Origin of the sequence: Pseudomonas sp. S34 (assembly GCF_009866745.1) — a bacterium.
Classification (GTDB): domain Bacteria; phylum Pseudomonadota; class Gammaproteobacteria; order Pseudomonadales; family Pseudomonadaceae; genus Aquipseudomonas; species Aquipseudomonas jessenii.
The window spans coordinates 4734379-4790139 of sequence record NZ_CP019398.1 but is presented as its reverse complement, the minus strand read 5'-3'; the positions used below and the strand labels follow the sequence as shown (position 1 = coordinate 4790139).

Here is a 55761-nt window from a genome sequence, read left to right as displayed (position 1 = left end):
CACCAGACCGCCACGCCCGGTATTGATCAACATCGCGCCCGGTTGCATGTGCGCCAGGGACTCGCGGTTGATCAAGTGCCTGCTCTGTTCGTTGAGCGGGCAGTGCAGGCTGATGATCTGCGATTCGGCCAGCAATTGCGGCAGGCTCAGGTAGCGAGCGCCGAGGGCTTCGACCTGCGGGTCGGGGTAGGGGTCATAGGCCAGCAACCGGCAGCCAAATCCACTCATGATTTTGGCGAAGGTGGCACCAATCTGACCGGTGCCGACCACGCCGACGGTCTTGCCCACCAGATCGAAACCGGTCAGCCCTTGTAGTCTGAAATCCCCTTCGCGAGTGCGGTTGTAGGCGCGGGGCAAGCGGCGGTTGAGTGCGAGGATCAGCGCTACTGCATGTTCGGCAACGGCGTGGGGCGAATAGGCCGGGACACGCACGATGGCCAGTCCCAGGCGTTTTGCTGTCGGCAAGTCGACATGGTTGTAACCGGCCGAGCGCAGGGCGATCAGGCGTGTGCCTCCAGCGGCCAGGCGCTCGAGTACCGCAGCGCCAAGGTCATCATTGATGAACGCGCAGACCGCTTCATACCCTTGGGCGAGCGCTACCGTGTCGAGGCTCAGGCGCGCAGTCTGAAATTGCAGCTCGATGCCGGCTGGTTGCCCGGCCGCGAGAAAGCTGTCGCGGTCGTAGTTCTGGCTGCTGAAAAGAATCGTACGCATGCAGTGCTCCTTGAAGGTGGCCTGCGCCGTTGAGCAAGCCGGCATTCGACAGTCCTCAGGTTAACTCGCCGGCAGCCCTTCGCGATTGCGCTGCATCAAGCATTGATGCGCGCCTGGGCTGCCAGGCGATTGATTGCCCGGTCGAGCTCATCCAGTGCCAGGCTGGCTTTCGGGTCCTGCTGCTTGAGCAGGGTTTCGCTGCGTTGGCAGGCCGCACGCAATTGCGGTACGCCGCAGTAACGCGTCGCGCCATGCAGGCGATGGACCCGTTCGACCAGAGCGTTGTGTTCATTGCTTTGCCGAGCCAGTCGGATGGCTTCGCGGTCAGCCTCCAGTGACGCCAGCAGCATCGCCAGCATGTCCGCGGCCAGATCGGCCTTGCCGGCAGCCAGGCGCAATCCTTCCTCGTGGTCGAGCACCAACAGGTCATGGGTGCCAGCATGCCCATCGCCGGAGCGCTCCGGGCTGTGATTGCGCAGCGCCAGGCCGCTCCACTTCAGCACCACTTGCGCCAATTGCCGTTCGCTGATCGGTTTGGTCAGGTAGTCGTCCATGCCGCTTTGCAGCAGCGCGCGTTTTTCGTTGGCCATGGCGTGGGCAGTGAGAGCCACGATCGGCAGGGGCGTGCAATGGCGTTCGCTTTCCCACTGGCGGATCGCCTCGGTGCTCTGGCGACCGTCCATGCCGGGCATCTGCACGTCCATCAACACCAGATCGAATGTCTCGTTCTGCACCGCCTTGACGGCGGCATAACCGCTTTCCACCGCAAGTACCTTGGCGCCCATGTCTTCGAGCAGGGTTTGCACCAGCATCAGGTTGGCCGGATTGTCGTCGACGCAAAGCACCTTCGGGGCACGGCTGGATACCGGTTCGCCCGGCTCGCTGCGCATAGACCGCGGGTTGACCAGGTCAGACAGGGAGCGTCGCAGCTTGCGGGTGCAGGCCGGTTTAGCCTGGAGCTGGCTGTGGGGGTTGGGCACGGAAAGATGGAACAGCGTCAGTTCCGTGGTCGGGCACAGCACCAGGACTTTGCAGCCAAGATGCTCGAGGTCCCAGATGTGCTGGTTGAGGCGTTCCGGCGGCATGTCGTTACTGGTGATGCCGAGCACGGCGAGGTCGATCGCCTGGTCGGTCTGGTGGGCGGCGGTGACGCCATTGGTCAGGCTTTCCAGGGTATTGAACGGTGTGGTGGTGAGGCCGCAGTCTTCCAGTTGATGCTGCAACGCCTGCCGTGCCAGTTCGTGGTTTTCCAGTACCGCCACCCGTCGCCCGAGCAAGGGTGCCGAGGGCAGGTCTTCGGCATCGTCGCGGGTTTTTGGCAGGCTCAGGCTGATCCAGAATTCAGACCCTTCCCCCGGCGTGCTGTCGACGCCGATCTCACCGCCCATCTGTTCGATCAGGCGCTTGGAAATCACCAGGCCCAGGCCAGTACCGCCGGGTTGCCGCGACAGCGAGTTGTCGGCCTGGCTGAAGGCCTGGAACAGGGCGCGTACGTCCTGGTTCGACAGACCGATGCCGGTGTCCTGAATGCTGATGCGCAACTGCACGGTGTCTTCGTGTTCTTCTTCGAGCATGGCGCGGGCGACGATGGTGCCTTCGCGGGTGAACTTGATCGCGTTGCTCACCAGGTTCGTCAGGATCTGCTTGAGCCGCAGTGGGTCGCCCACCAGCGATAGCGGCGTGTCCCGGTACACCAGGCTCACCAGTTCCAGCTGCTTGGCGTGGGCAGCCGGGGCGAGGATGGTCAGGGTGTCCTGTAGCAGGTCGCGCAGGTTGAACGGAATATGGTCGAGCACCAGCTTGCCGGCCTCGATTTTCGAAAAGTCGAGAATCTCGTTGATGATGCCCAGCAGGCTGTCGGCGGATTTTTCGATGGTGTCCAGGTAGTCGAGCTGGCGCGGGGTGAGCTCGCTTTTTTGCAGCAGGTGGGTGAAGCCGAGAATGCCGTTGAGCGGCGTGCGGATTTCATGGCTCATGTTGGCCAGGAATTCGGACTTGATCCGGCTTGCTTCCAGGGCTTCCTTGCGCGCCAGGTCCAGTTCGATGTTCTGGATCTCGATGGTTTCCAGATTCTGGCGCACGTCTTCGGTGGCCTGGTCGATGCTGTGCTGCAATTCTTCCTGCGCATTTTGCAGGGTGCCGGCCATGCGGTTGATGCCGGAGGCCAACTCGTCCAGTTCCTGACTGCCGAGCGGCGGCAGGCGGGTTTCCAGATGACCGTCCTTGAGTTGAGCCACGGCTTGCTTGATCTGGCTCAATGGCCGATTGATCGTGCGACCCATGCGCAAGGCCAGCAGTGCCGCACCTATGAGCCCCGCCGCGATCAACATCAGGCTGGCGAACAGGCTGCGGTAACCGCGCAACAGCATGCTGTTATGGGACAGTTCAAGCTCGACCCAGCCCAGCAGGCGGTCGGCTTCTTCGGGAATCACGTCCCCAGCCAGGTTGCGGTGTTTGCCGAATACCGGCAGCAGATAGCGGGTTGCATCGTTGCCACTGCGGCGCAGCATCTGCGTGCCACTGCCGGAGGGTGTCTGGTTGAGCATGGTCGGGCCGGCGTGGGCCAGCAGCGTGCGGTCAGGAGCCAGGAAGGTCACGGCCCGCACATCGGTTTGTTCCAGGGCCTGGGTGGCGATGCGTTCGAGCAGTTCGTTGTCCTGATGGCCCATGGCAGGCGCCGTCAGTGGAGCCAACTGCTCGGCGATCATTTCGCCGCGCTGCATGAGTTGGGCTTGCAGGTCAGCCTGTTGCATCCAGGTAAAATATCCCCCCAGCACCAACGCCATCAGGCTGGTTGGCAACAGGGTCAGCAACAGCACGCGGCCTTTGATTCCCAGTTTCTTGAGCACGCATCTCTCCTGCATCCCGCTATTCATAGGCCTGCACATGCATCCGCCATGCACCACTTGCGCAGTGTAGCGATTTGCTCGCGGGCAATCTTCGTAAAAATGGTGCCGTCATTCGTCGGTCCGGACGACTCATTGGCAATACGGACAAACGGTGGGTTGCTCCTGGCGAGGCAATCTTGAATAATCTTTCAACTGAGAATTATTTGCAGATAGTCATGACTCCCATCACTGCCGGCCTTCCCCGAATCCTGTCCATCGAAGACGACCTTGTGCTCGGAGCCTACGTGCATGAGCATCTGGACCGCAGCGGCTTCCAGGTGACCTGGTGCCAGAACGGTCAGGAAGGCCTGGACATTGCCCGCCGGCAACCATTCGACGTGGTGTTGATGGATATTCTGCTGCCGGGCATGGACGGCCTGGCGGTACTGACCCAATTGCGCCAGAGCCATTCCACCCCGGTGTTGCTGATGTCGGCCCTCGGTGCCGAGGCCGATCGCATCAGCGGCTTTCGCCTGGGGGCTGATGATTACCTGCCAAAACCCTTCAGCATGGTGGAGTTGCGGGTGCGCATCGAAGCCATTCTGCGGCGGGTGGCACTCGACCGCCGACCGGCACCCGCAGTGCCGGCCCCGTCGATGGACAGCCTGCGTTTCGACGATGAAAGCTTCGAGGTCTTTTATGGCGAACAGGCCGGTGGCCTGACCCGCAGCGAGTATCGGTTGCTGGAGACGCTGCACCGAAGCGCCGACGAAGTACTGAGCAAAGCCTTCCTTTATCAGCAGGTGCTGCAGCGCGGTTATGCGGCCCATGACCGCAGCCTGGACATGCACATCAGCCAGATCCGCCGCAAGCTCAAGGCCATTGGATATACCGAGCGCGAAGTGCGTACGGTTTGGGGCAAGGGCTACATCCTGAGCGCCGCCGATGACATGTAACTTGCCGGGCAGGCATTCGCTGTTCTGGAAACTGGCCTGTCTATTGGTCGCTTTCTGTCTGCTGATGATCTGGCTGAGTTGGTCCTGGGGCCGTTACATGGAGCAGCGTAACCAGTTCCTCTCCGATGAGGCTCGCGGCACCCTGTCCGGTTATGCCGCCGAAGCCGAGCAGGCATGGCAGCAGCGTCAGAGCGCCGGTATCGATGACTGGCTGCAAGGCATGCATCAGCGGGAAAAAGGCTGGGTCGGTGTCATCGGCGGTGATTTGCAGTCCTTGAGCAACCAATCGCTGACGGACAAGGAAGTCGAGCGCCTGACTTTTTTGCGCGGCCTCGATTGGCCCATCCACAAGAAAGGCCGGCCGTGGATGCGCATACCCTTTCCCGGTGACCCCTCCGTCGGCAGCCTGGTGATCGAGTTGCCCAAGCGCTTCGTACCCGGGCGTTACCGGGTGTTCTGGCGGGTGATCACCAACGGCGTGATTCCGGGGTTGTTCACCTTGCTGTTGTGCGTCGGGCTGTATCGTTTGTTGGTGGTGCCGCTTAACAGCCTGCGTGAACAGGCCAATGCCTGGCGTGCCGACCAACTGAATGTGCGCCTGTCGAGCCGCACCACCAACCGTTCCGATGAATTGGGCGAGTTGGGCAGGGCGTTCGATCACATGTCCGAGCGCCTGCAAAGCACTGTGGCCTTGCAGCAGCAACTGCTGCGCGACTTGTCCCACGAATTGCGCACGCCCTTGAGCCGCCTGCGGGTGGCCAGTGAAAGCGAGCAGGGGCTGGAGCCATTGCGCGAACGCATCGGCCGTGAAGTCGATGGCATGCAGCGCCTGGTGGAAGACACGCTGCAACTGGCGTGGCTCGATACCGAGCGCACCCGATTGCCTGACGAAGCGATCCAGATCCAGGCCTTGTGGGAAATGCTCACGGAGAACGCCTGCTATGAAAGTGGTTGGCCCGATACGCAGTTGCAATGCACCGTAGATTCATCCTGTTGGGTTCGCGGTCATCTCAACACCCTGGCCCAGGCATTGGAAAACATTCTGCGCAATGCGATTCGGCATTCACCTGATGGCGGGGTTGTCCTGCTCGGCGGCCGACGTGATGGAGATTTTTGGCATCTATGGCTGGAGGATCAGGGTGGCGGCGTGGCGGAAGCTGATCTGGAGCGGATCTTCCTGCCGTTCACCCGACTCGACGGTTCGCGGCCGGGGGATGGTGGATTTGGGTTGGGCTTGAGCATCGCCCGAAACGCGGTGCAGCGTCAGGGCGGGCAGCTTTGGGCGCAGAACACCGGGAGCGGTTTGCGGATGAATATGCGGTTGTTGGTTCATACGTCGCCGGTTTAACGGGCGATATTCAGATTTTTGTTTTGAGATAATTCGCAACATCTTCATAGGGCGTTCGGTGAGTAAATTTCTCAAGGTTCAAAGTTGGGTGACGATATCTAACTTGAGAATAAAAAGCCAAGGAGATATTTTATGAATATTTACTATCCAGCCTTGTCGATGAAGTCAGATGTCTACGTCGTCAAAAACCCTCTTGAGATAACCAATAGTTACACAAAGACAAATGCCGATGATGCTGTTGATGCGCTGAGATTAAATGGCGAGCTTTCACTTGATGAGTTGAAAGATTCACTGAGGGGGTATGACTTCACGTCAGTCAGTACTTACGAACTCGCCAAGGTTGGCTCTTTGCTTCGTGAGAGCGGTCTGATAGATAATTATGTGTCGATCATTTTTACTTCAGGCAGTATGGCGACGGATGAAAATGGTCATCAAGCTGGAGCGGATGTTAAGTTTAATGCGATAGCCATGCTCAATCAGATGCTTGAGGAAAGGCTGGCGCATGGTACAAGCGAGGCCGCGGGCTTTCATGAATTTACCAAAGGCTTGATTCGAGCAAATCATGTTCTGGGTGCGCTCTCTTATTTTTCAAGTTCGGTTCAAAGTGACCTGTCCGTCAGCATTCAAGCTTAAGATCAACGGTGCCCGGGAGTAGATCCGATGGGCACCGGCAATCTTATTGCCTATCGTCCATAACGCGTAGTGCCGGAATAACCTTTGGCCACGTTATGATCGTTTACATGGCGAACTCGATATGTACCTAGTGCTCCAAGGGCTGAAGCGGTACTGCGATTACCACCATCAATATGTTTCCAGATTGAACCATCCAGTTTTTCAATCACTAGATGTGGAGGCGAACCAACGCCCGAGGCGGTAATAGTGGAGGAAATGTTTGCCTGTCGGCATCCATTTGCACCCGTGATGGTGAATGGTCCTTGCACCACTACGTACGAATTGGCAGGCACTATTCCGCTATAGGTGTTTTGAATGTAAATGCATGCAGCAGAAGCTTGGCCGGTCGCAAACATCAGAGCGGCGAAGGGTAGGGCAAGTAAAGTCTTCATTTGTTTTCTTCCTTGATATAAATCCAGCTTGGAAAAACTTTAAGGCGTCGGCATCGCAAACGAGTTGCTGCGTTGCCCGGCACCCTATGCTCAGGCAGACATCTTGTTTTACTGAGCATTGAAAAAGATTATCTGCTGCTTCGGGGGCGCACTAGTTCATGCCTGTCGTTATGAGGTGCAGGAAACTTCCGATGAATTCATTCTATTTTCCTACAGTAAATTGCGTTTTTTGACAGCGATTTCTTACCTTGCCCCGCGTTTTTCAAGGCGGGTCGGAAAGCTGCGACCAGATCCTCCCATTCATCGCCAAATTCGCCCTTATTCCCATAAACCATAAGCACCGCACTTTGCGTGATATGGCCTGGGAACGTTTGCCGGTATGATAGGCCCCCCCGCAGTCTGGATTGCGAATACGCCATGACCTTGCAGTACCCAACCATCGCCGATTGCGTCGGCAACACTCCGCTGGTCCGTTTGCAGCGCCTGCCCGGCGCCACCAGCAATACCCTTTTGCTCAAGCTCGAAGGGAACAACCCGGCGGGTTCGGTCAAGGACCGTCCGGCGCTGTCGATGATCACCCGCGCCGAGCTGCGCGGGCAGATCCACGCCGGCGATACGCTGATCGAGGCAACCTCGGGCAACACCGGGATCGCCCTGGCCATGGCCGCTGCGATCAAGGGTTACAGGATGATCCTGATCATGCCCGACAACTCCAGCGCCGAGCGCAAGGCAGCCATGACAGCTTATGGCGCCGAGCTGATTCTGGTCAGCCAGGAGCAGGGTATGGAAGGCGCCCGTGACCTCGCGCAGAAGATGGAAGCCGAAGGCCAGGGCAAGGTACTGGATCAGTTCGCCAACGGTGACAACCCCGAGGCGCACTACACCACCACCGGCCCGGAAATCTGGCGCCAGACCCAGGGCACCATCACCCATTTCGTCAGCTCCATGGGCACCACCGGTACCATCATGGGGGTGTCGCGCTACTTGAAAGAGCAGAACGACAACGTGCAGATCATCGGCCTGCAACCGATGGAAGGCTCGGCGATCCCGGGGATCCGCCGCTGGCCTCAGGAATACCTGCCGAAGATCTACCAGGCTGACCGCGTGGACCGGATCGTCGACATGGCGCAAAGCGAAGCCGAAGACGTGACCCGTCGTCTGGCCCGCGAAGAAGGCATTTTCTGTGGCGTGTCCTCGGGCGGTGCCGTGGCGGCAATGCTGCGCCTGTCCAAAGAAGTTGAAAACGCGGTGATCGTCGCGATCATCTGCGACCGTGGCGACCGTTACTTGTCGACCGGCATTTTCGACGCGCCCAACTGATGGCCAAACATGAAAGAGGCCTGCGCTTCCAGCCCACCGGCGGCAGCAAGGCCCCGCAAGTCCCGACCGGCAAAAAGCAGCGCCTGACCATCGAGCGCCTGGCCAATGACGGTCGCGGTATCGCGTTTTTCGAAGGTCGCACCTGGTTCGTCATCGGCGCATTGGCCGGTGAAGAGATCGAGGCGCGCGTCCTCGGTGCCCACGGCAAAGTGGTCGAGGCGCGCACCGAACGGGTGTTCAAGGCCAGCGAACTACGCCGCCCTGCACCGTGCGCTCATGCCGGCCGCTGTGGCGGTTGCAGCGTGCAGCATCTGCCCCACAACGAACAGCTTGCCCTGAAACAGCGCATGCTCGCCGAGCAGTTGTCGAGAGTCGCGGGCGTCGAACCCGATGAGTGGGCCGCGCCATTGAGCGGTGCGGAGTTCGCTTACCGCCGGCGCGCCCGCGTCGCGGTGCGCTGGGATATGAAGGCAAAAAAACTCGAAGTCGGTTTCCGTGCCGCTGGCAGCCAGGACATCGTGGGCATCGATGACTGCCCGGTGCTGGTACAGCCCTTGCAACCGATCATGGCCCGCTTGCCGGAGATGCTGCGGCGCTTGAGCAAACCCCAGGCACTCGGGCATGTGGAGTTGTTCAGCGGCTCGACGCTGGCGGTTTTACTGCGGCACATGGCGCCGTTGTCCGATGCCGACCTGACGATCCTCAAGGAATTCTGCGCGTTCCATGAAGCCCAGTTGTGGCTGCATGGCGATGGCGAACCACAACCGGTCGAGGCCGATCAGTCGTTGGGCTATCGTCTTGAACAGTGGGACCTGGAGCTGGCGTATCGTCCCGGGGATTTCATCCAGGTCAACGCCGCCGTCAACGAAGCGATGGTCGCCCAGGCACTGGACTGGCTGAAGCCGACAGCGGATGAGCGCGTACTCGATCTGTTCTGTGGCCTGGGCAACTTTGCCTTGCCGCTGGCCAAGGCCGCTCGTGAAGTGGTGGCGGTCGAAGGCGTGCAGGTGATGGTCGATCGGGCCGCGGCGAATGCGGCCAGCAATAATCTGCATAACGCGAAGTTTTTTCAGGCCGATTTATCCCAGCCTTTGACGGGCGCCGAATGGGCCGCCGAAGGCTTTTGTGCGGTACTCTTGGACCCACCGCGTGACGGTGCTTTCGAGGTTGTGCGCAAGCTCAGGAGCCTGGGCGCCGAACGTTTGGTGTATGTGTCGTGCAACCCTGCAACTCTGGCGCGCGACACGGTCGAATTGATCAAGCAGGGCTACCGGTTAAAACGTGCCGGGATTCTCGATATGTTTCCTCAAACGGCACATGTCGAGGCCATGGCGTTATTTGAAGCGAGCTAGGATGCTCGTCTGGTCCGACTGGCCCGCCCGTGCAGCCGCGCACCCAGCCCGACGTGGGCGCACCGGCAACGAAGGTTAGCGATTTGACGCATTGAATCTGCGTCGTAGGGAAGGTAAGCAAGATGGTACAGGTGAGAGCACACCAGCCGATCAACACCGACGGCAGTATCAATCTCGAGGCTTGGCTCGATCACGCGGTAAGTGTCGATCTGGCACTGGATCGCGAAGCCTTGAAAGAGGCCTGCGAGTACGCTCGCGAGGCCGAACAACAAGCCAATGCGGCACAGAATCTGTGGTCGGAAGGTAACTCGACTTTCCGTACAGGGCTTGAGATCGCCGAGATCCTCGCCGATCTCAAACTCGACCAGGACTCTTTGGTCGCCGCGATCCTGTATCGAGGCGTGCGCGAAGGCCAGATCAAGTTGCCGGCCGTCAGCCAGCGCTTCGGTCCGGTGGTGTCCAAGCTCATCGATGGCGTGCAGCGCATGGCCGCGATCAGCGACAGCCTGAGTCCGCGAAAATCCCTGGTGCTGGGCACCCAGGGCCAGGTGGAAAACCTGCGCAAGATGCTGGTGGCCATGGTTGACGACGTTCGCGTCGCCCTGATCAAGCTGGCCGAACGCACGTGCGCGATCCGTGCGGTGAAAACCGCCGACGACGAAAAGCGCAACCGTGTGGCCCGTGAAGTCTTCGACATCTACGCGCCGCTGGCCCATCGCCTGGGTATCGGTCATATCAAGTGGGAACTGGAAGACTTGTCCTTCCGTTACCTTGAACCGGACCAGTACAAGCAGATCGCCAAGCTGCTCCATGAGCGGCGCCTGGATCGCGAGCGTTTCATCAGCGACGTGATGAGCCAGCTGAAAAACGAACTGCAGGCCACCGGCGTCGATGCCGACATCAGCGGCCGCGCCAAACACATCTATTCGATCTGGCGCAAAATGCAGCGCAAGGGTCTGGAGTTCAGCCAGATCTACGACGTGCGTGCCGTTCGCGTGCTGGTGCCGGAAATGCGCGACTGCTACACCGCGCTCGGCATCGTCCACACTCTGTGGCGGCATATCCCGAAAGAGTTCGACGACTACATCGCCAACCCGAAGGAAAACGGCTACCGCTCGCTGCACACGGCGGTGATCGGGCCCGAGGGCAAGGTACTGGAAGTGCAGATCCGCACCCACGCCATGCACGAAGAGGCCGAGCTGGGGGTATGCGCCCACTGGAAGTACAAAGGCACCGACGTCAAATCCGGTTCCAATCACTACGAAGAGAAAATCTCCTGGCTACGCCAGGTGCTCGAATGGCACGAAGAACTGGGCGACATCGGTGGCCTGGCGGAACAGCTGCGGGTCGATATCGAACCTGACCGGGTCTACATCTTCACCCCGGACGGTCACGCCATCGACTTGCCGAAGGGCGCGACCCCGCTGGACTTCGCCTACCGCGTACACACCGAAATCGGTCACAACTGCCGTGGCGCCAAGATCAACGGGCGCATCGTACCGCTCAACTACAGCCTGCAAACCGGTGAACAGGTCGAGATCATCACCAGCAAGCACGGCACCCCGAGCCGTGACTGGCTGAACCCGAACCTGGGTTATGTCACTACGTCGCGGGCACGGGCGAAGATCGTTCACTGGTTCAAGTTGCAGGCTCGCGACCAGAACGTCGCGGCCGGTAAAACCTTGCTCGAGCGCGAACTCAATCGCCTCGGCCTGCCGGCGGTGGATTTCGACAAGCTGGCCGACAAGGCCAACATGAAAACCGCCGAAGACCTGTTCGCCGCCCTCGGCGCCGGGGATTTGCGCCTGGCGCAACTGGTCAACCTGGCGCAGCAACTGGTCGAGCCGGAGCGTGGCAACGAACAGCTTGAACTCATACCTCGCAAGGCCACCGGCTACAAACCGGGCAAGCGCGGCGACATCCAGATCCAGGGCGTCGGCAATCTGATGACCCAGATGGCCGGCTGCTGCCAGCCATTGCCGGGTGATGCCATCGTCGGTTACATCACCCAGGGCCGCGGCGTGAGCATTCACCGCCAGGACTGCGCCTCGGTGCTGCAACTGAGTGGGCGGGAGCCGGAGCGAATCATCCAGGTCAGTTGGGGGCCGGTGCCGGTGCTCACCTATCCGGTGGACATCATCATCCGCGCCTACGACCGTTCCGGATTGCTGCGGGACGTCTCGCAGGTTTTGCTCAATGAGCGGATCAACGTGCTGGCGGTCAACACCCGCTCGAACAAGGAGGACAACACCGCGCTGATGTCCCTGACCATCGAGATTCCGGGGCTGGATGCATTGGGGCGGTTGCTGGGGCGGATTTCCCAGTTGCCGAACATCATCGAAACCCGGCGTAACCGTACACCGTGAAGATCGACGTCAACTCAATGTGGGAGCGGGCTTGCTCGCGAAGAGGGGGTGTCAGTCGACATCAATGTTGCCTGGTCTACCGCTTTCGCGAGCAAGCCCGCTCCCACAATGGTTTTGTGGTGAAACATAAATGATGTACAGCCTTGAAGACCTGCTTCACCTGATGAACCGCCTGCGCGACCCGCAGTACGGTTGCCCGTGGGACATCAAGCAAACTTACGCCAGCATCGTCCCCCACACTCTGGAAGAAGCCTACGAAGTCGCCGACGCCATTGAGCGCGGTGACTTCGATCACTTGCAGGGGGAGCTCGGCGACTTGTTGTTCCAGGTGGTGTATTACAGCCAGTTGGCCCGGGAAGAAGGGCGCTTCGAGTTTGAAGGTGTGGTCGACAGCATCACCCGCAAGCTGATCCGTCGTCACCCCCATGTGTTCCCTACGGGCGACCTCTACGCACCGCTGGATGTCCCGCGCCTCAGCGAAGAGCAGGTCAAGCAGCGCTGGGAAGAGATCAAGGCCGAGGAGCGCGCAGAGAAGTCCTGCGCGCCCGAACAGCTGTCATTGCTCGATGACGTCCCCGCTGCATTGCCGGCGTTGTCGCGTTCGGCGAAACTGCAAAAGCGCGCGGGGCAGGTCGGGTTCGACTGGCCGGACGCCTTGCCGGTGCTCGACAAAGTGCGTGAAGAGCTCGATGAAGTCCTCGAAGCCATGTCGGAAAATGATCCCGAGGCCGTGGCCGAAGAGATCGGTGACCTGCTGTTCTCCGTGGTGAATCTGGCGCGGCATCTCAAGGTTGATCCGGAAACCGCACTGCGGGGTGCCAACGGCAAGTTTGAAAGACGCTTTCGTTTTATCGAACAGGCATTGCGCGACACCCGCCGTCCCATGGAAGATTGCACCCTCGAAGAGTTGGACGCCTTGTGGGGCGAAGCCAAACGTCAGGAAAAGAATTTGCCCAGCTGCGGTTGAGCAGTGGCCTAAGTGAGTAATAAGCACCATGAGCATTTCCCTTCGCGACCAGTTGCTCAAAGCAGGGCTGGTCAACCAGAAGCAGGCCAAGCAGGTCAGCAAAGACAAGCAGAAACAGCAACGCCTGGCCCACAAAGGCCAGATCGAGCTTGATGACTCCCAGCAGCGCGCGGCACAGGAAGCCATGGCCGAGAAGGTCAAGCGCGACCAGGAACTCAACCGCCAGCAGCAGGAAAAGGCTGAGGCCAAGGCCCGTGCCGCGCAGGTCAAGCAATTGATCGAAGTCTCTCGCCTGCCGAAATTGACGACCGAGGATTACTACAACTTCGTCGACGACAAAAAGGTCAAGCGCATCTGCGTCAACACCCTGATGCGCAACAAGCTCAGCAGCGGTTCGCTGGCCATCGTGCATCACGCTGGCGGCTACGAAGTGATTCCGCGCGAGGCGGCATTGAAGATTCAGGAGCGCGACCCGCAACGCATCGTGCAGCTGAATGTGCAGACCGAAGAAGTCAGCGTCGAGGACGATCCGTATGCGGCCTACAAGATCCCTGATGATCTGATGTGGTAATCGCTCCTCTTCCATTACATGTTTGTTAGTACATTGCTGGATTAATGAATTGAACCCGAAAGATCGCGTCGATACGATCTCTCGGGTTTTCTTTTGCCCGAAGTATTCTCAGGGGAGAGAACTAATGGAATGAAATTAAATGAATAAGGATATTGTCAATGCTGGTAAGTATCGCCTCGTTACGCCAACCCACTTTTAAATCGCAGCTTTCACAGCCGCGACAACCCGATCAATCCATTCACGATTATCTGGACGACGAGTTTGTCGCACGAGCGGAGCTTGTGCGCCGAAAGATCAAGATCGCTGCGAAAGCTGCTCGCGACGATCACGGCAGGCCCGCGTGCGTTTTCGTAACCCTGCCTGAGTTTTTCTGGAACATTCCCTGGCACGAAGTCCGTAATGAACAGGAGCTTCACGAACTGAACTCTGCTTATCTGACGAAGGTGACCGAGTGTGTGACGCTGTTGATAAGTGATCTGCCAGTGGAGCGCTACGGCAAGATCGTTTTGTTGGCGGGAAGTTGTGCGACGCTGATCAAGGTGGGAGAGGGGGAGTCGAGCTATTACGATGTCATTAATTATGTGCTCACAATTTCCAATAAGGAATATGAGGTCGACATGCCGCTGATGTCGATGTGGCCGAAGCGTTATGTGTCAGGAATCGATTTTGGAAAACATGTAGGCTCGGAAGACGGGTACTGGTTTTTCAAGTTGTTCGATGAGGTTGTAGTACGGGTAAAGAAGGTCAGTAGTGTACAGGCCGAGCACAGTTACTTTGGTGGCTACGAAGGAATATTTATTAATAGTCTTGTAGCGGGTTGCCCATTCGGCATCAACTTGTGCCTCGATTATGCGGTGTTGAAAGACGGTGAACGGGACAAGGAGATTGAACTGGCGGGGGCCAAAATCGATTTCCTGATCGCCTGTGGCATGGACTTCGATTACGGCAAGCGTCATCTATCTTCGCTTCAGTTTGCCGTCCGCAATGACGGCATGGGCGATGGTGAGTGCGAGGTGGTGAAGCTTGAGGCGGGCTGGATCGTCGGTGTTGTTCCTTCGGTGGTGATCGACGACTCCCTTCATTTAGTGGCCATTCAGATTGCCTGAGCCGCGTGCTCCGGTTGCAGCCTGCCCGTGTTGGGAAGGGGCAGGCTGCACGGTGGTGGAGTCTGTATTCAACCGGTTGCGAGCTCGCGGTTGCGCTCGAGTATTTCCAGTTCGGCCCTGTAGTTTTGCGCGTCGATCTCGGAGTGGAACATCCCGACCAGCAGGTCTTGTTGATGCACGTCCCAGATCCGGATACCGGCGGCTACACCCTCGTGGGATTTATGTGAATCGTCGCGTTCAGTTACTTTTACAGTCATCTGCTAGCTCCAATCTCTGTTATCTGCAGCAAGGCGTGTGCAGGACTCTGTTATATGTTTTGTTAGCTTGCTAAGTAAATAACTGAGTTTGGTAACGGTTTTTTGCAAAAATGGAAACAGTCCTGCAGCCCGCGGAATCCGCGACATTCAGTCGCAGGGCGTTAAGTTTCATGACAAACGTTTCATGTTGAAGGCACCACAAATCCAGTGTCGAGCACTGAAACTGTGGGAGCGAGCTTGCTCGCGATGGCGGTGGGTCAGACAGCAATGATGTCGATTGACACTCCCTCTTCGCGAGCCAGCCCGCTCCCACAATGGTTGTGGTGTCGAATTCCTTGATGCAAAAAAAAACGCCCCGAACCAGTCGGGGCGTTTTCATGTGCGACTCAGCAGCGGGAAATTACTTACCTTCCCAGCGCTTCAGTACCAAAGTGGCGTTGGTGCCACCGAAGCCGAAGCTGTTGCTCATCACGGTGTTGATGGTGGCGTTTTCGCGGGTCTTGGTCAGCACCGGCAGGTCGGCCACTTCAGGGTCCAGCTCGTCGATGTTGGCGGAGCCGGCAATGAAGTTGCCTTCCATCATCAGCATGCAGTAGATCGCTTCGTGAACGCCGGCAGCGCCCAGGGAGTGACCCGACAGGCTCTTGGTGGAGCTGATGGCCGGAGCCTTGTCGCCGAACACTTCACGCACGCCTTTCATTTCCGCGACGTCGCCGACCGGGGTCGAAGTGCCGTGGGTGTTCAGGTAGTCGATCGGGGTGTCGACGGTGGACAGCGCCTGCTGCATGCAGCGGATCGCGCCTTCGCCGCTCGGGGCAACCATGTCGTAGCCGTCGGAGGTCGCGCCGTAGCCAACGATTTCCGCGTAGATCTTCGCGCCGCGGGCCAGAGCGTGTTCCAGCTCTTCAACCACGACCATACCGCCACCGCCGGCGATGACGAAACCGTCACGGTCAGCGTCGTAGGCACGGGAAGCTTTTTCCGGGGTGTCGTTGCGCTTGCTGGACAGGGCGCCCATGGCGTCGAACAGGAACGACTGGCTCCAGTGCTCTTCTTCACCGCCGCCGGCGAAGACGATGTCCTGCTTGCCCATCTGGATCTGTTCCATGGCGGTACCGATGCAGTGAGCACTGGTGGCGCAGGCAGAAGCGATGGAGTAGTTCAGGCCCTTGATCTTGAACGGAGTGGCCAGGCAAGCGGAAACGGTGCTGCTCATGGTCCGCGTTACGCGGTATGGGCCGACGCGCTTGACGCCTTTCTCGCGCAGGATGTCCAGCGCTTCCATCTGGTTCAGGGTCGATGCGCCACCGGAACCGGCGATCAGGCCGGTACGCGGGTTGGAAACCTGCTCTTCGGTCAGGCCGGAGTCAGTGATGGCGTCTTTCATGGCCAGGTAGGCATAAGCTGCCGCGTGGCCGACGAAGCGATAGATCTTGCGATCGATCAGTTCTTCAAGGTTGAGGTCAATGGAGCCGGAAACCTGGCTACGCAGACCCATTTCGGCATATTCCGGGTTGAACCGGATGCCAGGGCGGCTTGCACGCAGGTTAGCGGAGACGGTCTCTTTGTCATTGCCCAGGCAAGAAACGATGCCCAGACCAGTGATAACGACGCGGCGCATGCGGATAACCCTTAGAAGTTGTCAGTGGAGGTGAACACGCCGACCCGGAGGCCTTCGGCGGTGTAGATTTCGCGACCGTCGACAGTGACCGAACCGTCGGCGATGGCCAGGTTCAGCTTGCCCTTGAGGACGCGCTTGATATGAATGTTATAGGTGACTTTCTTGGCGGTCGGCAGGACCTGGCCGAAGAATTTCACTTCGCCCGAACCCAGCGCACGGCCACGGCCCGGCAGGCCTTGCCAGCCCAGGAAGAAGCCGACCAGTTGCCACATGGCGTCGAGGCCCAGGCAGCCCGGCATCACCGGATCGCCTTCGAAGTGGCAGGCGAAGAACCACAGGTCCGGATTGATATCCAGCTCGGCGACCAATTCACCTTTGCCGTACTTGCCACCTTCTTCGCTGATCAGGGTGATGCGATCAACCATCAGCATGTTCGGGGCGGGCAGTTGCGCGTTACCAGGGCCGAACAGCTCACCGCGACTGCAGCGCAGCAGATCTTCCCGGGTAAAGGCGTTTTGTTTGGTCATGCGAGCTCCTCAATAGTCCCATGCGGCAGGTGGGGCAAATCTTCCCGGCCGATCGAAGCGTTCATGCCTCGAACCGGCAGCCTACTCATAGACTATTGCGTTGTGGTGAAAGTCACAGCACCAAGGACATGAATGTACACTTGTGCACTGAAATTATTATTCAAGCCCCTTTTCGGGCCTGTTCGGGTGACTAAGACTGCCGCACTTTCGCCTTTCACGCCAGTCGCAGATGGTCGAAAGGCCTGTACTACTGCACCCAACGCTGAAGAATTTGCTGCAGATCAGTCCGTTTGAACGGCTTGGCCAGGTAATCGTTCATCCCCGCCGACAGACAGGCTTCGCGGTCGCCCTGCAAGGCGTTGGCGGTCAGGGCGATGATCGGCAGGTCGGTGCAACCGGGTAGCTTGCGTATTTGTCGGGTGGCTTCATAGCCATCGATGATCGGCAAGCGGCAATCCATCAGGATCGCTTCGAAGATCAGGCTCTCGGCACTGCGCACCGCCTGCGCGCCGTCGGCAGCGACACTGACCTTGAAGCCCAGGCTGCGCAACATGGCTTCGATGACGGTCTGGTTGACCGGGTTGTCTTCGACCAACAACACATTGCGTCCTTCGCCGTTGCTGTTGCGCGATTGCGCGCGAGGGGGCAGCAGCGGTTGTGTCTGCTGGTGCAATGCCAGGGGAATTTCCAGGGTGAACACCGAACCGCGACCTTCCTCACTCTGCGCGCGCAAGGTGCCGCCCATGCGTTCGGCCAGGGTACGGGCAATCGGCAGGCCCAGCCCCGTACCGCCGTAGCGTCTTGAAATAGAACTGTCGGCCTGCTGGAAAGCGCTGAACATCAATTCCAGGCTTTGCGCCGGGATGCCGATCCCGCTGTCGCGCACGGTGCAGGTGAACCACAGCAACTCGTGGTCCAGCGATTGCCACTGCGCCTCGATCGTGACGCGGCCCTGCTCGGTGAACTTCAGCGCATTGCCGACCAGGTTGACCAGTATCTGACGGATACGCGTCGGGTCGCCCTTGACCTGCAAACCGCGCATGTCGTCGGGGATCATCAGTTGCAGGTCCAGACCGCGTTGCGCGGCGCTGTGCTGGAACGACTGGGCGCAACTGCCGATCAGGTCGGTGAGGTTGAACGCAATGTGCTCCAGTTCCAGCTCTGAACGTTCGATCCGCGAGAAATCCAGGATGTCGTTGATGACCTTGAGCAAATGCTCGGTGGATTCGGAGGCCAGCGCCGCGTACTCCACCTGCTCCTCGGTCATGTCGGTGGTTTCCAGTAACTGCAGCATGCCCAGTACGCCATTCATCGGCGTGCGCAGTTCATGGCTCATCATGGCGAGGAAATCGGATTTGGCGTTGTTGGCCTTTTCCGCTTCTTCGCGGGTCTGGATCAACTGCGCCATGGCCTGATGCTGTTCGCGGCTGGCCTGCTCGAGACCGCTGGCGAGGTTGTTGATGTGTTGCGACAGCGCCCCCAGCTCGGTGTCGTCGACAATGGGCAGCGGTGTGTTGTAATCGCCGTCCTGGATCGCCTTGACCGCATTGCCGATATCACGGATCGGTTTCGACAGGCTGCCCGCCAGACGGCGGGCCACGAGGAAGGTAAACAGCAGGGCAAACAGCGCCAGGATGGCGGCCTTGAGCACGATTTCCTGTTGGCGCCGGCTGAAGGCATCGTTGGACAGCCCGACGATCACCCGACCGAGGTAGTCCTCGGTGGGGGCGGCAGTGGCGGTTTTGCTGCTCTGGAAAAAATCATTGTGCAACGCGATACGCTGGAGCCGTATCGGTGCCTGGAACACTTCGAGCTGTTGGGCGCGATTGTGGTGTTCGCTCGGTTGTTCGACGTACACCAGAACCCGGTTGGCGCTGTCCTGAATTTCTAGAAAACTCACGTTGGGTGTGGCCAGCGTTGCCTTGAGCAAGGTTTCGAGCACTTCGATGTTGCCCGAAATCACGCCGTACTCGGTGGCCGGGGCCAGTTGATTGGCGATCAACTGGCCGGTGTGGGAGATTTCCTGACGCAGATCCTGGATGCGCACGAAGGTGAAGAAACTGATCAGCAACAAGGTCAGCAGCAGTGCAGGGCCGAGGCTGATCAGTTGGGTGCGAGTGTTGATGTCCCAGCGACGGCGCAAGCTCATGGACGGCGTTCTCCTTCAGCCAGCAGTGTGGCGACAGACGCTTCGTTTATCTGTTCGATACCCAATGAACGCGCGACTTGCGGGTTGCTCGCGACCTTGAATCGATGGGGATAGTGCGTGCGCGGCCAGGTGGCTGGTGGCCGGTCGAGCAGTTCGTCGAGGACCGCCAGCCAGTCGCTCTGATCGCTATAGGTGCTGGCCAGGCTTCCGGCCTTGACGAATCCGGCGTTGGGTCCGATCAGGGCCACTTGCCGCGAATAGCTGCTCAACAGCAGGTTCTTTGCGGTTTGCGGGTTGTACAGGTCGGCATCGTCAAGTCCCAGCAACACGTCGCTGTTATTTAGCAGTGCCTGTAATGGACGACTGTCGTGAGTGTTGTCCCAGCGCTGGGTGACGATCTCAAGGCCCTGGGGGAGGGCGGCCTGACGCAGCTCATTCAACAGGAATTCGCTGTGGGTGTCGTAGAGCACGCCGATGCGTCTGGCTTGTGGCAACAGGGTGCGGGTCAAGCGCAACTGGCGGTCCAGTGGTGGATCGCTCCATAGCAGGCAAAGGCGCGCAGGCAACGTATTGTTCAAGCGTTGCCGGGCTTGCAGGCGGCTGATGCGCAGTACGAGAGTCGCCGGGCCCTGGGCGTTTTGCAGGCGCCAGTCGAGGCTGGGCAGGTCGAGCAGTATCAAGCGGATGTTTTCCGGCAGCTGGTCCGGTATCGGCATTTTTGCCAGCGTCTGGAAGTGTACGTTATCGCGTGGTCGCAACTCGCTCAGGGCCTGGGTAAACGCCCGCACACCGGGGCTGTCTTCGGCCCCTGTGAGCAAAATGTCGGCCGCGTTACTCGCCAGGCTGCCCAGCAGGCCGCTTGTCAGCAGGCAGAGTATGGCCAGCAGCCGACCCAGGGGCGGCATTCTGCAAGCCGGGCGATTCGGCATCTTAAAGCTCCAGCTCGGCGCTGAAATACATCACCTGGCGCTGGTCATAATTATTGTCGATGAAGGTGGTCGGCTGATTGTCCAGCCGTTGCTGGAGCACCCCGGCCAGTTCCAGGCTGGCCTTGCCCAAGGCGATACGTTTGGCGATGCGCGCATCGACCCGTTCAAAGCGGTAGCCGTTGAGGGCGTCATCGCCATTATAGAAAAGCGCACTGTTCCAGCCTTGGCCCCAATCGCGCAGCCATCCGGCCGAACCACTGTTACTTGCAGTCTGCCTGGCATCCAGCGGATTGCTGGCATCGGTATCGACGTAGGCATAAGTCAGTCGCAGGCGATCGAGGTTGCCGACACGCCAGTCGAGCTGGGTTTCGACCCCCGAAAAGCGCGCCTTGTTGGCATTGCTGGCAATGTACTGATTGTTGCGTAGCGGCTCACTGATCATGCCGGTGATTTCGTCGTGGAACAGCTTCACGTCGAGCGCCAGCCCCGGTTCGGGAAAATAGCCGTTGTAGCCCAGTTCCCGAGAGCGCATGTGCTCTTGATCAAGGTCGCCGGGGCCACGGGTCTTGACGAAATAACGGGCGCTGGACTGGCCAAACGCACCGGGCTTGAGGTTGGTGACCTGATAACTCCAGTTGACGTTGTTCTCGAACATGTCCGGTGAGCGGATGGCCTCGGAGTACACCGCACGCAAGCCGTGGCGCGGGTTGATCAGGTAGTTGACCGCCATGCGAGGTGTCAGCGAGCTGCCGGTCAACCGGGTGTCCTCGAACATGGCGCCGCCTTGCAGCAGCCAGTGTTCGGTGGCACGCCACTCGAACTGGCCGAACGCTCGCCAGATCCTGTCATCGAGAGTGCCATTGAAGTAGGTCTCGGAATTCACCCGGTCGTAACGGTAGTTTATCCCGCTGACCAGCCGCAGGTTATCGGCAAGGCTGAGGGTGTCCTGCAGTTCGAGGTCGTAGCGCGATTCCCGGGTGCTCTGGTCGATGTCGCCGCAAACGGTCTGGTTCGCGCCGTTGCGCCATTGATCGAGTACCTGGTTGGCCAGCGCCTGCTCGGCGGGCGTCCCGGCCGGCGCACCAGAGCCGATGAAACGCGTGATATTGCGGGCCAGGCGCTCGGTGTAGTTCGGGTTCAATTGCCAGAGTTCGGTCAGTTGCGGGCTGAACGAAACTTCTGCGTCGCAGGCGCGCCAGGTTTGCTGGCGATCCCAGTGTTGGGCCGACCCCTGGATATAAAGGCTGTGGTCCGGATTGACGTCCAGATTCCAGCGCAATGACCCGGCGTAGTCCTTGGCGGTGACGTCGGAGTCGTCGCCGGCGCGGGTAATTCCCGGGAACACCGGCCGGTAGGTATAGGGCCGCTGGTTGGTGCCGTCCTTGGCATTCAATTGCCAATCGAGGCTTTGCCGTTCGTCGAGGCTCTGGCTGACGGTGAGGTTGAAGCGCTCGAGGCGACGACTGTCATGGTAGTCAGCGCCGGTTCTGTCGGTGTCGAAGCCGTCGTCTTGCTGGCCGGACAGGGACAGGCGCATGTCACCATCCTCCCAGCCCAGGCCCTGGCTGGCGTAAAAGTCGTTGATGCCGCGCTGGCCCCGGGTGACCTTCATACGCGTGCCGTGACTGTCGGCCGGGCGCCGGGTAATGATGTTGACCACCGCCATCAGGGCGTTGGCGCCGTAGCTGACGGTATTCGGTCCGCGAAAGACTTCGATGCGCTCGATGTCTTCCATGGCCACCGGAATGTCACTCCAGTCCACGGTGGCCAGGCCGGCGCGATACACCGAGCGCCCGTCGATCAGCACTTGCATGCGCCGCGCTTCATTCGCATTGGTGCCGTGGTAGTTCACCGTCGCCTGATTGCCGCTGATGTTGCCGACCATCATCCCCGGCACCAGGCGCAGCAGTTCGCTGATGTCACGGGCACCGCTGGCGTGGATCAGGGCACTGTCGATCACCGTCATGCTTCCCGGCACGGCCGCCGGCGACTGCTTCAGGCGCGTGGCGGTGAGTACTTGCGGCAGCGGTTCGCTGTCCAGGAACAAGTCGTCGGCCAGCGCCGGCGAGCTGAAAATCAGCGCCAGAACCAGAGGTGAATGCGGTGAAGGAGAGCCCGGAGACACAACACATCCCTGTCAGTGATTGTTGGCGCGCATGTTAACCGAGCCGAATGACTTTTCCATTCACGATGTCTGCATTTTCCTCGGTTTTATTGGTCTTCTTCCTACGGGTGCAGGTATTTGATGTCGGGGCTGGCCGTCGATGGACTGCCCCGTATAATGCCGACATCGCCACTGGTATGGATTAACGGATTGCATATGACTGAACAGCGCCCGATTGCGGTCCTGGGAGGCGGAAGTTTTGGAACCGCCGTGGCTAATCTGCTGGCCGAGAACGGGCATCAGGTCCTTCAGTGGATGCGTGACCCCGAACAGGCCGAGGCCATTCGGGTCAATCGCGAGAACCCGCGTTACCTCAAAGGCATCAAGATTCTGCCCGGCGTCACGCCGGTCACCGACCTGCAAGCCACATTGGACGCCTGCGACCTGTGTTTCGTCGCATTGCCCTCCAGTGCGCTGCGCTCGGTGCTGGTGCCGCACGCCGAACGCTTGACCGGCAAAATGCTCGTGAGCCTGACCAAAGGCATCGAAGCCCACACGTTCAAGTTGATGAGCGAGATCCTCGAAGAGATCGCCCCGCAGGCGCGCATCGGCGTCCTGTCCGGACCCAACCTGGCCCGTGAAATCGCCGAGCACGCGCTGACCGCCACGGTGGTCGCCAGTGAAGACGAAGAACTCTGCCAGCAGGTTCAGGCCGCGCTGCACGGACGCACCTTTCGTGTGTACGCCAGCGCCGATCGTTTCGGCGTGGAGCTGGGTGGAGCGCTGAAAAATGTCTACGCGATCATCGCCGGCATGGCGGTGGCGCTGGGCATGGGAGAAAATACCAAGAGCATGCTGATTACCCGGGCATTGGCGGAAATGACCCGCTTCGCGGTGAACCAGGGTGCCAACCCGATGACCTTCCTGGGGCTGGCCGGCGTGGGCGATCTGATCGTGACCTGTTCGTCGCCCAAGAGCCGCAACTATCAGGTCGGCTTCGCCCTCGGCCAGGGCCTGAGCCTGGACGAGGCGGTCACGCGCCTGGGCGAAGTCGCCGAAGGGGTCAATACCCTTAAAGTGCTCAAGTCCAAGGCCCAGGAGGTTGGCGTGTACATGCCGCTGGTCGCCGGGCTGCACGCGATCCTGTTCGAGGGGCGCACGCTGGAGCAGGTCATCGGTCTGTTAATGCGTGGCGAGCCGAAAACCGACGTCGACTTTATTTCCACCAGTGGTTTCAACTAATCACACTTGCCAGAAAAGCAGGGAGTTGCGCATGAACGATCCAAAAGTAGAAGCCAAGTACGAGTCCATCCTGCTGCGGGTGCTGTGGATGATCCTCTTCGTGCTGGTGTGGCAAGTGGCGCAGTTCATCCTCGGCGCCGTCGTGCTGGTGCAGTTGATCTATCGTTTGTTTTATGGCGCCCCAAGCGCCAGCCTGATGAATTTCGGCGACAGCCTGAGCCAGTTTCTGGCGCAGATCGGTCGTTTCGGCAGCTTTCACAGCGACCAGAAGCCTTGGCCGTTCGCCGACTGGCCGACGCCGCGTACACCGGAAGGTGAGGCGCCGCATGTCGTGGCACCGGCACCGCATCCGGCCCGAGATGAGGAACCCAAGCTATGAAACTCTGGGTATTGCGTCATGGTGAAGCTGTACCACACGGCTCCCGTCCCCACGATTCGGAGCGGGAACTGACGGATAACGGTCGTAAGGAAGTATTGAAAATCGCCGCAGAGCTGATGGGGCAGCCACTGACCGGCATTTACGCCAGCCCGTACCTGCGAGCGCAGGAAACAGCGCAACTGGTACGAGACGCATTGGGTTTCGTACCGGAAATCCGCACCGTCGAGTGGCTGACACCGGACACGGAGCCGGACAAGGTGGCCGAACAGATGGTCGCGGTAAGCAACGTTTTGCTGGTCAGTCACAACCCGCTGGTGGGGAATCTGCTGAGCTACCTGCAGCATGGTGCCGGACATCCGCCGGAAAGGGTCAGCACTGCCGGTCTGGCGGAGCTCAAGGGTGAAGAGCTGCTGGTCGGGTCAATGAAACTCGACAGCATCAAGCATCCCTGACCACGGGTTTCATAGGGCAAAGCTTGACTTGAAGTGGGCGCCCAACACTGTGGGAGCGAGCTTGCTCGCGATAGCGTCAAGCCAGTCGACATCCATGTTGAATATTCGTCCGCCATCGCGAGCAAGCTCGCTCCCACAGATGTAGAAAGTTTTGTATGAAATAGTCAACCAAGCACTTGCTTGGTTGACTACGCTTGCTCCAGACCAAAATCACAGGAGCGAGTCGCATGTCTGCTGCTTTTCGTTTGCCGCTGGACGTTTTCTACGAGCGTGAGGCCCGTCATCCCCGCCAGCGCTTTCTGGTCCAGCCTGTCGGGGGCGGCCAGGTCGAGACCTTGACCTGGGCGGACGTCGGACATCAAGCACGCTGCGCCGCCCACTGGCTGCGAGCGCGGGAACTGCCGCAGGGCAGCCATATCGCTCTGATCTCGAAGAACTGTGCGCACTGGATCGTTGCCGATCTCGCGATCTGGATGGCCGGGCATGTGTCGGTGCCTTTGTACCCCAACCTGACCGCCGAGACCGTTGCCCAGGTACTCGAACATTCGCAAGCAGCGCTGGCATTCATCGGCAAGCTCGACGACTGGCCAGGTATGTCCCGTGGTGTCAGCCCCGACCTGCCGACCATCAGCCTGCCCCTGCATCCTCCCGGCGACTTCGATTTCAGTTGGGACGACCTGCAACGCAGTTCGCCCATCCAGGACAATCCCAAGCCTGACGCCGATCAACTGGCGACCATCATTTACACGTCCGGCACCACGGGCATGCCCAAGGGCGTGATGCACAGCTTCGGCACTCTGGGGTTTGCCACCACCCGCGGCACTGCGTTGTTCGGTCTCAACGAGTCGGACCGGCTGTTGTCCTACCTGCCGCTGTGCCACGTTGCCGAGCGCATGTTCGTCGAGCTGGCATCGATCTATACCGGCCAAACGGTGTTTTTCGCCGAGAGCCTCGATACCTTCCTCACCGACCTGCGCCGTGCGCGCCCGACCGCACTGTTTGGCGTGCCGCGCATCTGGACCAAATTCCAGATGGGCGTGTACAGCAAGATCCCGGCAAAACGTCTCGACTTCCTGCTCGGCCTGCCGATCATCGGCAAACGGGTCGGGCATAAAGTCCTCGCCGGGTTGGGGCTGGATGCGTTGCGCATCGCGTTGTCCGGCGCGGCTCCGGTGCCGCAGACCTTGTTGCAGTGGTACCGCAAACTGGGGCTGGACGTGCTGGAGGTCTACGGCATGACCGAGAGTTGCGGTTACTCCCACATCGGCATGCCGGGCCAGAACAAACCGGGCTGGATCGGCAAGCCGTGTCCGGAAGTCGAAGTGCGGATCGCCGAGACGGGGGAAGTCATGGTGCGCAGTGGTGCGACCATGCTCGGGTATTACAAGGAACCGGAAAAAACCGCCGACACCATTACCGAGGACGGCTTCCTGCGTACCGGCGACAAGGGCGAGGAGGACGCCGAAGGCAATCTGCGCCTGACCGGGCGCCTGAAGGAAATCTTCAAGACCAGCAAAGGCAAGTACGTGGCCCCGGCACCGATTGAAAATCGCCTGGCCGTGCATTCGCGCATCGAACAGGTCTGCGTGGTGGGCGATGGCTTGAGTGCGCCGCTGGGTTTGTGCGTGTTGTCGGCGGTCGGCCAGCAGGATGCCGGCGGGGCCGCGCGCGCCGGTTTGCATTCGAGCCTGGAAAAACTGCTGGAGGAGGTCAATGGTGCCCTCGACAAGCATGAACAACTTCGGCGCCTGGTGGTGGTCAAGGACAGTTGGGCCGTGGAAAACGGCTTCCTTACCCCGACCCTGAAGATCAAGCGCAACGTGATCGAAGCGGCTTACGGTGAACGCTTTGAGGAATGGAGCGAGCGCAGCGAAGCGGTGCTGTGGCAGGATTGATCCACGAACAAAACCAACGAGGACACTCTGCGATGAGCCTGTGGCGCACCACCCCGAACATCGAGCAGTTGAACGCAATCCAGAAAAACACCATCGGCGAAGTGCTGGACATCCGTTTCGAAGCTTTTGACGATGAGTCCCTGACCGCCAGCATGGTCGTCGATCACCGCACCCATCAGCCTTACGGCTTGCTGCATGGCGGTGCCTCGGTGGTGCTGGCCGAATCGGTCGGCTCGATGGCCAGCTACCTGTGCATCGATGCCAGCAAATTCTATTGCGTGGGCCTGGAAATCAACGCCAACCATTTGCGCGGCCTGCGCAGCGGACGGGTGACGGCGGTGGCCAAGCCGATCCACATCGGCCGCACGACCCATGTCTGGGACATTCGGTTGACCAGCGATGAGGGCAAGGCCAGTTGTGTGTCGCGACTGACCATGGCAGTGGTGCCCTTGGGTGAGAATCCGCCGGCGCGTTGAACCAAAACCATAGCTTTGACCGGACTGTCATCATTCCTGTCAGTTACGGTCATTGCTGTAGGACGCGGTCTTGCGGACAATCTACACCTGTTCTCGCTCATGGATTTGCAGGTATGTCGCAACAGATCTTTTTCGCCCACGCCAATGGTTTTCCTTCGGGGACCTACGGCAAGTTGTTTGCGGCGCTGGCACCCGAGTTTCAGGTGACGCATCTGGAGCAGCACGCCCACGATCCGCGTTTCCCGGCGGACGACAATTGGTACAACCTGGTGGATGAGCTGATCCATCACCTGCAACAACAGGCCGAACCCGTGTGGGGCGTCGGTCACTCCTTCGGTGGCGTGTTGCATCTGCATGCGGCCTTGCGCTGCCCGGAGTTGTATCGCGGCGTGGTGATGCTCGACTCGCCAGTGCTGACCCGAGCCGATCGATGGGTGATCCGGGCGGCCAAGCGCTTCGGTTTCATCGACCGCTTGACCCCGGCCGGCCGGACTCTCGGTCGACGTGAAGAGTTCGCTGACCTGGAAAGCGCCCGGAAATATTTCGCCGGTAAAACCCTGTTTCGCGGCTTCGACCCGGAATGCTTTGATGCTTATCTGCAACATGGCTTGCAACAGGCCGGTGACAAGCTGCGCTTGCGCTTCGACCCGGCCACGGAAATCAGCATCTATCGCGGTGTGCCGCACACCAGCCCGGGCAGCACCCGGCAGTTGCAAGTGCCGCTGGCGGTGGTACGCGGGCACGACAGCCGCGTGGTGATGCGCCATCACGCCAGTTCGGTCGACCGCCTGCCGTTGGGCGAGTCGTTGACCATGCCTGGCGGCCACATGTTTCCGCTCGAACGTCCCCTTGATACCGCTGACATGCTCAAAGGCCTGTTCTACCGTTGGGGCGGCCGTCGACAACAGGATTGCGCATGAACCACGTCGTCGAAGAGGTCCGCCTGAGCCTGCCGCACATCGAACTGGCGGCGCACCTGTTCGGTCCTGAAGACGGATTGCCGGTCATTGCCCTGCATGGCTGGCTGGACAACGCCAACAGTTTTGCCCGTCTGGCGCCGAAGCTTAAAGGCCTGCGCATCATCGCCCTGGACATGGCCGGTCACGGTCATTCCGGGCATCGCCCGCCGGGAGCCGGCTACGCCATGTGGGACTATGCCCACGATGTGCTGCAAGTGGCCGAGCAGCTTGGACTGCGCAGGTTTGCGCTGATGGGGCATTCGATGGGCGCCATTGCTTCGTTGATCATCGCCGGGTCGATGCCCGAGCGGGTTACCCACCTGGCGTTGATCGACGGCATCATTCCTCCTACAGACAAAGGTGAAAACGCTGCCGAGCGCATGGGCATGGCCCTGCAGGCGCAACTGGATCTGCGGGAAAAGCGCAAACCGGTCTACGACACCCTCGACCGAGCCATCGAAGCGCGCATGAAAGGCCTGGTGGCGGTCAGCCGCGAGGCCGCAGAACTGCTGGCGCAGCGTGGCCTGATGCCGGTGCCGGGCGGTTACACCTGGCGCACCGACAATCGCCTCACACTGCCATCGCCGCTGCGCCTTACCACCGAACAGGCCATGGCCTTCGTCCAGCGGGTCAAGTGTCCTGCAACACTGGTGGTTGCCGCCGACGGCATGATCGCCAAACACCCAGAGTTGCTGGAGCGTCTACCCTTTAGCCGGGAACAGCTGCCAGGCGGCCACCATTTGCACCTCAATGATGAGTCTGGTGCCGATCTTGTCGCAGACTGTTTCAATCGGTTTTTCGCCATTCCTTGACTTGCGCCGGGCAACTGTCGAGGCTTGGCGGGTTGAAAAGGGAGACAACCATGATAGATCTCTACACCGCTGCGACCCCGAATGGCCACAAGGTCTCTATCGTGCTCGAGGAACTCGGCCTGCCCTACACGGTGCATGCCTTGAGTTTCGACAAAAAGGAGCAGAAGTCCGCGGACTTCCTCAAGATCAACCCCAATGGCCGGATTCCGGCGATTGTCGACCGCGCCAATGGCGATTTCGCCGTGTTCGAGTCAGGCGCCATCCTGATTTACCTCGCTGAACAGACCGGCAAACTGATGCCATCGGACCCGAAGGGGCGTTCGCTGGTATTGCAGTGGCTGATGTTCCAGATGGGGGGCATCGGCCCGATGCAGGGCCAGGCCAACGTGTTCTTCCGCTACTTTCCGGAAAAGCTCCAGGGTGCCATCGACCGGTATCAGCATGAAACCCGTCGCCTCTACGAAGTGCTCGACACGCGGTTGCAAAGCGTGGAGTTCCTCGCCGATCAGTACAGCATTGCCGACATTGCCACCTTTCCCTGGGTGCGCGGCTACGAGTGGTCGGGCGTCTCGGTGGATGGCTTGACGGCGTTGCAACGCTGGATGGCAACCATGGAGGACCGTCCGGCGGTGCAGCGTGGCCTGCAAGTACCGAAACGCGCCGATGAAGCCAGTATTATCAAGGGCGCCCAGGCCATGCTGATCCGATGAGTCTATCCATGCGTTCATTCAGTTTGCTGGTGCTGTGCAGTTTCAGTCCCTTGTTATTCGCCGCCGATGTTCCGGGCAGTCAGGACCTGCCGATAGTGCCGCGCATGGTCGACGCCCAGATTGTCGACTATCGCCCCGCCGCCGAACTGGAGCGGATCTACCCGTTGGGCTCGATCCGTAAAATCAGTGGCCAGTTACGATTCGACGGCCAGGTCAGTGCCCGCGGCAACGTCACTTCGGTGACCTACGAATTACCCTCGGAACATTCATCCATCGAGGCGTTCACCGCTGCCCGCGAGGCTTTGCAACAGCAGGACGCCGGGTTGCTCTTCTGGTGCCAGGCGCGCGATTGCGGTGAAAGCAGCCTCTGGGCCAACCAGGTCTTTGGCAACGCCAAGCTGTACGGCGCCGACGATCAGCAAGCCTATTTGTTGCTGCGACTTGCCGCTCCAAGGGACAACACGCTCGTTGCGCTGTACAGCATCACCCGCGGTAATCGCAAAGCCTACCTGCATGTCGAACAGTTCGAGGCTTCGACACCGCTGGGCGAGTTGTTACCGACCTCCGCGACCTTGCTGCGTGAACTCAAGAGCACCGGCGAGCTCGATTTTGCCACGTTGAACAGCGCACCTGACGAGACCTGGCTCCGCTTGATTTCTCGCGGACTGAATCTGGATACCACCTTGCGGGTCAGCATTTCCGGAGCGAACGCCGAAGCCTGGCGTCAGGCCCTGATTGCCCAGGGCGTGCGTGCCGCGCGGCTGGAAACCGGTAGTGCCGAAGGCTCTGGCCTGCACATCGAGCTATTGCGCTAGGCTGTACCGGGCGAGCGCGTACGTCGCGTTCGCCTACTCTTTTGCTGACTGACTTTTTCGAGACTTTTGATGATCAATAACGATCGCCTGTTGGTGCAGATCCTGCTCGTGGCGTTGTTCGGCGCGAGCTTCTGGGTGATGGCGCCGTTCTGGTCGGCGATGTTCTGGGGCGCGGTCCTGGCGTTTGCCAGTTGGCCGCTGATGCGCTTGCTGACCCGTTGGCTCAATGGCCGCGAGTCGCTGGCGGCGGCATTGCTGACGCTGGGCTGGATGGTGTTGGTAGCGGCACCCTTGGTGTGGCTGGGTTTCAACCTTGCCGATCATGTGCGCGATGCCACGGCATTCATCAAGGATGCACAGGTTGAGGGGCTTCCCGAAGCGCCGCTGTGGCTGGGTTCGATTCCCCTGGTGGGCGGGCGGCTGGTGGGGATCTGGAACAGCATCGATGAGCAGGGCGCGGCGATGATGGTGTCGCTCAAGCCTTATCTGGGGCAGGTGGGTAACTGGTTGCTGGCGCGCAGCGCGCAGATCGGCGGCGGTATTCTCGAACTGACCCTGAGCGTCGTCTTCGTATTCTTTTTCTATCGTGACGGGCCGCGCCTGGCGGCATTTGTACACACACTGCTGGAGCGGCTGATCGGTCAACGGGCCGGCTACTACATTGAGCTGGTGGCGGGCACGGTACAACGGGTGGTGAACGGTGTGATCGGCACTGCGGCGGCCCAGGCGATCCTGGCGCTGATCGGGTTCCTGATTGCCGGCGTACCGGGTGCGCTGGTGCTTGGCATCGTGACGTTCATGCTCAGCCTGATCCCGATGGGCCCGCCGCTGGTGTGGATTCCGGCAACCGCGTGGCTGGTCTGGAAAGGCGAGTACGGGATGGCCATATTCCTCGGCATCTGGGGCACATTCATCATCAGCGGTGTCGACAACGTGCTCAAGCCGTACCTGATCAGCCGTGGCGGCAACCTGCCGCTGGTCATTGTGCTGCTTGGGGTGTTTGGCGGGCTGATTGCCTTTGGTTTTATCGGCCTGTTCATCGGCCCGACATTGCTGGCGGTGGCCTACAGCCTGTTGATCGACTGGAGCACGACCCAGGCACGGGGTGAAGATCGCCGGCCCTGAGGCGGGAAGTGCTGTTGTAGGGACCCGTTGCGGTTGCCGAGGGGTGCGGGTCAGGGTGTTGCGGGCGTGTCGTGTGTGTATCGAACTCGACACAATGGCCTCAAGGGCTAGTCTTGCCTGAGCCGTCGCGACGATTTACCGATCATCGGGTCCCGCAGCGGCGCTGGTTCCGCTACAATGCGCGCCGATTTCGACTTGCCTGAGAGCCCACTCATGTCCGCCTGCCAGACTCCCATCATCGTCGCCCTGGATTTCCCTACCCGTGACGCCGCACTGAAGCTGGCCGATCAGTTGGACCCGAAGCTGTGCCGGGTCAAAGTCGGCAAGGAGCTGTTCACCAGCTGCGCTTCGGAAATCGTCGGCACCCTGCGCGACAAGGGTTTCGAAGTGTTCCTGGACCTCAAGTTCCACGACATCCCGAACACCACCGCGATGGCCGTCAAGGCGGCGGCGGAAATGGGCGTGTGGATGGTTAACGTGCATTGCTCCGGCGGCCTGCGCATGATGGCGGCGTGCCGTGAAGTGCTGGATCAGCGCACCGGTCCTAAACCACTGCTGATCGGCGTGACCGTGTTGACCAGCATGGAGCGTGAAGACCTGGCGGGCATCGGCCTGGACATCGAGCCCCAGGAGCAGGTGCTGCGCCTGGCCGCCCTGGCGGAAAAAGCCGGGATGGACGGCCTGGTGTGCTCGGCCCTCGAAGCCCAGGCACTGAAAGCGGCGCACCCGTCGCTGCAACTGGTGACCCCGGGGATTCGTCCGGCGGGCAGCGCCCAGGACGATCAGCGCCGCATTCTGACGCCACGTCAGGCGCTGGATGCCGGTTCCGACTATCTGGTGATCGGCCGTCCGATCAGCCAGGCGGCGGATCCTGCCAAAGCCTTGGCTTCGGTCGTGGCCGAGCTGGCCTGATCAGACACACAGGATCCAAATGTGGGAGCGGGCTTGCTCGCGAAGAGGGCGTGTCAGTCGACATTGATATCGACTGACCCACCGCTTTCGTCGGAACGCCGCCCGGAGCAAGCCCGCTCCCACTTTGGATTTGTGGCCATTTCAAATGTGGGTCAAACCTTCAACACCAACTTCCCGAAGTTCTCGCCGCTGAACAATTTCATAAGCGTCTCCGGGAAAGTCTCCAGTCCTTCGACAATATCTTCCTTGCTCTTGAGCTGCCCCTTGGCCATCCAGCCGGCCATTTCCTGGGCGGCGCTGGCGTATTGGGCGGCGTAGTCCATCACCACAAAACCCTCCATGCGCGCGCGGTTGACCAGCAGTGACAGGTAATTGGCCGGTCCCTTGACCGCTTCCTTGTTGTTGTACTGGCTGATGGCACCGCAAATCACCACCCGCGCCTTCATGTTCAGGCGGCTCAACACTGCGTCGAGGATGTCGCCACCCACGTTATCGAAATACACGTCGACGCCCTTCGGGCACTCGCGCTTGAGGCCGGCGAGGACGTCTTCGCTCTTGTAGTCGATAGCGCCATCGAAACCCAGTTCATCGATCAGGAACTTGCACTTGTCGGCGCCACCGGCGATGCCAACCACCCGGCACCCTTTGATCTTGGCGATCTGCCCGGCAATGCTGCCCACGGCGCCCGCCGCGCCCGACAGCACCACGGTGTCACCGGCCTTCGGAGCGCCGACGTCGAGCAGAGCGAAGTACGCCGTCATCCCGGTCATGCCCAACGCGGACAAGTAACGTGGCAGCGGTGCCAGTTTCGGATCGACCTTGTAGAAGCCTCGCGGTTCGCCGAGGAAGAAATCCTGCACGCCCAGGGCGCCGTTGACGTAATCCCCGACCGCGAACCCCGGGTTGTTCGACGCAATGACTTTGCCCACACCCAAGGCGCGCATGACTTCGCCGAGCCCGACCGGCGGGATGTAGGACTTGCCCTCGTTCATCCATCCACGCATGGCCGGATCCAGGGACAGGTATTGGTTTTCGACCAGTATCTGACCCGCCGCCGGCTCGCCGACCGGTACTTCCTGGTAGGTGAATGTCTCGCGGGTCGCCGCGCCAACCGGACGTTTGGCGAGCAGGAATTGGCGATTGGTCTGGGAGGTCATGGCAGGCACTCAAGTTGAATGAAGCTTTGTTGATAGCCGGTCAGCGACGATGCCGCAAGTTCGGCTGATGCGGCGAATGCAGGTTGATCCAGTGCAGTGATAGTTGGTACGGCAGTCCCATCACTGCAACTCATGGGTGCCCAACCGGAGCCTTGATAGTGCTGCCGTGTTCAAGACCTCCATGGCTAGACTGGTCCTACGCGATTCCCCGCATTCTTCTTTTCGAGGACATAACAAAATGAGCATGACGTTTTCCGGCCAGGTGGTCGTGGTGACAGGCGGGGCGGCCGGTATTGGCCGCGCGACCGCCCAGGCATTTGCCGCCGAGGGCCTGAAGGTAGTAGTGGCCGATATGGACGTGGCAGGCGGCGAGGGCACGGTGGCGCTGATTCGTACCGCCGGTGGCGAAGCGACCTTCGTGCGCTGCAACGTTACCCTGGAAAGCGATGTAAAAAATCTGATGGAGGAGGTGATCAATACTTACGGTCGCCTCGACTATGCCTTCAACAATGCCGGCATCGAAATCGAGAAGGGCAAGTTGGCCGAAGGTACGCTCGACGAGTTCGACGCGATCATGGGCGTCAACGTCAAAGGTGTCTGGCTGTGCATGAAATACCAGTTGCCGCTGCTGCTGGCGCAAGGGGGTGGCGCGATCGTCAATACGGCATCGGTGGCCGGCCTTGGGGCGGCGCCGAAAATGAGCATCTACGCAGCCTCTAAACATGCGGTGATCGGCCTGACCAAGTCGGCGGCCATCGAATATGCCAAGAAGAAAATCCGGGTCAACGCCGTGTGTCCGGCGGTGATCGACACGGATATGTTCCGCCGCGCTTATGAAGCCGACCCGAAGAAAGGCGAGTTCGCCAACGCCATGCATCCGGTCGGTCGCATCGGCAAGGTCGAAGAGATCGCCAGCGCGGTGCTGTACCTGTGCAGCGATGGCGCGGCGTTCACTACCGGCCATTCGCTGGCGGTGGATGGCGGCGTTACTGCGTTTTAAAAAGCGACGTACAGATTCACGAGTACACACGCAGCCTGTGGGAGCGGGCTTGCTCGCGAAGGGGGAGTGTCAGTCGACATCAATGTGGATTGGCAAACCGCTTTCGCGAGCAAGCCCGCTCCCACTTTTTTGGGGGTCCGCTAAAGGGCCAGGCAATGTGTATCAAATGATTAGATCGAATGGTTTTGGCGGCGTTGTCGCACAAGTCTTCGAACACGCCTGTGATTAACTGCTAATCGCAAAATCAACAGGAGTTTGCTTGCTCATGGAATTGAGAATCGACCGACAGGCGCTGGTGCCCGTCGTACAGCAAATTGTTGACGCTCTGACCTGCTGGCTTCATTCCAGCGGGGTATCGCCCGGTACGCGCCTGCCTTCGGTGCGACAGATCGCGCGGATCAATTTGCTCAGTCAGTTAAGCGTCGCTCAGGCTTGTGAACGCCTGGTGACACAGGGAATGCTGGTGTCAGGTCATGGAGCCGGCTATGCGGTTGCCGATCCGGCATTGGCCACAGGCACAAAGCACGAGCCGGAGTGGTTCGAGGGGGCGGAGCCCGATCACGGGACTTTTTCGAGTGAGTTGAGGCTGGGCTGTGGCGGGCTGCCTGAAAGCTGGCGCGAGACAGACGATCTGACTTACGCGATTCGGCAAGTCAGTCGTACCGACACGGCCAGCCTGTTCAACTACAGCACGCCGTTGGGTTTGCCAGCCTTGCGACAACAGATCCTCAAGCACCTCAGACAGTTGGATATCCGGGCAAAGGACAACCGGATCATGACCACGGCGGGTGCCAGTCAGGGGCTCGACCTGATTGTGCGGACGCTGTTCAAGGCCGGTGACTGTGTGGTCGTGGAGAGTCCCGGTTATCCGGTGTTGTTCGATCTGCTCAGGCTGCACGGCATCCGCATGGTCGAGATACCGCGAACACCGCGCGGGCCGGACGTGGACGTGCTCGAGTCGGTGCTGGTCAAACACCGGCCCCAAGGGCTGTTCATCAATAGCTTCTATCACAACCCGACCGGCAGTAGCCTTGCACCGGTGGTGGCGCGCCGCCTGCTGCAACTGGCCAGGGCCTTCGGCGTGCAGGTGATCGAAGACGACGTTTATGCGGATTTGCACAGCGGTTCCGGTATGCGACTGGCTGCGCTGGACGACAAGGTGATTTACGTGGGCAGCTTTTCCAAGACACTCAGCAGTTCCTTGCGGGTCGGTTTCGTGGTGGCCGATGCCGAAGTCATTACACGTCTGGCCGAGGTCAAGATGATCAGTGGCATGGGCGCTTCGCGATTTTGCGAATCGGTGCTGGCGTGCCTGTTGGCTAACGGTGCCTACCGCAAACTGGTACAGCGTCAGCGCCAACGTTTGAGCAGCGACCGGCTGGTGGTGCTGCAATTGCTCGAAGATGCCGAATGGGAAGTTTTCGGCAAGCCGGCGGGAGGCCTGTTCATCTGGGCGCGATCACGAATGTCCGACTACGATCAGCTGCGAACCCAGGCACGGCGCCTGGGTGTACTGCTGTCATCGAAGACCGCCTTCAACCCCTCGGGTGAGGCCAGTGACTGGCAGCGTATCAACGTGACATATGCCTGCGATCCGCGTGCCCGGGCGTTCTTTCAGGCCACTGCCCGGGATCGACCTCAAGCGTTCTGAAAACGACGTTGGCGTAGCTTTTTGCCATTATTCCGAAGCCAGAGCCTTGTGTTGCCACTGGCCCGTTGCGAATCTGCGTCTACAGACTTTGGCAGGGGACTAAGTGCAATGAATTCGGCCGTGCAAGGACGTTTTGCCAACCTCGGTATGGCGAAAAAACTGGGTGTCGGGTTTGTCCTGGTGCTGTTGTTGACTGCGCTGGTGGCGGGCATTGGCGTTTGGTCCCTGCAAACCATCAGCCAGCGCTTCGATGGGCTCAAGCAAATGTCATCGCTCAACAGCGGTTTGCTCAAGGTGCGGCTACTGGAGCAGGAGTACGCCTTGCACGGCAATCCGAAAACCGTCGATGCCCTGCACGAGGGCGTCGATGGCTTGATCGCCCTGGCCGGCCAGCTCAAGGCCGCGTCTGCGGCCAACGTGCCGGTGATGAATGATGTCGAACAGTCCCTGGGAGCCTATCGCAAGGCCTTCGACGAGTTTGTCTCGCTCAGCCAGGCCAAGGACCTGGCGCTGGAAATGGCCAGTTGGTCGGTGTCCAGCGTGGCCAATAACCTTGATGTATTGCAATCCGGGCTCGCCGATGACGGCACCTATACGCTGAAAGATTCCGAAGGCAAGGACGGTGCGCAATTCATCGAGCAGGCCAGTCAGGTCAGCCAGGTTTCACGCTTGATGCTGCAAGCCATGAATGAAGCGCGCGTGCGTCTGGATCAAAGCCGCAAAGGCGACGACAGCGCCGGGCAGGGCAAGATCGAACAGGCCAGCCAGGCATTGGCCCAGGCCGAGCAGCTCAAGACTACGGTCAAGGACGAGGGTTACCAGACCGTCCTCAATGAGGTGATGGGTCATATCGTCAGTTTCAGTGACAAGCTCGCCGAGTACACCGGCCTGCTGGAACAGGAAAAAACCGTCTATCAACAATTGCACCAGCGCGCAGCCCAAGTGGTCGAGCGGGTGGATCAAGCGTATGTCGCGCAAGACCTGGCGATGCAGGTTGAACTGAAAAAGAACTCGCTGCTGATCATTGGCTCTTCCGCTCTGGCCTTGCTGGTTGGGCTGGTTGCCGCGTGGTTCATCACCCGGTTGATCGTGGCACCGCTGCGCCGTGTGATTCAGGTGGCACAGCAGATTGCCTCAGGGGATTTGAGTGCGACCATTGACGTGACCCGCCGTGATGAAATCGGCCAGTTGATGCAGGCAATGCAACAAATGGGCGCGGGGCTCAGCCACATAGTCAGCGGCTTGCAATCGGGTATCGAGCAGTTGGCGACTTCCGCCCAATCGTTGTCGGCGGTGACTGAACAGACCAATCTCGAAGTCAGCACGCAGAAGGAGGAAACCGAACAGGTCGCCACCGCAATGAATCAGATGACGGCCACGGTGCATGACGTCGCGCGTAATGCAGAGGAAGCTGCGCTGGCCGCGCAAACCGCTGATGGCAAGGTTGAAAGTGGTCAGCAGGTGGTGCGCCAGAGCATGGCGCGGATCGAGCAGTTGGCGGACTCGGCCACCTCGGCCAGTTCGAGCATCGAAAGCCTGAGTGCGGAAATCCAGAACATCGGCACGGTTTTGAGTGTGATCAAAAGCGTGGCGGAGCAAACCAATCTGCTGGCGTTGAACGCGGCGATCGAGGCAGCCCGGGCCGGCGAGCAGGGCAGGGGCTTTGCAGTGGTGGCCGATGAAGTGCGTGCGCTGGCCAAGCGAACCCAGCAATCGACCGAGGAAATCGAACGCCTGGTCAGTGCCTTGCGCTCGGCGGCGCAGTCGTCGGTGCAGCAGATCCAGAGCAGTGGCGAGTTGGTGAAGCTGGCGGTCAGCGATGCCTTGCAGACCGAGAGTGCGCTGGGAAGCATTGCGGCGGCGGTGTCGTTGATCCAGCAGATGAACCAACAGATTGCCGCGGCGGCCGAGCAACAGAGCTCGGTGGCCGAGGAGATCAACCGCAGTGTCACCAGTATTCGCGCCAGTGCCGATCAGTCATCGCTGGCGATGCAGGGCAATGCAGCGTCGAGTATTCAGCTGGCGCAACTGGGGGTTGAACTGAAGGGGATGGTGGGGCATTTCAGGCTTTGAAATGATCATCGGCCAGGCTAAAAAAGCCACCTCTCGGTTAATGCTCATCAGTTAACACACTAAACCTGTGGGAGCGAGCTTGCTCGCGATGGCGGACTGTCAGGCACTCCTTGTGTGACTGTCCAACCGTCATCGCGAGCAAGCTCGCTCCCACAGGGTGGCGGTGTTCAAGCCGTTGACTGATTGGCATTAACCTCTAGGTGGCTTTTCCATTTTCGCTGATCAGTCGTAGATCGCTTTCTTCTTCCAGTCCGCGTCAGCCTCGACGTCCTTGAGGCCTTCGGTCAACTGGTTTACGTCGCCTTCGACCGGCGCGATGCGATCCATGACCTGGTCGTTGGCCCGGGCCAGGAGTTTTTCCAGGTACTCCAGTTGCTCGGCATAGACCTGTGGTTCCTGCTGTTTGCGCAGGTATTGCACGCCACGTTCGAATGCCAGGCGGGCCTGTCCGGGCTGGTTCTGTTGCAGGGAGTGCTGGCCGAGGTTGTTGAAGAACTCGATGTGCAGCAGCACCAGGATGTGGCGCACTTCACGAATCCAGCGCTTGGCCTCGTTGGGGGGCAGGAAGCCGTCCTGGGCCGCGCGGGTAACCTGGCCGTGCAGGGCTTCGAGCAGGAAGCGTACATCCTTGGCCTTGGCTTCAGTCTGGATCGGTGCCGGCGGATTGTTGACCGGGATGGATTCACCCTGGCCGACAAGGGCCTCCAGTTCGGCGATCCGTGCCTTGAGGTTGGCGCTGGATTTTTCCAGATTAAGCAGGCGCTGGCAGACGTTCAGTTCCAGGCGGGCCAAGAGCAGCTTGAGGGCCGGGGTCATCAGCTGGCCGGGGAACGTCTCGGTGATTTCGCCGCAGCGTCGCAGGCGATCGTTGAGCTCAATCTTGGTACGGGCCTTTTCCAGCTTGTTGTTTTCCACCACATGGTTCATGTAGCCAATGGCGATCAACAGTGCGATCCCGGCTACGACTAGCAGGGTGATCATGAGTGGCGTCACCGGTAAGACCTCTTTATAGGTTACGCATGCGGGTTGAGTGGCTTGGCATTTGAGCCCCCAGGCCTGCACGACGGGTTGGATCGGACATGCTTGTTCTTACTATCGGCCGGAGCCCCGCTTCTATGAATGATGGCACTCGATACTCAGATTGCCATCATCGGGTGGACTATAACGTCTTGGCGGGTGCCAGAATATAGGCGTCAAACGCCGGGCAGCGGAAAAACCGCAATGGCTCCCAAAAGCAGGGCGAAGTCATTGATTTAAATAAATTTATATCAGGGGGTTGACGACCTCTCAATCCATCCATAGAATGCGCGCCACTTGCAGCGTAAAGCACACAGCGAAACGAAGCAGGGAGTGAATGTTGTACGTGTGTCCCCTTCGTCTAGTGGCCTAGGACACCGCCCTTTCACGGCGGTAACAGGGGTTCGAGTCCCCTAGGGGACGCCAATGCGGGAATAGCTCAGTTGGTAGAGCACGACCTTGCCAAGGTCGGGGTCGCGAGTTCGAGTCTCGTTTCCCGCTCCAATTTTAAACAGCGTTGCTTTCGGGCAGGGCTGAGTGAAACCAGAACCAAGTCTTCGGATGCGGCTCTGGACACCGAAACACACACCATGTGTTCCGGGTAGCGTGTCCCCTTCGTCTAGTGGCCTAGGACACCGCCCTTTCACGGCGGTAACAGGGGTTCGAGTCCCCTAGGGGACGCCATTTGCGGGAATAGCTCAGTTGGTAGAGCACGACCTTGCCAAGGTCGGGGTCGCGAGTTCGAGTCTCGTTTCCCGCTCCATATTTAACAAAAACGCCGCTCATTGAGCGGCGTTTTTGTTTGCGCGTAAAAAAACAGGTCAACTGCTGAGGCTTTGTACCAGGCTTTCGAGCGCTTCAGAGGTTTCTTCATCCTGCTCCAGTTGCACAGCTGCAGCCGCTCTGAGTTGGCGTGCCAGGCGGTATTCGCTGGGTGTGCAGTTGGCGAACTGCTTGAAGGCACGGGCGAAGTAGGAAGGATCCTTGAAGCCGGCCTCATAGCCGATGCTGGTAATCGGCATCTGGCTGTTGTCGAGCAGTTCTTTGGCGAAGTTCATGCGCTTGTCCAGGATGTAATCCGTGAAGCCAAGTCCATTGGCTTCCTTGAACAGGCGGCTGAAGCGAAATGTCGTCATGCCGCAGCGCTGAGCCAATTCCCTCTGATCGATGCTGTCTCGAAAGTGCTGTTCGATGTACAGCATGACATTGTTCAGCGCCTGGTGTTTTTGATGTCCTGAGGTCCGCCGGATGCTGTCCGGCAGGGTCGGGGCGTGGTCGATTTGCGATGATTTGACCTGGCCGTGGGCATTTCGGCGCAGCTCGCAGAGCTGCACCACCGCCGTCAGGTAACGCTTCTTCTCGGTGGTCGAGAGCGGGAGCACCATGTATTCCCAGACGCTGGAGCGCATGGCCCAGACAGCCAGTTCCTCCGAGTGCTGCACGGTGAACATGGTGATCGGGATGCTGGGGGTGGTGCGTTTGATCTCCAGCAACAGCCTCAAGCCTGGCGTGTCGGGGCGATCAAAATGGACGCAGATCATGTCTGCCTGTTCCCTGATGGGCAGCACGGAGTTTTTCGCCAGATTGCAGTCGCAGGAGCCCTCGAACTGCGCGACGAGTTCTTTCGTGGACCGATCATGAGTCAGATCGAACCACAGGAGCGATGGCCTTTTGGTCAAATTGGACGTCATGTCTCTACTCTGGGGTTCTTGGTGACTCTCTCGCTAATGAGTATTGCCAAGGTGCCATCACTTTGCAGATTTAATCCTGATAGGAAAGACGATTTTTAGTTCTTTTCGCTCTATGGGTTACCTGGAGGGCAGCCCCGGGCGAGTGTTTGTTGGTGTGTTATCGACGAACCCGGCTCGAACCGTTTGTCGCTTGTTAATCAATGACAATTGCCTTTGGTTTTCAACGCCTTGGTTTATCCCTCCCCGTGACTTCTGCAAAGGCCAATGACCCGTATTTGGCCAGCCCGCAAAAAAGTCCTAACGATGTGCAAAATCTTCCTAACGCCCATGCCTTGCCACTGACTAGGGTTGCATCAGGCAGCGCAGAAAGTACTGCCTCAGAAAAAACAACATTCGAGTGAGGTGGGCAAAATGATCATGCAAACAATCAAGGCTTCGGTAGTGAAGTTCGCCAAAGACGAAGATGGTCTGACCATTGTGGAGTATGCGGTGGCCGGTGGGCTTATAACCCTGGCGGTTGTCACTGCTTTTACCACGTTGGGCACCGCCATTATCGCCAAGCTCGGTAAGCTAGCGGCTTGTATGGGTGCCACGGTCGCGGGGCAGACTTGCACGTAAGCCTATTCCCAGTGAGAGATGCAGCGATGCCTATTGAGCAGATGTTTACATCAATAGTTCTGTTAGGGCTGCTAGGTATTGCGGTGGTGAGCGACCTTCGTCGCCACCGCATCCCCAACCTGCTGGTTCTTTTAGGACTTGTTTTGGGTTTGACCAGTCAGGCTTACGCAAGCGGAGTTGAGGGGCTTGGTAATGCTGTGCTGGCCATGCTGATCGGCTTTGCAGTGTTTCTACCCTTGTACGCTCTGGGCGGTATGGCCGCCGGGGACGTCAAGTTGATGGCCATGGTCGGATGTTTTTTTACACCGCATGACGCGTTGTGGACGGCGCTTTTCAGTCTGGCGGCCGGTGGTTTTTGCGGTTTACTGATCATCCTTTTTCATGGCCAGCTGCTGCAAACCTTAGCGCGCTACTGGTTGATATTAAGGGCGCGAACCTACTTGGTTCCGGCGGTAGATGAAGTGGCCGGAAAGCCTTTCCCATACACTGTCGCAATTTTGCTCGGAACCTTGGCCAGTGGCTATTGGCTGCAGATCGGCCCGTAGCCCAGGAGGCTAGTCATGCATGTCATCGTCGAAAGTGATGCCTACCCCAGCGATCGGAGCGCGGTGCAACGTCTGGCCCCTCAGCCCTGCACTATCCGCGAAACCGGTCTGACCGACAGTTTTCTCGGCGAGTTGGTGTGCAAGCATTTGTTTGATGCCGGTGTGCTGGACATGTCGCGGCTGGTGGAACGCCTGGCGCTGACCGGCGCGGTACTTGAAGAGGTCCTGGCGTTTCTGCGCAAGGATGGCCGTGTCGAAGTGCTTGGCCAGGGGAGTCAAACGGGCGGGCAGATGTTGCGTTATGGCCTGACCGAACGTGGTCGCAGTGTCGCCCGCGATGCCCTGTCTCGCAGTGGCTATATCGGTGCGGCACCTTTCCCGGTGAGTACCTACCGCTCCCTGATCAAACTGCAGACCATTCACCATGGTCGCATCAACGCCAACGATATGCGCAATGCCCTGGCTGGCGTAGTGCTCACGGAGGAGATGCTCGATCAGTTGGGTGTGGCGATGAATTCCGGGCGCGCGATCATGATTTATGGCCCCGCGGGTACCGGCAAGACTTATGTCAGCAGTCGGCTGATCCGTCTGTTCGCTGAGGCCATCTGGGTCCCTCATGCCATCGTCATCAACGAGGCGGTGATCGAGATCTATGACCCGCAGGTGCATCAGCGGCTCGATGAAAACGCTCAACAGAACAACCTGATGCTCAACGAAGGGATCGACCGTCGACTGCTGCGCTGCAAACGCCCGATCGTCATCACGGGCGGTGAGTTGAGCATGGAGCAACTGGACGTTCGCTATGACCCCTTCACCCGTCAATACCAGGCCGCCTTGCAGCTCAAGGCCAGCAATGGCCTGTTCATCATCGACGACATGGGGCGCCAGCGCATGGCCCCCGCCGAGCTGTTCAATCGCTGGATCGTCCCGATGGAAGAGAAACGCGACTTCCTCAACCTAGGCGGCGGTCGGCATTGCGAGTTGCCGTTCGATCTGATTCTGGTGTTTTCCACCAACCTCAACCCCCTGGAGCTGGCCGATGAGGCCTTCCTGCGCCGGATTGGCTACAAGCTGCAGTTTGGTTACCTGAAGCCCGAGCAGTACGAAAAGATCTGGCGTATGGAAAGCGAGCGTCTGGGCATTTCCTATGACCCGCTGCTGGTGCGTTACGCGTTGCAAAGGCTTTATGCAAACGAAGGCATGCCCCTGGTGCCCTGCCATCCCCGCGATCTCCTGAACATGGCACTCGATCGCCAGCGTTATATGGGCGGTTCCGGACCACTGTCACCGAAAGAGTTGGAATGGGCCTGGCGCAACTACTTCGTCCAGCTCGACTTTCTTTGATACGGAGATACTGACATGAGCTCTCGTACGCTTACCCTGATAGGTGTTTCTCTGGCCATGGGCCTTGGGGCTGCATGGATGGCCGACTCCTGGCTGAGCGCGCGGCTCAATGCCAGCCCGGATGACCACCTTCGAAATGTGGTGGTCGCCACGGTCGAGATTCCATTCGGGCAGATGGTCGAGGCCCAGCAGCTCACGACAGTACGCATGCCCATGGATACGATCCCGGACGATGCCTTCGATGCCAGCGAAAAAGCCGTGGGCAAGATCGCCACGTTCGACATTCTGCGGGGCGACATCGTGCGTGGTGCACGTCTGAGCGAGCACCTGGGGGGCAGCACCCTGGCCTCTTTGATTGCCCCCGACAAACGCGCCATATCGGTACGCGTGGACGATGTGGTCGGCGTGGGCGGATTCCTGTTGCCGGGTAACCGGGTGGACGTACTGGCGACCAAATCCACCAATGCCGGCAGTAACAGCGCCTCCTCCAGGACCATCCTCGAGAACTTGCGGGTGTTGGCGGTGGATCAGACCGCGGGTACCGACAAAACCCAACCGGTCGTGGTGCGCGCCGTGACACTGGAGATGTCGGCCGATGAAGCGGAAGCCCTGGTCACCGCGCAGACGGAAGGCAAGTTGCAACTGGCGCTGCGTAACCCACTGAACCTCGAGAAGAAAAGCCCGGCCGTTGCGCAAGCTACGCCTTTTGCACCTGCTGCCCCGGCCATGGCTGTGGCCACCGTTGAGGCACCAAAACGCGTGGTACATCGCAGCAGTGGCGAGGGCGCGGGCATCACCGTTATCCGCGGGATCGAAGCCAAAGTAGTCAACATTCGCTGACAAGGCGCAACCGGTATCTGGACATCAGGGTATTGGCGGAGCCGATCCGGATCAGTATCGGCAATCGAGGGCTTGATGATGAATCTTCGTATTCAGCGGCCGTTCACTTCGACGCCAAGGCGCCAGGAAGGATCGGTGAGTGCATTGATGGTGATCGCGATGGCGGCGATGGCCATGATGGCGGCGTTGGCCTTGGATGGCGGGCATATGATGCTGAACAAAACGCGCCTGCAGAATGCGGTGGACGCCGCCGCCCTGAGTGGCGCCAAAACCCTGAGTCAGGTAGAGGGGGGCGTCAACAGTGTCAGCGCGGCCAACGCGACGCGTACCGCCGCGCTCAATACGCTGACACAAAATGCCAATGCCACAGGCAACAACGAATTGGCCACGGCGGTCGGCGGCAACGCCGGTGCATTTGCAGTGGTGGAACTGGCAAGCAGCGTCTATGGCCCGTTCACCTTTCCCGGGCCGACGGATGCCAAATACGTTCGGGTATCGGTAGCGAGTTATGGCCTGACGGGATTTTTCTGGAGCTACGCCCAGTCATTGGGCGCCCTGGGGAACAAGGCGGTGGGGGCGATCGCCACCGCGGGACCCAGCCCTACCAGCCCCTGCGATCTCGCGCCTTTGATGGTCTGTGGCGATCCGGCTCAATACAACCCGGGCACCGGTATGTTCTGGGGCTTCCAGTTTGGTGATTTGAAGGTATTGAAGACGGCTTCCGGCAATCAGTCGCCTATTGGTCCAGGCAACTTTCAGTTGCTCGATTTTGGCTCGGGTGGCAATGCGGTCAGGGAGGAGATGGCCGGAGGCGGCAAGGTCTGCCGCAATGTGGGAGACAACGTCGCGACCGAGCCTGGTAACAAGGTCGGCCCTGCGTCTCAAGGCCTGAATACACGCTTCGGCATCTACGACGGCCCGGTCAGTGCCTCGGACTATCCGCCGGACCTGGTAACCACGTCCAGTAATCCCCCCATCACTGACGACGGCACAGGCCCGAAGTACCAAGGGCAAACCATCACCTCGAACAATGGCACTCTCACGGCAGGCGGCAACCCGATACTGGACTACAACGACTGGCGTACGAGCGTTGCTGCGTGTGTGGCAGGGGGCAGTGACTGTCAGGGCAATGGGGTGTTCGAGCGCCGGATGCTGAAAATCGTGGTGGGCAACTGCGCCGGGAAAAATAGTGGTTCAACCTCGATCCCGGTCCTCGGTTTTGGCTGTTATTTCGTGGTGCAGCCCATGGATGGCGGCGGCGGGGAAGCGGAGATCTTCGGCCAGTTCGTGAAGGAGTGCGAAGGCGACAATGTGGCCGGCCCCTCGCCGTCCACCGATTCCGGCCCGCAGATCATTCAGCTCTACAAAACCTATCTCAACGGCAGTGGCACTCCGAGCACTGACTCGTAGGGGGCGTCATGAGACATCATAGATTTAAACATCGGCAGCGCCAGCAAGGTCTGGCCATGGTGGAGTTCACCCTCATCATGCCGGTGTTGCTGTTGCTGTTACTGGGCTTCGGTGAGTTCGGCCGCATGCTCTATCAGTACAACTTGTTGCTTCAGGCCAGCCGCGATGCCGACCGTTTCGTCGCCAGCCAGGCTTGGGACTCGACGCTTGGTGCGGTCGCTATGAGCAGTACGCTACTGACCCAAACGAAAAACGTTGCGGTGTATGGCGTGCCTGCCAACACCGGGACTGCTGTGGTGTCAGGGTTGACGACTGACAACGTGGACGTCGCCGCAGTGGGCACCGACCATGTGCGGGTCACCATCACTTACACGTTCTGCCCGGTGATTGGCGCTGGCAATTGCACCGGATCGCTTCCCGGTTTTTTTGGCAATTCGATTGCACTGGGCATTCCGCTGGTCGCCACTACCGTGATGAGGGCCCTGTGATGAATAGAAAATACATGCGCGGCACCTATGTGGTGGAGTTCGCCATCGTTGGTCTGCTGGTGTTCACGCTGTTGTTCGGCGTAGTGGAAATGGGCCGCCTGTACTTCACGGTCAATGCGCTGGATGAAGCCGTACGCCGTGGTACGCGCCTGGCGGCGGTGTGCAATATCAGCGATCCGGTGGTGTTGCGGCGGGCGATCTTCAACGCGGCGGGCGATGCAGGTAATAGCCAGCTGATCGGCAATCTGGCCACCACCCATCTGACGCTGACCTATCTGGACGTAAACGGTGCTGTGGTGGCCAACCCCGCTGACACGGTCAGCGCCACCGGTTTTCGTGCTATCCGCTATGTCCAGTTGAGTCTGCAAAACTTCGTTTTCAATCTGTTTATTCCCGGGTTCGGTGTGCCCTTTACGCTGCCTACATTCAGAGCAACGTTGCCACGTGAAAGCCTCGGGCGTCATTCCGATTCCGGGGAGATCACGCCATGCTGAATACCAAGGAAAATCCACTCTCTACCTCGACCGGCAAAGCCGGGCTACGGTTGCTGATCAGCAGCCGTGATGCCACGTCGTTGCGCGACCTGCAGAGCGTCTGCCAACGCATGCCCAGCCTGGAGGTGAGCACTCGCCTGGTGAGCAATGGGCATGTCGACCCGCTCTACGGCCTGGACCGGATGCCCGATCTGTTGCTGTTGCGCGTCAGCCACCTGTGGCGCGAGGAGCTGGCGGCACTGTTGCAGCGCCCGGCCCATGAGCGTCCGCCGATGTTGGTGTGCGGGCTGCTGAGCGAACAGGAAGGCATGCGTCTGGCGATGCAGGCCGGCGCCCGGGACGTACTGCCGGAACCTGTCGCCGAGACAGAACTGGTCGCCGCCTTGAATCGGCTGGTCATGGAGGTTCGGACTGGCAGTGGGACAGAAGGAAAATTGCTCGCCGTGATCAGCGCCAAGGGCGGATCCGGCGGCACCATGCTGGCCTGCAACCTGGCTCAGCAGCTCAGCATGAAGGGTGGCAGTACCCTGTTGCTGGACATGGACCTGCAATTTGGCAGCGTGACGCATTACCTGGATGTGGCGCAAACCCACAGCCACCTGGAGGTGTTGCATCAGATCGACGGCATGGACAGTGTTGCGCTACGGGGTTTTTGCAGCCACTTCAGCCCGACCTTGCATGTGCTGGGTGGCCGGGCCGGTGAGCTGTGCCTGCCGCAGGATGCCCAACCCGAGCAACTTGACACCCTGATGCAGTTGGCCCGCGCCAGCTATGACTGGGTAGTGATCGATCTGCCACGGCAAATCGACCACCTCACCGGCTCTGTGCTGGAACAGGTGGATCGGGTGTACGTGGTGGTGCAGCAGAGCGTCAGCCATCTGCGCGATGCCAGCTCTCTGGTGCGGATTCTTCGCGAAGACCTGGGCGTGCGTGGGGATCAATTGCAGATAGTGGTCAATCGCTATGACAAGTCGGCAGCGGTCAGCCTCAAGGATATCGGCGAGGCGCTGCGCTGCACGAACCTGGCGAAGTTACCCAACGACTTCAACCTGGTCAGCCAGAGTCAGAACACGGGTGTGCCGTTGGCTCTGCATGCGCCGAAGGCGGCGATCACCGTTGCCCTGCGCAACGTGGCCGAGGAACTGGCCGGCAAGCAGATGGCTGGAAAAAAAAGCGTGCTCAAACGCGCCTTCAACCGTTTTTTCGGGGGGTGACCCATGATCAGCGACTTTCGTAACCGCTTGCGCAAACAGTCCGGTAAACCCGCCTCATCGTCGGCTAACCAGCCGGGTGACGACCTGCCGGATCCGGCAGAGGAAATAATGGCGTGGGAACGTGCAACGCCGGACGTTCTTTACGAAACCAAAAGTCAGGTCACCCCGGTGGAGGCCGAGTGGCGAGAAAAGATCTACCAGCAGTTGCTCAAGGTCATGGACCTGTCCTTGCTGGACTCCCTTGAACAGGCAGAGGCCGCGCGGCAGATTCGCGAAATTTGCCAGCGTCTGCTCGATGAACACTCGGCACCGGTGAGTACTTCCAGCCGCCAGTTGATCATCAAGCAGATCACCGACGAGGTACTCGGTCTGGGGCCGCTGGAACCGCTGCTGGCCGATCACAGTGTGTCCGACATTTTGGTCAACCGGCATGACTCAGTGTATGTCGAGCGCTTCGGCAAGCTGCAACGCACCGATGTGCGTTTTCGCGATGATCAGCATTTGCTGAACATCATTGACCGCATTGTCTCCAGCCTGGGTCGGCGTATCGACGAGTCTTCGCCATTGGTGGATGCGCGGCTCAAGGACGGTTCGCGGGTCAACGCGATTATTCCGCCGCTGGCCATCGACGGCCCGAGCATGTCGATCCGGCGCTTTGCGGTGGACCTGCTCAATACCGACAGCCTGATCCAGGTGGGGGCGTTGACCCCGGCCATTGCCCTGCTGCTCAAGGCGATTGTCCGTGGGCGCTTGAACGTGCTGATTTCCGGCGGTACCGGCAGCGGCAAGACCACCATGCTCAATGTGCTGTCCAGTTTCATTCCGCACAACGAGCGGATCGTCACCATCGAGGATTCGGCTGAACTGCAACTGCAGCAGCCCCATGTGGTGCGCCTGGAAACCCGGCCTTCGAATATCGAGGGGCGCGGCGAGGTGAGCCAGCGGGAGTTGGTGCGCAACAGCCTGCGGATGCGGCCGGACCGCATCGTGATCGGCGAAGTGCGCGGCGCCGAGGCGCTGGACATGCTGACAGCGATGAACACCGGTCACGACGGCTCGCTGACCACGATCCACGCCAACACCGCGCGCGATGCATTGGGGCGAATCGAGAATATGGTGTCGATGACCGGGGCGACCTTTCCGATCAAGGCCATGCGCCAACAGATCGCTTCGGCCATTGGAGTGGTCATCCAGCTGGAACGCCAGGAGGACGGCAAGCGCCGCCTGGTCAGCGTGCAGGAGATCAACGGCATGGAGGGCGAGATCATCACCATGACCGAAATCTTCTCCTTCATGCGCCACGGCGTGGGCGAAAACGGCGAAGTACTCGGTGAGTTTCGGCCCAGCGGCATGATCCCCGCCTTCCGCGATGTGCTGGCCAAGCGCGGTATCGAGCTGCCGCTTGCAATGTTCAGGCCTGAGTGGATGGAGGCACGGCAATCATGAACCAGGTTCCTGGTGAATTCATTCTGATGTTCCTCGGCATGGTGTTTATTGCCGTCTTCCTCCTGTCCCAGGGCGTGGCGGTGCCGGTATTCGGTGAGGCCGGCAAGATGCGCAAGCGTATTCGTGGCCGCTTGCATGTACTGGAGAAAGCCAACAATCAGTCCAGTATGCAGACCGTGTTGCGACAGAAATACCTGACGCGTTTGTCGCCATTGGAGGCCAGGCTTGAGCAGCTGCCTTTAATGGAGGCATTGACGCAAATGATTGAGCAGTCCGGGCACGAATACCGGGCCTATCGGGTATTGCTGCTCGGGCTGGTGCTGGGAGTCTGGGCGGGTATCTTGATCTGGATGGTTTGGTCAGTCTGGTGGATGGCGCTGCTGGTGGGTTTCGCGGTCTTCTGGTTACCCATACTGAAAATCTCTCGCGACCGTGGCAAGCGTTTCGCTGAGTTCGAGGAAGGCCTGCCGGATGCGCTGGACGCGATGTGTCGCGCTTTGCGCGCCGGACACCCCTTCAACGAAACCCTGCGCCTGGTGGCCGAGGAACACAAGGGGCCGGTCGCTCATGAGTTCGGCCTGACGTTCGCCGATATCAACTATGGCAACGATGTGCGCCGGGCCATGCTCGGTCTGCTGGAGAGGATGCCAAGCATGACGGTGATGATGCTGGTGACCTCGCTCCTTATCCATCGCGAGACTGGCGGTAATCTGACCGAGGTGCTGGAGCGTCTGAGTCTGCTGATCCGCGGGCGCTTCCGCTTTCAGCGCAAGGTCAAAACCCTGTCGGCCGAAGGGCGGATGTCGGCCTGGATACTGGTGGCCATTCCCTTCGTACTGGCGGCTGTGATTTTGTTCATTACCCCTAAATACATGCCATTGCTGCTCAATGATCCGATGGGCCATAAGCTGATATTTTGGGCTTTTGGTGCCATGTTGGTCGGGATTTTCTGGATTCGCAAAATTATCCGGATTCAGGTTTAAGCGGTATTAGCTACCGGGAGGTACAGGCCATGGATTTTTTACTCGGGTTATTCAGTCGGGTCACGGGGAACGAGGAGATGGCGCGCCTGTTGTTCCTTGGCGCGATTGGTTTGAGTACGGTACTTGCGGTGGGTGCCGTGATCCTGCTGATGATGGGGCTTCAGGATCCCGTGCAGCGTCGTCTGGCGCTGATCAAGCGTGGTCATTTAGGCAACGCGACCGGGCAGGAAGCTCCGGGTAACCTGCAACTGTTGCTGGAGCGGGTCGGCCAGCGCTTTGCCTCGGCCGAGTCGGCTCAAACATCCGCTACCCAGACACTGTTGATGCATGCGGGGTACCGCTCCTCGTCGGCGGTGCAGATGTACTGGGCAGTGCGCTTGATGTTACCGCTGTTATTGATCGGTATTACGTTGCTGCTGTTGCCGATGATTCCCAAGGTTTCCCTGATCATGGGGCTGCTGTTGGTGGGCTTGGTGGCGGGTATCGGATGGTCGGTGCCAGCGCTGTATGTCGCCAAGCGCAAACAGAAGCGACAAGGCCGGCTGCGCGCCGCGTTTCCGGATGCGCTGGATCTGATGGTGGTGTGCGTGGAGTCGGGCCTGGCCTTGCCCGCGACCATCGAACGGGTGGCTGAGGAGATGTCGGTCAGTCAGGTCGAACTGGCTGAAGAGCTGGCCCTGGTCAATGCACAAATCCGCGCGGGTATTTCCAGTACCGCGGCGCTCAAGCAACTGGCTGTGCGCACTGGCCTGGATGACGTACAAGGTCTGGTCAGCCTGTTGGCGCAGAGTATCCGTTTTGGTACCAGCGTGGCCGACACCTTGCGCATCTATGCCGAAGAGTTCCGTGACCGGCGTACGCAGGCCGCCGAAGAGATGGGGGCGAAAATCGGTACCAAGCTGATATTTCCACTGATTTTCTGTCTATGGCCGAGCTTCTTTCTGGTCGCTATCGGCCCCGCCTTGATCGGGGTACTCAAAGCATTCGGGTGAGGTAAAACAGCCGGAGGCTGTCGAGCGCGATGGCCTCGCCACCCGAGCCTGATCTGCACTTGATCTACACATCCCCCGTAGGAGCTGCCGCAGGCTGCGATCTTTTGATTTTTCTGGCAGACAATTCGTTGCCTGGGCCTTAAATTCAGAAGATCGTAGCCTGCGGCAGCTTCGGGGGTAATTCGGTAAGGATTGGGTAATGTGTAGATGCCACTGCTTTTCTGCACACGACATCAAGCCCGGCTTTGCAGCCAGGCTACTCTGGACTACGCCAGAGGCTGATCACCCATCGACATGCCTCAGTCGCCGATGGTCATTTCTCCCGCTGTATCCTGGTCATAAAATTCCGGAATCGGGTAGTTGAAGCTGTTCAGCCAGCGCTGCATGGCCAGGTCACGCTCGGTGGCCGAAGCGGTTTGCAGGTGAGGGGATGCAACCACACCGCGAATCTGTAGTTGCAACCACTGCTCGGTGCCTTGTTGATACGGCGAGGAGGGCCCTGGCTCAATGGCCCAGGCAGTGGTTGACAGGCAAGCCGTGCACAGGATCAACAGCCGTTTGGTATTCATCTCGACTCCTCGAACGTTCTACTTGTTCGCACTGGCTGAGGCATCGGCTACCTCAGTCTTGCGATTCTCATCGCTAGCCACCACTTTTTTGGCGGAGGCCTTGAGTTTTTCCGCACGGGTTTGAGCCTCTACGACTTGCTTGGGGCTCAAGTCGGCGCGGGTCACGAGTTCGGCGGCCGCCTTCCAGTTATCCTGGTAGATCAGCAGCGTCACCATATTGAGTGCCGCCAGTGTGTTTGCCTGCTTGAGCTCCATGGCGGTCATGAACTCAAAGCGTGCTTCGGGGATCCGTCGCTGATTGAGGTAGACGACCCCCAGGTCATTGCGCATCCTGTCGTCGGTGGGGGCCATCCTCACCGCACGCTCAAGGTGAGTGGCAGCGGCGGCATTATCATTTCTGGCGGCGGCCAACTGGCCCAGGCCATGTTCCCCTTCAGCCGCCAGACAGGTGCCTAGCAAGCCTTCGTACAACGGCTGCGCGTCGCCGCTACGCCCCATCAAGCGCAGTACCCGAGCCTTGCGCAGGCGAACCTGGACCAGGTTATCGGGCAATCCTTCCAGATTCGCCAGGCTGGCATACAAACGGCCTTCTTCGGCCATGTTGTCGGCCAGGTTCAGGGCCAGTTCTTGTTCCGAACCGGGCTTGGCACAGCTGGCCGGCCGCGAAGACAGGCCATTGCTGGCACAACCTGCGAGCATTAATGTCGCCGCTATTGCAATGACTGCTTTCATCGAATGTCCCCTGGCGACAACAGGTTGAACGCCTGGCCAATGGCAATACAGCTGGCCCGGCAAACGTGCAAAGTCACCGTTACGCGTGAGGGCGAGGCAAGTCTGGTTCAGGCTTCGGTTCATTGCGAGAGCCCGCTGAGACTGTCGAAGTCGCCATTTTCCAGGAAAAACATGCGGTAGAAGTTCGGGTCGTAATTGCGCAGCTGCTCGCCAGGCAATGACGGTAGTTGTGCATTGGCCGCCAGTGGCTGGACCAGATGCGGGGTGACGATCATCAGCAGTTCGCGCTCTTCGCGGTTGATGGTGTTGTCGCGGAAAAACGCGCCCAGAACCGGGATATCGCCCAGCCCCGGAAACTTGTTCACCTGGGAATCGTTGTGGGAGCTGATCAGGCCGCTGATGACGAAGCTTTCGCCGTCGGCCAGGGAGATGCTGGTATCGGTACGGCGCACGGTCAGAGCCGGGACGACCGTGCCGGCGATGCTCACGGCGTTGGTGAAGTCCAGTTCACTGACTTCCGGCGCCACCTTCAGCGCGATACGGTTTTTCCCGACGATGGTCGGCGTCAGGGTCAGGCGGATACCGAATTCCTTGTACTCGATGGACACGTTATCGCTGCCTGAACTGGGCACCGGAATCGGTATTTCACCGCCGGCCAGGAAGCTCGCACTCTGCCCGCTGAGCGCTACCAGGCTTGGCCGCGCCAGGGTGTAGGCGAAGCCGCTGCCCTCCAGCGCATTGAGCGCCACCAGGGTGTTGCCGGTAGCAAACGTGAGGTTGAAGTTGTTGTTGTTCACCGGTATCGCCGGCGTGACAATGCCGCCGATGGTGGGCAAGGTTCTCGGCGAGCCGAACAGCCAGTTGCCACGGATGCCGAAAATCGAGGCGGAGGCTTCCTTGAGCTTGGTCCGGCTGACTTCAACGAAGCGGATATCGGTCTGCACCTGGCTCGGCAGCAACGGGTCGTCGGAGGGCACCGACGGCACACTGGTCAGCGCCGATGTGGCTCTACCCTTGACGAACACCATGCTTTGGCGAGGCGTTTTCGAACAGGCGGTCCAGACCATCAGGCTGGTGGTCCCCGGCGCAACGCCCGTGAGTATGAACGCGCTGCTGCCGCTGGGCTGCACGTCGGCAATTTTCGGGTCACCCACCGCCAGTTGTGTTACTGGAACGGGGCTGCGCAGTTCATTCTGCAGCCCTTGGCCGACCTCGTACGTAGACGGCCAATTGTCCAGTTGCGAGCAATTGGCCGGTGCGGCCTGAGCCGCATCCACGCTGAGGCCCATCCAGAACAGGCCATGGAAAATTCGCTTGAAAGCGGGCACGGTACGAAGGCTCATTAAGTACATCCTCACTGGATAGGCCATCTTTAGTCAGGCTGAGTTGTCTCGGATCACTTCACGGGGACCGGACTATCCCCCCCAATGCGCCAGACCACTTATCCACGGCCTCGGCGTTATTCCTTGCGTGCTACACACGAGCGGGCGCAGTTCGCTGATCTGGCTGGGTAGCGAGCGACCTTTGCTGAAACGGTTTTCAGTGATCCGGTGACCTGGACTGCCCGTCGGAGCGATACTCGCGCCTATGGTTCGACCTGGTCCCCCCGGAAAGTCATCGGCAATGCAGGTACAGAGCCGGAAAACGCCTGCCAGGATCATGGTGAGGTAACTCCTTTTGCCAATCCGCTATCTGATCACTGAAGCTAACGTGAAAACTCGAGCCGTTATGACTTCTTGTAGTTTGAAGGTAGTTCAATCAAACCAAAGTGCCATGAGATAGAGAGAAAACTATTGGTGCAAAGGCTGGAGATAGGCAGGCAGACGTTGCGGAAAAGGTCGCAGCACAGTGCGGTTGCCTGAAGTTGACGGGGTGCGCTGAAGGAAAAAAAAGGCCCGCATGCTTGAGCATGCGGGCCTTTGGCATCACTGATTGATGATCAGTGCTTGCTGTCCTGGTTCGACAACGCCAGCAACTGCTTTTCCTGGTTCCAGTCGAAGGGCTCGTCGTTCTGTTCGGCTTCGAAGCGGCGTTCTTCCAGTGCCTGGTACAGGTCGATTTCTTCATCGGACAAGTAGTGCAGGCAGTCGCCAGCGAAATACCACAGCAGATCCCGTGGAATCAGGTGGGCGATTTGCGGATAACGGGAAATGACTTGAGTCAGGATGTCCTGGCCCAGGTATTGGCTTTCGATCGGATCGATCGGCAGTGACGCCAGCAGTTCGTCGAAGCGCTCAAGGAACAAGGCATGGCTTTCTTCGGGAACCTGCTCGGCCTCACCTACGGCGACCAGGATGCTGCGCAGGTGGTCGAGTAAAACGAGATGATCGGCAACGATGTTGGACACGAGATAAGTCCTCAAGAGCAAAACGGGCGCGGGAGTATAAAGCGCCCGCGCCCGTTTTTACATGCTTGACGGGATCAGCGGACTTTTCCCTCCGCCAGTGCCAAGGCCTCTTTGTCAAAGTCATCGACATCGATCACCTTGCGCCGGGCCGCCTCGGCTTCTCGCAGGGTTTGGGCTTCCACCGGCTGCAATACACCAGCCTCGAGGGCGGCATCGATCACCGACTCGCCGGCCACCGGTTTGACCTGGCCACTTTTGAGTGCCATATGCAGTTTTTTTTGCAGCGGCTGTGCGGCGCTCAACAGGTTGCAGGCGTGTTGCAATGCACCGACCGGATCGTCGCTCGCTTGCGGGCGGTAGCACCCCAGGAGCACTTCCTCCAGTGCCGGGTCGCCCTTGGCGCGGCCGATCACCCCTGCGACTTCGGCGCCGAGTTTGTCCGATGGCCCTTTGTGCCGGCGCCCGAACGGGAACACGATCACTCGCAACAGACAGCCCACGACTTTGTTCGGGAAGTTGCTCAGCAGTTCATCCATCGCCCGTTCCGCCTGGCCCAGGCTTTCTTCCATGGCCCAGGTCAGCAGTGGTGTCATGTACTGCGGTGAGTCAAGGTCGTTGTAGCGCTTGAGCGCGGCGGACGCCAGGTAAAGGTTGCTCAATACGTCGCCTAGCCGTGCGGACAGGCGTTCGCGGCGTTTCAGTGCGCCGCCCAGCAACATCATGCTGAGGTCGGCGAGCAGGGCGAAAGCAGCGGCCTGACGGTTGAGTGCGCGGAAATAACCCTGGCTGAGTTTGTCGCCGGGGGTGTGTTCCAGATGCCCGAAACCGAGATTGAGCACCAGCGTACTGGCGGCGTTGCCCACAGCGAAACCGATGTGCTTGAGCAGCAGGTCATCGAATTCTCTGAGCGCCTGATCCTTGTCTTCACGGCCGGCGAGGGCCATTTCCTTGAGCACGAACGGATGGCAGCGAATCGCGCCCTGGCCGAAGATCATCAGGTTGCGCGAGAGAATGTTCGCGCCTTCGACGGTGATGAAAATCGGCGCACCGTTCCATTTGCGGCCGAGGTAGTTGTTCGGCCCCATGATGATCGCCTTGCCGCCGTGCACATCCATGGCGTCGCTGATGCAGTCGCGGGCGCGTTCGGTCAGGTGGTACTTGAGAATTGCCGACAGCACCGACGGTTTCTCGCCC

General features: G+C 59.6%; 51 protein-coding genes and 4 tRNA genes (2 of these 55 cut by a window edge). 38 read left to right on the top strand and 17 right to left on the bottom strand.

Annotation, left to right across the window (positions count from 1 at the left end):
- Positions 1–714, bottom strand: the 5' portion of a protein-coding gene (locus tag PspS34_RS21300; protein ID WP_154860363.1) for a 2-hydroxyacid dehydrogenase. It extends 279 nt beyond the left edge of the window; 714 of the gene's 993 nt are visible here — the first part of the coding sequence; its start codon is at positions 712–714; the stop codon falls past the left edge of the window.
- A gap of 95 nt (positions 715–809) precedes the next feature.
- Entirely contained in the window at positions 810–3563 is a 2754-nt protein-coding gene (locus PspS34_RS21295; RefSeq protein WP_154860362.1) for a response regulator, read from the bottom strand.
- Between the two features lie 215 nt (positions 3564–3778).
- On the opposite strand from PspS34_RS21295, the gene PspS34_RS21290 reads away from it, so the two are divergent.
- The 3 genes from PspS34_RS21290 (at position 3779) to PspS34_RS21280 (ending at position 6479) form a co-directional block, all read left to right on the top strand.
- A complete protein-coding gene (locus PspS34_RS21290; protein WP_090457285.1) occupies positions 3779–4498 on the top strand; it encodes a response regulator transcription factor in 720 nt (239 codons plus the stop codon).
- A complete protein-coding gene (locus tag PspS34_RS21285; RefSeq protein WP_154860361.1) occupies positions 4488–5846 on the top strand; it encodes a sensor histidine kinase in 1359 nt (452 codons plus the stop codon). The genes PspS34_RS21290 and PspS34_RS21285 overlap by 11 nt, the downstream gene beginning before the upstream one ends.
- A 132-nt stretch (positions 5847–5978) precedes the next feature.
- Positions 5979–6479, top strand: coding sequence for a hypothetical protein (locus tag PspS34_RS21280; protein ID WP_154860360.1), 501 nt, complete (start codon positions 5979–5981; stop codon positions 6477–6479).
- A gap of 50 nt (positions 6480–6529) precedes the next feature.
- On the opposite strand, the gene PspS34_RS21275 is transcribed toward PspS34_RS21280, so the two are convergent.
- Complete coding sequence (locus PspS34_RS21275; RefSeq protein ID WP_154860359.1) at positions 6530–6910, bottom strand: hypothetical protein; 381 nt, start codon at positions 6908–6910, stop codon at positions 6530–6532.
- A gap of 417 nt (positions 6911–7327) precedes the next feature.
- Between PspS34_RS21275 and cysM the strand changes: the two genes are divergently transcribed.
- The 6 genes from cysM (at position 7328) to PspS34_RS21245 (ending at position 14592) form a co-directional block, all read left to right on the top strand.
- A complete protein-coding gene (gene cysM / locus PspS34_RS21270) occupies positions 7328–8230 on the top strand; it encodes a cysteine synthase CysM (protein ID WP_150812158.1) in 903 nt (300 codons plus the stop codon).
- Positions 8230–9582, top strand: a complete 1353-nt coding sequence (gene rlmD, locus PspS34_RS21265) for a 23S rRNA (uracil(1939)-C(5))-methyltransferase RlmD (protein WP_150812159.1) — start codon at positions 8230–8232, stop codon at positions 9580–9582. The genes cysM and rlmD overlap by 1 nt, the downstream gene beginning before the upstream one ends.
- 122 nt (positions 9583–9704) lie before the next feature.
- Entirely contained in the window at positions 9705–11948 is a 2244-nt protein-coding gene (gene relA / locus PspS34_RS21260) for a GTP diphosphokinase (protein ID WP_090457279.1), read from the top strand.
- A 133-nt stretch (positions 11949–12081) separates the two neighbouring features.
- Positions 12082–12915 carry a nucleoside triphosphate pyrophosphohydrolase gene (gene mazG / locus PspS34_RS21255; protein ID WP_154860541.1) on the top strand — a complete coding sequence of 278 codons (834 nt, stop codon included), beginning with the start codon at positions 12082–12084 and terminating at the stop codon, positions 12913–12915.
- 28 nt (positions 12916–12943) lie between these two features.
- Positions 12944–13486: a DUF2058 domain-containing protein gene (locus tag PspS34_RS21250; RefSeq protein WP_008051468.1), complete on the top strand. Its 543-nt coding sequence runs from the start codon at positions 12944–12946 to the stop codon at positions 13484–13486.
- Between the two features lie 158 nt (positions 13487–13644).
- Positions 13645–14592 carry a hypothetical protein gene (locus tag PspS34_RS21245; protein ID WP_154860358.1) on the top strand — a complete coding sequence of 316 codons (948 nt, stop codon included), beginning with the start codon at positions 13645–13647 and terminating at the stop codon, positions 14590–14592.
- A gap of 68 nt (positions 14593–14660) precedes the next feature.
- Here PspS34_RS21245 and PspS34_RS21240 read toward each other — a convergent pair whose 3' ends face one another.
- The 6 genes from PspS34_RS21240 to PspS34_RS21215 form a co-directional block, all read right to left on the bottom strand.
- Complete coding sequence (locus tag PspS34_RS21240) at positions 14661–14849, bottom strand: hypothetical protein (protein ID WP_154860357.1); 189 nt, start codon at positions 14847–14849, stop codon at positions 14661–14663.
- 400 nt (positions 14850–15249) lie between these two features.
- Positions 15250–16470 carry a beta-ketoacyl-ACP synthase I gene (gene fabB / locus PspS34_RS21235; protein ID WP_007974551.1) on the bottom strand — a complete coding sequence of 407 codons (1221 nt, stop codon included), beginning with the start codon at positions 16468–16470 and terminating at the stop codon, positions 15250–15252.
- Positions 16471–16481: 11 nt separating this feature from the next.
- Complete coding sequence (gene fabA, locus PspS34_RS21230; protein ID WP_003227150.1) at positions 16482–16997, bottom strand: 3-hydroxyacyl-[acyl-carrier-protein] dehydratase FabA; 516 nt, start codon at positions 16995–16997, stop codon at positions 16482–16484.
- 247 nt (positions 16998–17244) lie between these two features.
- Positions 17245–19146 (bottom strand): ATP-binding protein, encoded by a 1902-nt coding sequence (locus tag PspS34_RS21225; protein WP_154860356.1) that lies wholly within the window; start codon positions 19144–19146, stop codon positions 17245–17247.
- Positions 19143–20075: an ABC transporter substrate-binding protein gene (locus PspS34_RS21220; protein WP_154860355.1), complete on the bottom strand. Its 933-nt coding sequence runs from the start codon at positions 20073–20075 to the stop codon at positions 19143–19145. The genes PspS34_RS21225 and PspS34_RS21220 overlap by 4 nt, the downstream gene beginning before the upstream one ends.
- Before the next feature lies 1 nt (position 20076).
- Entirely contained in the window at positions 20077–22200 is a 2124-nt protein-coding gene (locus PspS34_RS21215; protein WP_154860354.1) for a TonB-dependent receptor, read from the bottom strand.
- Between the two features lie 195 nt (positions 22201–22395).
- Between PspS34_RS21215 and PspS34_RS21210 the strand changes: the two genes are divergently transcribed.
- The 11 genes from PspS34_RS21210 to pyrF all read left to right on the top strand — a co-directional run bounded on the left by PspS34_RS21210 (position 22396) and on the right by pyrF (position 31956).
- Positions 22396–23421 carry an NAD(P)H-dependent glycerol-3-phosphate dehydrogenase gene (locus PspS34_RS21210; protein ID WP_154860353.1) on the top strand — a complete coding sequence of 342 codons (1026 nt, stop codon included), beginning with the start codon at positions 22396–22398 and terminating at the stop codon, positions 23419–23421.
- Between the two features lie 31 nt (positions 23422–23452).
- Complete coding sequence (locus tag PspS34_RS21205; protein ID WP_056727994.1) at positions 23453–23800, top strand: DUF4389 domain-containing protein; 348 nt, start codon at positions 23453–23455, stop codon at positions 23798–23800.
- Entirely contained in the window at positions 23797–24252 is a 456-nt protein-coding gene (gene sixA / locus PspS34_RS21200; RefSeq protein ID WP_154860352.1) for a phosphohistidine phosphatase SixA, read from the top strand. Before PspS34_RS21205 ends, sixA begins: the two co-directional genes overlap by 4 nt.
- Positions 24253–24479: 227 nt before the next feature.
- On the top strand, positions 24480–26147 hold the full coding sequence (locus PspS34_RS21195; RefSeq protein ID WP_150812167.1) for an AMP-binding protein: 1668 nt from the start codon (positions 24480–24482) through the stop codon (positions 26145–26147).
- Between the two features lie 32 nt (positions 26148–26179).
- Positions 26180–26623: a hotdog fold thioesterase gene (locus PspS34_RS21190; protein ID WP_008003274.1), complete on the top strand. Its 444-nt coding sequence runs from the start codon at positions 26180–26182 to the stop codon at positions 26621–26623.
- A 113-nt stretch (positions 26624–26736) separates the two neighbouring features.
- Positions 26737–27543, top strand: a complete 807-nt coding sequence (locus PspS34_RS21185) for an alpha/beta hydrolase (RefSeq protein WP_154860351.1) — start codon at positions 26737–26739, stop codon at positions 27541–27543.
- On the top strand, positions 27540–28394 hold the full coding sequence (locus tag PspS34_RS21180; RefSeq protein WP_154860350.1) for an alpha/beta hydrolase: 855 nt from the start codon (positions 27540–27542) through the stop codon (positions 28392–28394). The genes PspS34_RS21185 and PspS34_RS21180 overlap by 4 nt, the downstream gene beginning before the upstream one ends.
- Before the next feature lie 50 nt (positions 28395–28444).
- Positions 28445–29104 (top strand): glutathione S-transferase N-terminal domain-containing protein, encoded by a 660-nt coding sequence (locus PspS34_RS21175; protein WP_150812169.1) that lies wholly within the window; start codon positions 28445–28447, stop codon positions 29102–29104.
- An 8-nt stretch (positions 29105–29112) separates the two neighbouring features.
- Positions 29113–29919: a DUF4892 domain-containing protein gene (locus PspS34_RS21170; RefSeq protein WP_057713671.1), complete on the top strand. Its 807-nt coding sequence runs from the start codon at positions 29113–29115 to the stop codon at positions 29917–29919.
- A 69-nt stretch (positions 29920–29988) separates the two neighbouring features.
- Positions 29989–31044 carry an AI-2E family transporter gene (locus tag PspS34_RS21165; protein WP_090457260.1) on the top strand — a complete coding sequence of 352 codons (1056 nt, stop codon included), beginning with the start codon at positions 29989–29991 and terminating at the stop codon, positions 31042–31044.
- 213 nt (positions 31045–31257) lie between these two features.
- Complete coding sequence (gene pyrF, locus PspS34_RS21160) at positions 31258–31956, top strand: orotidine-5'-phosphate decarboxylase (RefSeq protein WP_008016546.1); 699 nt, start codon at positions 31258–31260, stop codon at positions 31954–31956.
- 152 nt (positions 31957–32108) lie between these two features.
- Here pyrF and PspS34_RS21155 read toward each other — a convergent pair whose 3' ends face one another.
- Positions 32109–33113 carry an NADP-dependent oxidoreductase gene (locus PspS34_RS21155; protein ID WP_090457259.1) on the bottom strand — a complete coding sequence of 335 codons (1005 nt, stop codon included), beginning with the start codon at positions 33111–33113 and terminating at the stop codon, positions 32109–32111.
- Between the two features lie 238 nt (positions 33114–33351).
- Here PspS34_RS21155 and PspS34_RS21150 point away from each other — a divergent pair, with 238 nt between their 5' ends.
- The 3 genes from PspS34_RS21150 to PspS34_RS21140 all read left to right on the top strand — a co-directional run bounded on the left by PspS34_RS21150 (position 33352) and on the right by PspS34_RS21140 (position 37837).
- Positions 33352–34113 (top strand): SDR family oxidoreductase, encoded by a 762-nt coding sequence (locus PspS34_RS21150; RefSeq protein WP_046037522.1) that lies wholly within the window; start codon positions 33352–33354, stop codon positions 34111–34113.
- 265 nt (positions 34114–34378) lie between these two features.
- Positions 34379–35764, top strand: a complete 1386-nt coding sequence (locus PspS34_RS21145) for a PLP-dependent aminotransferase family protein (protein ID WP_154860349.1) — start codon at positions 34379–34381, stop codon at positions 35762–35764.
- Positions 35765–35872: 108 nt separating this feature from the next.
- A complete protein-coding gene (locus PspS34_RS21140; protein ID WP_154860348.1) occupies positions 35873–37837 on the top strand; it encodes a methyl-accepting chemotaxis protein in 1965 nt (654 codons plus the stop codon).
- Positions 37838–38059: 222 nt separating this feature from the next.
- On the opposite strand, the gene PspS34_RS21135 is transcribed toward PspS34_RS21140, so the two are convergent.
- A complete protein-coding gene (locus PspS34_RS21135) occupies positions 38060–38818 on the bottom strand; it encodes a hypothetical protein (RefSeq protein ID WP_174245528.1) in 759 nt (252 codons plus the stop codon).
- Positions 38819–39204: 386 nt separating this feature from the next.
- Between PspS34_RS21135 and PspS34_RS21130 the strand changes: the two genes are divergently transcribed.
- The 4 genes from PspS34_RS21130 (at position 39205) to PspS34_RS21115 (ending at position 39617) form a co-directional block, all read left to right on the top strand.
- Positions 39205–39280, top strand: a tRNA-Glu gene (locus tag PspS34_RS21130).
- Between the two features lie 2 nt (positions 39281–39282).
- Positions 39283–39358 (top strand) — tRNA-Gly (locus PspS34_RS21125).
- 104 nt (positions 39359–39462) lie between these two features.
- Positions 39463–39538 (top strand) — tRNA-Glu (locus PspS34_RS21120).
- 3 nt (positions 39539–39541) lie between these two features.
- Positions 39542–39617 (top strand) — tRNA-Gly (locus tag PspS34_RS21115).
- A gap of 58 nt (positions 39618–39675) precedes the next feature.
- Here the strand turns inward: PspS34_RS21115 and PspS34_RS21110 are convergent.
- Positions 39676–40545, bottom strand: a complete 870-nt coding sequence (locus PspS34_RS21110) for a DNA-binding response regulator (RefSeq protein ID WP_154860346.1) — start codon at positions 40543–40545, stop codon at positions 39676–39678.
- 411 nt (positions 40546–40956) lie between these two features.
- Here PspS34_RS21110 and PspS34_RS21105 point away from each other — a divergent pair, with 411 nt between their 5' ends.
- From PspS34_RS21105 to PspS34_RS21055, 11 genes are all read left to right on the top strand, one after another.
- The gene (locus tag PspS34_RS21105) at positions 40957–41163 is read left to right on the top strand and encodes a Flp family type IVb pilin (RefSeq protein WP_154860345.1); all 207 of its coding nucleotides are present in this window, start codon (positions 40957–40959) and stop codon (positions 41161–41163) included.
- Between the two features lie 26 nt (positions 41164–41189).
- Positions 41190–41708 (top strand): prepilin peptidase, encoded by a 519-nt coding sequence (locus PspS34_RS21100; RefSeq protein ID WP_154860344.1) that lies wholly within the window; start codon positions 41190–41192, stop codon positions 41706–41708.
- A gap of 15 nt (positions 41709–41723) precedes the next feature.
- On the top strand, positions 41724–43052 hold the full coding sequence (locus PspS34_RS21095) for an AAA family ATPase (RefSeq protein ID WP_154860343.1): 1329 nt from the start codon (positions 41724–41726) through the stop codon (positions 43050–43052).
- 15 nt (positions 43053–43067) lie between these two features.
- Positions 43068–43892 carry a Flp pilus assembly protein CpaB gene (gene cpaB, locus PspS34_RS21090; protein WP_154860342.1) on the top strand — a complete coding sequence of 275 codons (825 nt, stop codon included), beginning with the start codon at positions 43068–43070 and terminating at the stop codon, positions 43890–43892.
- Between the two features lie 75 nt (positions 43893–43967).
- Entirely contained in the window at positions 43968–45302 is a 1335-nt protein-coding gene (locus PspS34_RS21085) for a pilus assembly protein TadG-related protein (RefSeq protein ID WP_154860341.1), read from the top strand.
- An 8-nt stretch (positions 45303–45310) separates the two neighbouring features.
- Positions 45311–45790: a TadE/TadG family type IV pilus assembly protein gene (locus PspS34_RS21080; RefSeq protein WP_154860340.1), complete on the top strand. Its 480-nt coding sequence runs from the start codon at positions 45311–45313 to the stop codon at positions 45788–45790.
- A complete protein-coding gene (locus PspS34_RS21075; protein ID WP_154860339.1) occupies positions 45790–46284 on the top strand; it encodes a TadE/TadG family type IV pilus assembly protein in 495 nt (164 codons plus the stop codon). Before PspS34_RS21080 ends, PspS34_RS21075 begins: the two co-directional genes overlap by 1 nt.
- Positions 46278–47498 (top strand): AAA family ATPase, encoded by a 1221-nt coding sequence (locus tag PspS34_RS21070; RefSeq protein WP_154860338.1) that lies wholly within the window; start codon positions 46278–46280, stop codon positions 47496–47498. Before PspS34_RS21075 ends, PspS34_RS21070 begins: the two co-directional genes overlap by 7 nt.
- 3 nt (positions 47499–47501) lie before the next feature.
- Positions 47502–48944, top strand: coding sequence for a CpaF family protein (locus PspS34_RS21065; RefSeq protein ID WP_154860337.1), 1443 nt, complete (start codon positions 47502–47504; stop codon positions 48942–48944).
- Positions 48941–49927, top strand: coding sequence for a type II secretion system F family protein (locus tag PspS34_RS21060; RefSeq protein WP_154860336.1), 987 nt, complete (start codon positions 48941–48943; stop codon positions 49925–49927). The genes PspS34_RS21065 and PspS34_RS21060 overlap by 4 nt, the downstream gene beginning before the upstream one ends.
- Before the next feature lie 29 nt (positions 49928–49956).
- A complete protein-coding gene (locus PspS34_RS21055) occupies positions 49957–50919 on the top strand; it encodes a type II secretion system F family protein (protein WP_154860335.1) in 963 nt (320 codons plus the stop codon).
- 299 nt (positions 50920–51218) lie between these two features.
- Here PspS34_RS21055 and PspS34_RS21050 read toward each other — a convergent pair whose 3' ends face one another.
- The 5 genes from PspS34_RS21050 to PspS34_RS21030 all read right to left on the bottom strand — a co-directional run.
- The gene (locus tag PspS34_RS21050; RefSeq protein WP_150672620.1) at positions 51219–51488 is read right to left on the bottom strand and encodes a DUF3613 domain-containing protein; all 270 of its coding nucleotides are present in this window, start codon (positions 51486–51488) and stop codon (positions 51219–51221) included.
- A gap of 18 nt (positions 51489–51506) precedes the next feature.
- Positions 51507–52220: a tetratricopeptide repeat protein gene (locus PspS34_RS21045; protein WP_154860334.1), complete on the bottom strand. Its 714-nt coding sequence runs from the start codon at positions 52218–52220 to the stop codon at positions 51507–51509.
- A 119-nt stretch (positions 52221–52339) separates the two neighbouring features.
- Entirely contained in the window at positions 52340–53563 is a 1224-nt protein-coding gene (locus PspS34_RS21040; RefSeq protein ID WP_154860333.1) for a type II and III secretion system protein family protein, read from the bottom strand.
- A gap of 596 nt (positions 53564–54159) precedes the next feature.
- Positions 54160–54567, bottom strand: coding sequence for a PA2817 family protein (locus PspS34_RS21035; RefSeq protein ID WP_007991629.1), 408 nt, complete (start codon positions 54565–54567; stop codon positions 54160–54162).
- 74 nt (positions 54568–54641) lie between these two features.
- Positions 54642–55761, bottom strand: the 3' portion of a protein-coding gene (locus tag PspS34_RS21030) for an acyl-CoA dehydrogenase (RefSeq protein ID WP_154860331.1). Its footprint extends 1328 nt past the window's final position; only the last 1120 of its 2448 coding nucleotides appear in the window; the start codon falls outside the window, past its right edge; it ends in the stop codon at positions 54642–54644.

Bases quoted from the DNA above. Each gene is read 5' to 3' on its own strand.
- PspS34_RS21145 (WP_154860349.1), top strand. From the start codon at position 34,379: ATGGAATTGAGAATCGACCGACAGGCGCTGGTGCCCGTCGTACAGCAA.
- fabB (WP_007974551.1), bottom strand. From the start codon at position 16,470: ATGCGCCGCGTCGTTATCACTGGTCTGGGCATCGTTTCTTGCCTGGGC.
- PspS34_RS21135 (WP_174245528.1), bottom strand. From the start codon at position 38,818: ATGATCACCCTGCTAGTCGTAGCCGGGATCGCACTGTTGATCGCCATT.
- PspS34_RS21240 (WP_154860357.1), bottom strand. From the start codon at position 14,849: ATGACTGTAAAAGTAACTGAACGCGACGATTCACATAAATCCCACGAG.
- PspS34_RS21110 (WP_154860346.1), bottom strand. From the start codon at position 40,545: ATGACGTCCAATTTGACCAAAAGGCCATCGCTCCTGTGGTTCGATCTG.
- PspS34_RS21040 (WP_154860333.1), bottom strand. From the start codon at position 53,563: ATGAGCCTTCGTACCGTGCCCGCTTTCAAGCGAATTTTCCATGGCCTG.
- PspS34_RS21060 (WP_154860336.1), top strand. From the start codon at position 48,941: ATGAACCAGGTTCCTGGTGAATTCATTCTGATGTTCCTCGGCATGGTG.
- sixA (WP_154860352.1), top strand. From the start codon at position 23,797: ATGAAACTCTGGGTATTGCGTCATGGTGAAGCTGTACCACACGGCTCC.
- PspS34_RS21205 (WP_056727994.1), top strand. From the start codon at position 23,453: ATGAACGATCCAAAAGTAGAAGCCAAGTACGAGTCCATCCTGCTGCGG.
- PspS34_RS21220 (WP_154860355.1), bottom strand. From the start codon at position 20,075: ATGCCGAATCGCCCGGCTTGCAGAATGCCGCCCCTGGGTCGGCTGCTG.
- PspS34_RS21045 (WP_154860334.1), bottom strand. From the start codon at position 52,220: ATGAAAGCAGTCATTGCAATAGCGGCGACATTAATGCTCGCAGGTTGT.
- PspS34_RS21165 (WP_090457260.1), top strand. From the start codon at position 29,989: ATGATCAATAACGATCGCCTGTTGGTGCAGATCCTGCTCGTGGCGTTG.
- PspS34_RS21075 (WP_154860339.1), top strand. From the start codon at position 45,790: ATGAATAGAAAATACATGCGCGGCACCTATGTGGTGGAGTTCGCCATC.
- PspS34_RS21185 (WP_154860351.1), top strand. From the start codon at position 26,737: ATGTCGCAACAGATCTTTTTCGCCCACGCCAATGGTTTTCCTTCGGGG.
- PspS34_RS21245 (WP_154860358.1), top strand. From the start codon at position 13,645: ATGCTGGTAAGTATCGCCTCGTTACGCCAACCCACTTTTAAATCGCAG.
- PspS34_RS21095 (WP_154860343.1), top strand. From the start codon at position 41,724: ATGCATGTCATCGTCGAAAGTGATGCCTACCCCAGCGATCGGAGCGCG.
- PspS34_RS21285 (WP_154860361.1), top strand. From the start codon at position 4,488: ATGACATGTAACTTGCCGGGCAGGCATTCGCTGTTCTGGAAACTGGCC.
- PspS34_RS21180 (WP_154860350.1), top strand. From the start codon at position 27,540: ATGAACCACGTCGTCGAAGAGGTCCGCCTGAGCCTGCCGCACATCGAA.
- PspS34_RS21150 (WP_046037522.1), top strand. From the start codon at position 33,352: ATGAGCATGACGTTTTCCGGCCAGGTGGTCGTGGTGACAGGCGGGGCG.
- PspS34_RS21225 (WP_154860356.1), bottom strand. From the start codon at position 19,146: ATGAGCTTGCGCCGTCGCTGGGACATCAACACTCGCACCCAACTGATC.
- PspS34_RS21210 (WP_154860353.1), top strand. From the start codon at position 22,396: ATGACTGAACAGCGCCCGATTGCGGTCCTGGGAGGCGGAAGTTTTGGA.
- PspS34_RS21155 (WP_090457259.1), bottom strand. From the start codon at position 33,113: ATGACCTCCCAGACCAATCGCCAATTCCTGCTCGCCAAACGTCCGGTT.
- PspS34_RS21290 (WP_090457285.1), top strand. From the start codon at position 3,779: ATGACTCCCATCACTGCCGGCCTTCCCCGAATCCTGTCCATCGAAGAC.
- PspS34_RS21280 (WP_154860360.1), top strand. From the start codon at position 5,979: ATGAATATTTACTATCCAGCCTTGTCGATGAAGTCAGATGTCTACGTC.
- pyrF (WP_008016546.1), top strand. From the start codon at position 31,258: ATGTCCGCCTGCCAGACTCCCATCATCGTCGCCCTGGATTTCCCTACC.
- PspS34_RS21100 (WP_154860344.1), top strand. From the start codon at position 41,190: ATGCCTATTGAGCAGATGTTTACATCAATAGTTCTGTTAGGGCTGCTA.
- PspS34_RS21250 (WP_008051468.1), top strand. From the start codon at position 12,944: ATGAGCATTTCCCTTCGCGACCAGTTGCTCAAAGCAGGGCTGGTCAAC.
- PspS34_RS21170 (WP_057713671.1), top strand. From the start codon at position 29,113: ATGCGTTCATTCAGTTTGCTGGTGCTGTGCAGTTTCAGTCCCTTGTTA.
- PspS34_RS21070 (WP_154860338.1), top strand. From the start codon at position 46,278: ATGCTGAATACCAAGGAAAATCCACTCTCTACCTCGACCGGCAAAGCC.
- PspS34_RS21105 (WP_154860345.1), top strand. From the start codon at position 40,957: ATGATCATGCAAACAATCAAGGCTTCGGTAGTGAAGTTCGCCAAAGAC.
- PspS34_RS21080 (WP_154860340.1), top strand. From the start codon at position 45,311: ATGAGACATCATAGATTTAAACATCGGCAGCGCCAGCAAGGTCTGGCC.
- PspS34_RS21050 (WP_150672620.1), bottom strand. From the start codon at position 51,488: ATGAATACCAAACGGCTGTTGATCCTGTGCACGGCTTGCCTGTCAACC.
- cysM (WP_150812158.1), top strand. From the start codon at position 7,328: ATGACCTTGCAGTACCCAACCATCGCCGATTGCGTCGGCAACACTCCG.
- PspS34_RS21190 (WP_008003274.1), top strand. From the start codon at position 26,180: ATGAGCCTGTGGCGCACCACCCCGAACATCGAGCAGTTGAACGCAATC.
- PspS34_RS21055 (WP_154860335.1), top strand. From the start codon at position 49,957: ATGGATTTTTTACTCGGGTTATTCAGTCGGGTCACGGGGAACGAGGAG.
- PspS34_RS21275 (WP_154860359.1), bottom strand. From the start codon at position 6,910: ATGAAGACTTTACTTGCCCTACCCTTCGCCGCTCTGATGTTTGCGACC.
- PspS34_RS21175 (WP_150812169.1), top strand. From the start codon at position 28,445: ATGATAGATCTCTACACCGCTGCGACCCCGAATGGCCACAAGGTCTCT.
- PspS34_RS21085 (WP_154860341.1), top strand. From the start codon at position 43,968: ATGATGAATCTTCGTATTCAGCGGCCGTTCACTTCGACGCCAAGGCGC.
- mazG (WP_154860541.1), top strand. From the start codon at position 12,082: ATGTACAGCCTTGAAGACCTGCTTCACCTGATGAACCGCCTGCGCGAC.
- fabA (WP_003227150.1), bottom strand. From the start codon at position 16,997: ATGACCAAACAAAACGCCTTTACCCGGGAAGATCTGCTGCGCTGCAGT.
- PspS34_RS21140 (WP_154860348.1), top strand. From the start codon at position 35,873: ATGAATTCGGCCGTGCAAGGACGTTTTGCCAACCTCGGTATGGCGAAA.
- cpaB (WP_154860342.1), top strand. From the start codon at position 43,068: ATGAGCTCTCGTACGCTTACCCTGATAGGTGTTTCTCTGGCCATGGGC.
- relA (WP_090457279.1), top strand. From the start codon at position 9,705: ATGGTACAGGTGAGAGCACACCAGCCGATCAACACCGACGGCAGTATC.
- rlmD (WP_150812159.1), top strand. From the start codon at position 8,230: ATGGCCAAACATGAAAGAGGCCTGCGCTTCCAGCCCACCGGCGGCAGC.
- PspS34_RS21195 (WP_150812167.1), top strand. From the start codon at position 24,480: ATGTCTGCTGCTTTTCGTTTGCCGCTGGACGTTTTCTACGAGCGTGAG.
- PspS34_RS21065 (WP_154860337.1), top strand. From the start codon at position 47,502: ATGATCAGCGACTTTCGTAACCGCTTGCGCAAACAGTCCGGTAAACCC.